We start from the raw sequence: 56623 nt of genomic DNA on the forward strand, positions 1-56623 counted from the left end.
CGTGCCCGACAGGTTGGCGCGGACGTGGGCGGACAGCGTCGCCTGCCACCGCCGCAGCAGGCTGCCGTCGCGGGCCGGGCGGACCACCTGCGGCGCCGACAGCACGGTGCCGGTTGCGCCCAGCCCCTCGAACCACGCGGTCCGGGCAAAATCGTATCCGCCCGGCAGCATCGGCGACGCCGGCGGCATGAGGCGCGCCCGCAGTCGCACGATCGCGCCTTCGCCCAGTAGCGCGCTGTCGAGCTTGTCCGGCATGTTCAGGCGGAGGCGCATCGGCGCGGGCTGGCCGGCAATCCGCGCTTCGATCAGCAGGCGCACACGCTCCTGCGCGCCCTGATCGTCACGGGTGATGATCGTGCCGGCCAGCCAACTGATGCCGGGGCGCGGCAGCGGGGGCGTGCCGACCAGCGCGGATTTGATCCAGATTGTTGCGCAGCCCGCCGCGACCATCAGTGCGGTGGCCATCACCGTCATGCGCAGATGCGGCAGATCGCCATCCGCGCGCAGCATCGCCGCGCCGGCCGCGACCGCGCCGCAGATCGCCAGCAGGGCGCACCAGTGCCAGGGATCGGGCAGTGTGATCCACGCCGCCACGCCGCCCGCAAACCCCACCGCAAGCCATGGCGCCCGCTCGAATGCGCGGTCTTCGAGGAAGCGGTCGCACCGCTCCAGCCCGCTGGACAAGCGGGGCGGTTTGCCCCAATGCCCGGTGCGTTCGATCAGGCCGAAAAGGGCTGTTGTAAAGCCGCCTGAGGTGGCGGCGCGACCAGTCGCTGCGGCCGGATCGGCATCCGGGCGGGACCCGGCAGGTTGGGCTGCGGCCTCGGACGCCATGACGGCAACAGGAAAGGAACGCGCGGTCCATGGCAAGCGCCAGTGAAACCGTTTCTGCAGCATCGCCTGCACGACTGACAGACGGCGAAGTTCCCGTGGTGACGCGGTTTGCGCCATCACCCACCGGGTTCCTCCACATCGGCGGCGCGCGCACCGCGTTGTTCAACTGGCTGTTCGCCCGCCATCACGGCGGCAAGGCGCTGCTGCGGATCGAAGACACCGACAAGGCCCGCTCCACCCAGCCCGCGATCGACGCGATCATCGACGGTCTGGCCTGGCTGGGGCTCGACTGGGATGCCGAGCCGGTGTTCCAGAGCGCGCAGGCCGATCGCCATGTCGAGGTCGCTCACGCCCTGCTGGACGCGGGCCACGCCTACAAGTGTTTCGCCACGCCCGAGGAGCTCGAGGCGATGCGCGCCGAGCAGCGCGCAAACAAGCAGCCGATGCGCTATGACGGGCGTTGGCGCGATCGCGATCCGTCAGAGGCGCCTGCCGGAGCGCCGTATGTGGTGCGCCTGCGCACGCCGCTGACCGGCGAGACCACGATCGAGGACCGCGTGCAGGGCCCGGTCACCGTCGCCAACGCCGAGCTTGACGACTATGTCCTGCTGCGCGGCGATGGCTCGCCGACCTACATGCTGGCGGTCGTGGTCGACGATCACGACATGGGCGTGACCCATGTGATCCGCGGCGACGATCACCTCAACAACGCGTTTCGCCAGTTGCCGATCTACCGCGCGATGGACGAGATCGCCAAGGCGACCGGTGCGCCCGGCTGGCCCGATCCGGTCTATGCCCACATCCCGCTGATCCACGGCGCCGACGGGGCCAAGCTGTCCAAGCGGCACGGCGCGCTGGGCGTGGAAGCCTATCGCGACGAGATGGGGATCCTGCCCGAAACGCTGTCCAACTACCTGCTGCGGCTGGGCTGGGGCTTTGGCGATCGCGAACTGATCACCCGCGAGGAGGCCGTCTCGCTGTTCGATCTGGCCGGCGTGGGCAAGTCGCCGTCGCGATTCGACATCAAGAAGCTGCAGAACCTCAACGGCCACTATATCCGCGAAGCCGACGACGCGCGACTGGCCGCGCTGGTGGCGCCACGGCTGGCGGCGCTGAGCCCGCAATTCGAGGCGGAAAGCGGGCTGGCGCTGCTCGAGCGCGCGATGCCGGTGCTCAAGGTTCGCGCCGCCGATCTTGACGAACTGGCCGGCGGGGCGGGCTTCCTGTTCGCCAAACGGCCGCTGTCGCTGGACGAAAAAGCCACCACGCTGATGACCGCCGATGCACGATCCATGCTCGCGCGCATTCTCGCCCGGTTCGAAGCGGAAAATCGCTGGACAACCGACAGTCTCGAAGCCAGTCTTAAAGCAATGGCAGAGGAGCTGGGGGTCGGCCTGGGCAAGCTTGCCCAGCCGCTGCGCGCAGCGCTTACGGGACAGGCTACCTCGCCCGGAATTTTCGACGTGCTGTGCCTGCTCGGCAAGGACGAATCGCTTGGTCGTATCCGCGATCAGGCGATGTGAACCGGGCAGATCGGCGACGCTAACTGGCATTTTACAGGAGGGTTTACGGTGGGCGACAATCAGGCGATTCTGAAGGCGGACGGCAAGGACATCACCATGCCCGTGCGCAGCGGCACGATCGGTCCCGACGTTATCGACATTCGCAAGATGTACGGCGAATCGGGGATGTTCACATACGATCCCGGCTTCACTTCTACGGCGAGCTGCGATTCGGCGATCACCTACATCGATGGCGACGAAGGCGTGCTGCTGCATCGCGGCTATCCCATCGGCCAGCTGGCCGAACATTCGAGCTTCATGGAAGTCAGCTACCTGTTGCTGAACGGCGAACTGCCGTCGACGCCGGAACTGAGCGATTTCAGCCGCACGATCAGCCGTCACACCATGCTGCACGAACAGCTGATGCAGTTCTATCGCGGCTTCCGTCGCGACGCGCACCCGATGGCGATCATGTGCGGCGTGGTCGGCGCACTGTCCGCATTCTACCACGATTCGACCGATATTGCGGATCCCACGCACCGCAAGATCAGCTCGCACCGGCTGATCGCCAAGATGCCCACGATCGCGGCAGCCGCCTACAAGTACTCGATCGGCCAGCCGTTCCTCTATCCCGACAACAGCCTGTCCTACACCGGCAACTTCCTGCGCATGACCTTCGGCGTGCCGGCGGAACCCTATGAAGTGCATCCGGCGGTGGAAAAGGCGATGGACCGCATCTTCATCCTCCACGCCGATCACGAACAGAACGCATCGACGTCCACGGTGCGTCTGGCCGGGTCTTCGGGTGCCAACCCGTTCGCCTGCATCGCGGCCGGCATTGCCTGCCTGTGGGGTCCGGCGCACGGCGGCGCGAACGAAGCCGCGCTCAACATGCTTCAGGAAATCGGCACGCCCGACCGGATCCCGCACTATATCGAGCGGGCGAAGGACAAGAACGATCCGTTCCGCCTGATGGGTTTCGGCCACCGCGTTTACAAGAACTACGATCCCCGCGCGACGGTGATGCAGAAGACCGTGCGCGAGGTGTTCGACGCGCTCAAGGTCACCGATCCGGTGTTCGAGGTGGCGATGCGGCTTGAGGAAATGGCGCTCAACGATCCGTATTTCATCGAGAAGAAGCTGTTCCCCAACGTCGATTTCTACTCGGGCGTGATCCTTTCGGCGATCGGCTTCCCGACCACGATGTTCACCGCGCTGTTCGCGCTGGCGCGCACGGTGGGCTGGGTCGCGCAATGGAACGAAATGATCTCCGATCCAGGCCAGAAGATCGGTCGCCCGCGCCAGCTTTACACCGGTTCGGCAGAGCGCGATTACCTCGCGATCGACAAGCGCTGAATTTCAAGACGTCAAGTCAGGGCGCACACTGCGCCTTGGCGGAAAACAAAACCAGGAGAGCGGCGATGCGGACTTTGCTTATGATAGTCGGCGTCGCCGCGGTCCTGATGGGCGCACTGTGGATCGGCCAGGGCACCGGCGTGGTGATGTGGCCGGCGTCCAGCTTCATGCTGGCGCAAAAGCAATGGGCCATCAACGGGGTCGTGCTGTTGCTGGTTGGACTGGCGCTGCTGTATTTTGCGCGGCGCAGGCCGGGTTAACGCCCGAAGGCTTTAATCCCGCCCGGGCAGGCGCAATACGAAGCGGGCGCCGCCGGTGCTTGCACGCTCCACGATGAGATCGCCGCCCATGGCCCGCGCCAGTCGGCGTGAGATGTACAGGCCCAGCCCGCTGCCGCCGTCGCCGCTGCGGCCCAGCCGCTCGAACTTGCCGAACACCCGCTCGGCCTGATCGGCATCGATGCCCTTGCCCTCGTCCTCGATCGCGGCCCAGGCAAAGGCCCCGCCGCGACCCGCGCTCAACCTCACCGTCGAATCTTCCGGCCCATAGTTGATGGCGTTGGCGATCAGGTTGATCAACACCTGCAGCACGCGCCGGAACTCCCCGGTCGCCGGCACCGGGTCTGCAGGCGTGGTCAGCGTGATCCGGCGGGCACTGGCGCGAACCGCCAGCAGCCCCGCTGCGCGGCGGCAGCAGTCGGCCAGATCGATCGCGTCGGGCGCGGTCGCGAAAGTCCCGGCCTCGATCACGTCGAGATCGGCGATGTCTTCCACCAGATCGAGCAGGTGGCGCCCGGCATTGGCGATGTCGGCTGCGTAACTGGCGTATTGTTCGGCCAGCGGCCCGGCCAGCCGCGTGCGGATGGTCTCGGCGTTGGCGATGATCCGGTTGATCGGCAGCCGCAGCGCCGGCGCGAGTTGCGCGCCCAGCAGGCCTGCCGGTGCTGCGTCGGCTCCCGTGGCCGGGCTGATCGCCGGCTTGGGCGGTTCGGGCAGCCGTTCGATCGAGTCGGGCACGAAATAGAGGTCGAACGCCGCGGTTCGGTCCTGCGCGGTGCCGTGCGGAAACAACCTGACGCGCCAGGTCCGGCCCGAACCCTCGATCGAAACCGGCGTATCATCCAGCAGGCGCCAGTGCGCGGGCTGGCGCAAGCTGGTGCCGAAACTGACATAGTCGGTCCAGCGCGCGCCGGCGATGGCGCCCAGCGCGGTGGCCAGCGGCTGCAGGTCGGGCGCGACCGCTGCGATCGCCAGCACACGCTGTTCCGCATCGACCAGCGCGTGGCCTTCGGCAATGTGGCGGACAAGGTCCTCTTCCGCGTTGGCGGGTTCGTCGGCGTCGGCCGGGCTGGCGGCGCGCCAGTGGCTCAGTTCGATCACGCTGCCGGTATCGCTGGCCTGCACCGAGGCCCACACCGTGATCGGCTGGCCATCGTCGATCGCCACGATCATGCGCGACAGCGGCGCCGTCCGGCCCCGGGCGCTGCGCACCAGTGCCAGCAGCGCCGGAATGGCGATGGTGCCCGGAAAATCGCCGCCGCTGCGCCGTTGCAGCCCGGCCAGCGGCTCGTCGGCTTCGAGCAGGCGATCGTCGCTGTCGCAGCGCGCGCGGATCGGACCGGCGGCAAGCGTCATGTCAGTGCGCCAGCGCCTCGCCGAACCGGGCAAGCAGCGCAGCCGCGCGATCGGCCCGCAAGTGTTCGAGCCCCTTCGGCAAGGTGATCTCGGGGTGGAGCGTTACGAACTGCGCGGTGATGGCCTCGGACTTCAGCCCGCTGGCCGACAGCGCGAGCACGAGCCGGGCAAGCTGGCTTTCGGTCATCGCGAACACGGCGGTGTCACGGTCGAGGCCCGAGCCGATCGCCAGGCCGGTGGCGAACAGGCTGACGCCCGCATTGTCGATCGCCAGCGCGCCTTCAGCCTGGCCGCCCATGCCGCGAATCAGCCCGTCCATCAGCGCGATCCGGCTGTTGCGGCCGTCCTGCCGCGCACGCAGCGCCAGTTCGGCCTGGTGTGCCTGCGCATCGGCATCGGGGGTATCGCCAAGGTAGGACCGCATCGTCAGCATGACGATGTGAAACAGATCGCCGGGCAGTTCGTTCAGCGGCAACTGCATCCGCCGGACCGACTGGCCGAACCGGGCCTGCGCTGCCAGCAGCTTCATCGCCGAGGCGGCCGTGGCGGGATCCTGCGACGCGATCATCGTCTGCAGCAGCGGTGACAGCACCGGATCGAGCGCCAGCCTGACGTGCAGGCGTTCCGCGACGTGCCATTCCAGCGCCAGCGCATGGGCGTGGGCCAGCAGCGCGGGGACGCCGAGGAAGGCCGTGCCCAGATCCTCGCTCGCTTCGTGCGCCCAGGCCTGCGGTTCCTCATGTCCGGCGACTTCGGCGAGCGCAACGATCAGTTGCCGCGCCAGATCCATCATCATCCCGCGCACGCGCGCGATGATCTCGTCGCTGAACACCGACTGGTCGTCATTGGCCAGCAGGTGCCGCAGGATCGGGCCGGTGTTGGCCTGCGCGCGGTCCGCGACGGCCAGCTCCTCGCCCAGCAAGTCCTCGATCGCGCCCGGGCCTGCATTCGAATATGCCATTTGTGCCATGATCGCCGGTCTAGCCGTCGTTGGTTAAGGGCGGGTTAGGAACGCGCAGGATGCCCATCGCCAGCATCAGCGCCAGCGCCAGAATGAGAATGATCGAGGCCCGCAACACCATGTCGAACGGCAACAGGAAGCTCGCCAGCGCCAGTGTCCAGCCCAGCAGCAGGCGATCGCCGAGCCACGCGATCCGGGCTTTGTCGGCCATCACCAGCGGCAGCAGGCGCAGCAGCAGCAGCAGCACGACCGGCGGAAAAAACGTGATCGTCCAGGGCAGGTCGGGTGTCGTCGGCGAAGCGCTGCGCCACGCGGCCAGCCACACCAGCAATCCGTCGACCAGCAGCAGGAACGCGCCATCGGCCAGCCCGCCACCGCGTCCGCCGACCAGTGAATCGCGCTCGATCCGCGTGAGGATCGCGGCGCCGCGATACAGCGTCCAGCCCACGCCGATCACCGCGAAGCCCGCTGTCGGTGACCACAGCCAGCCCGCGCCGAAGCCGAGCAGCGACACCGTGACCGCCGCCGCCGCCACCAGCCACGGCCGGGTTCCGGCATGGAGCAGCGATGGCCCCAGATGCAGCACCAGCCACGCCGCCAGCAGCTCGCCCGGCGTGCGGCTTTGCCCCGTGGCGGCATGCAGCCGCAGCCACGCCGGTTCGGCGGCATGGGCATCCGCTTCGCTGCGCAGCACCTGCCAGCGGCCCTGGCCCAGCAGCGCGACCGGCACGCCGCGCTGGGCGACCCCGCCCTGCACCGCGAGCCGCAGCAGCGCCGAAAACGGGTTCCAGTCGCCGGGAAGTTCGGCAAACTGCGCCGCGATCCGCCCCGGCAGGCGCATCGCGCCCGCGTCCGAACTGTTGAGGTCGATCCGTTCGAAACCCGCGGCCAGCCCGGCCTCGACCGGGAAGGTCAGCACGCCCTGCTTGTCCGCCAGCAGCGCCAGCGCATCGTCGGGCAGCGCGAGCAGCCCGTCGGCGAACACGAACAGATCGTCATCGGCCCCCACCAGCGCCGAGATCTTCTGCGGCGAGGACAGCACATGGAACTGCGCGCCGCGCGCCTCGGCAGCGTGCTGGAGCGACACCAGTTCCCCGGTCAGCGCTTCGGCCGCGCACAGGATCCGGGTGCATCCCAGCGCCAGTGCCAGCCCCAGTTGATGGCGCGCGATGGAGCGGCCGCAGATCGGCAGGTAGCCGTGCGGTTCGGTCGATTCTCCCGAAGCCGGATCCACCAGCGATAACAGCGCGACCCGCAAACCCGTTCTCCTGCACGCGGGCCGTCGATAGGCCGCCGATGGGGCGGGCGCAATCGCGGGTTACCGGTAAAGCGCGTGGAGCCGATCCGCTGGTGGCGGTTCGGGCCGGTCGCAGTCAGGCGTCGGGCGGGATCAGGTCCAGCAGGAAGTGCTCGATGCGGCGGGTCACGCCCGGTTCGCCGGGGACACCGGACAGCGCTTCGTCGGCCAGCCCGATCAACTTTTCGGCATGGAAGCTGGCCGCCAGCCCTTTCAGCCGCATCGCCGCGACCTGCCAGTTTCCGTCGCATCGCGCGCGGCGCATCAGATCGAGCTGACGTTCCGCGCTTTCGATAAATGCTCCGCGCAATTCCCGGAACAGCGCGGCATCGTTGCCGGCGGCTGCCGCGAGATTTGCGTCCAGGGCTTCGCCTTCATACGCCATATCGCACGGGCTAGACCAGGAAGGTTAAGGTGGGGTTTAAACAATCGCCGTTGCCGTGGTAGTGTGCCTGCATGAATGGGGGACCACGGATCATTCCGATCGAGCCCGGCCAGCCGGACAACGCGGCGGTCGAGGATTTGCGCGCCTTTGCGGCGGACGCTCCGCTGCTGTTGCGACCCGAAGACGAATCGTGGGACGACGAATCGCCCACCCCGCAGCGCGACATGCTGGCCTGGCTGGCGCCGGTTGGCGTGGCCATCATCATCGCTGCGTGGACCGGCTTCTTCATCTGGGCGAACCTTGGCGCGATGCAGGCGGGCGCGACGCCAGCCGTGTGGGCCCAGTGGATCGGCCAGTGGTCGGTCCCGGTCCTGCTGTGCCTGACCGCGCTGCTGGTCGCGATGCGCAACAGCCGCCGCGAAGCAGGCCGGTTTGCCGATGCGGGACAATCGCTGCGCGCGGAATCCGAAGCGCTCGAACGGCGGCTGGTCTCGGTCAACACCGAACTGTCGCTCGCGCGTGACTTCCTCGCCGCGCAAGGCCGTGATCTGGAAGCGCTGGGCCGCATCGCGGTCGATCGCCTGTCGGGCAGCGCGGATCGGCTGCAGGCGCTGATCGTCGACAACGGAGCGCAAGTTTCCAGCATCGGCGACGTGTCGGTCAACGCGCTCGACAACATGGAAAAGCTGCGCGGGCACCTGCCGGTCATCGCCAATTCGGTTCGCGACGTGACCAACACCATCGCCAGCGCCGGACGCACCGCGCACGTGCAGCTGGAAGACCTCGTCACCGGATTCCACCGGCTCAACGAATTCGGCGTCGCCAGCGAGCGGCAGGTCGAATCGCTGCGCGGCGTGGTGAACGAGGCGCTGGCCGAATTTACGCTTCAGGCCGACCAGCTCGACACGATCACCACCGCGCGGTTCGCCGCTTTGGCGAGTGAAGGCGAAGCCCACCGCCAGAACCTTGACCAGATCGAGATTGCCGCGCTGGCCGGAATCCGCACCCGCTCCGCCTCGCTCGAGCGCGAGCTGGCAGCCCACCGCGAAAGCACCGAAGCGGGCGAAAACAGCGCCTACGAAGCGCTGCGCGCGCGGCTTGTCGCGCTGCGCGAGGAAAGCAATTCCATCGCCCGCGCCATTGCCGGCGGTGAGAGCGAGGCGCTTAACGCGTGGACCGAACGCGCGGCATCGCATCGCGAAACGCTGCGCCACGCGCTGGAGGGCTTTGCGACCGACCACGAGATGGCGATCGCTGCCGCCTCAACCCGGCTCGGCGCCTTCGAGCAGGCGGCGCGCGGGATCGGTTCGACGCTGGACGACCATCTGCGCCGGATCGACGAGGAATTTGCCACCCGCCGCCAGACCGCCGAAGATGCCGCCGGGGAGCAGGACCGGTTGCTGACGGAGCGACTGGACGCGGTGGACCGCGCGATCACGCAACGCCACCAGGCGATGACCGCCACGGGCGTGTCCGCGTCCGATACGATGACTCAGCGGCTGGGCGAACTCGATCGCCTGATCGCACAGCAGCGCACGCACCAGACCGAACAGGCCGATGCGCTGGCCACGCGGTTCGAGGCGCTGAGCGAGCGGGTGAACGCGTTCTCCGCCGTGTTGCGCGCCTCGGGCGAACAGGGCGCGGCCACCGCCGCAGCCGTGGACCGGGCGATGGCCATGCTCAATTCCCGCCTGGTCGAGAGCGGCGAGGCGCTGGCCGGAACCGACGGCCAAGTCGCCGACCTGACCGATTCGGCCGTGCGGCTGCTCGAACTGATCCAGGCCAGCAGCGACCATACCCGGATCAAGCTGCCCGAAGCCGTGAAGGAAGCCGAAGGCGGCCTGCGGGGCATCGAAGACCGCGTGTTCATGTTGCGCGACACGCTGAAGGATGCCGGCGAGCGCGGACATGCGCTGTCGGAACACGTTCTCGCCTCGCGCAACGACATGGCCGGGGCGCTGGCCGACGTGGGCTCGCTCCACGGCGAATTCACCGCGCGCACGCAGGACCAGCAAAACCAGCTCGCGGCGTTGCGCGAAACGCTCGCCGCCGCCCGCAGCCAGAGCGAGCAGCTGGCAGGAGACATCCAGGCGAGCCTTGCCGGTGCGATTGCCCAGCTTTCGGGCGCGGTGGAAAACGTCGGCGCCAGCCTGCGCCATGGCACCGCCAGCGAGATCGAGGCCATCGCCAGCCAGCTGGGCGATCACAGCAGCGCGGCCATCGCCAAAGTGCTGCAGGGTCGTGGCGCGGAGCTGGTGCTGCGGCTGGAGGAAGCGATCGATCGCGCGGCCGAAGCCGGGCGCGACACCACGGTGCAACTGCGCGACCAACTGGCCAAAGTCGACGAACTGGCCGGCAATCTGGAAAACCGCGTCGATCGCGCGCGCGAACGCGCCGAAGACCGCGTCGACAACGATTTCGCCCGGCGCGCCGCGCTGATCACCGAATCGCTGAAATCGACCGCGATCGACATTGCCCGCGCGCTCTCCAGCGACGTTTCCGAAACCGCCTGGGCTTCGTACTTGCGCGGCGATCGCGGCATCTTCACGCGCCGCGCGGTGAGCCTGCTGGAAAGCGGCGAAGCGCGGATCGTGGCGCAACACTACGACAGCGACGAGGATTTCCGCTTGAACGTGAACCGCTACATCCACGATTTCGAGGCGATGCTGCGCCAGCTGCTGTCGACGCGCGACGGCAATGCGCTGGGGGTCACGCTGCTGTCGTCGGACATGGGCAAGCTCTATGTCGTGCTGGCCCAAGGGATCGAGCGCCTGCGCGCCTGACCGCGCGCCGGTCGGGCCGGCGCTCCGCTGGCCGCGTTGCCGTATCCCCTTGTCCCGGCATGCCGAATTGCCGGAACCGTCCATCGCTTGCGCCATTGCACTTACGAAGCTGCAACGGAGTATCAGCCATGCCGATGATCGAAGCCCGCGACGGGATGCGGCTTTATGCCAAGACCTGGGGTGACGGCCCGCCCGTCGTGCTCATCCACGGCTGGCCGCTGTCGGGCGACAGCTGGGACCCCATCACCCACGCGCTGGCCGAGGATGGCTTCAAGGCGATCGCTTATGACCGCCGGGGCTTCGGCCGGTCCGACCAGCCGTCGGGCGGATATGACTACGATACCTTCGCCGATGATCTGGCCGACGTCATGGCGGCCATGGGTGCTACGCGCGACGTCAGCCTCGTCGGCTTCTCGATGGGTGGCGGCGAGATCGCGCGGTACATGTCGCGCCACGGCGGGAAGGGCGTGGCGCGCGTGGCGCTGGTATCCTCGGTGGTGCCTTACATGCTCCAGACCGACGACAATCCCCATGGCGTGCCGCAAGCGACGTTCGACCAGATGACCGAGGGCATGCTGACCGATCGCGCCAGATTCATGACCGGCTTCTTCAAGGACTTCTACGGCGTGGGCATGCTGTCCAGCCCGGTCAGCGACGAAGTGCTGCAGCTGTCGTGGGCCACGGCGATGCAAGCTGGTCTGCGCCCGACGCTGGCCGCCGCCAAGGCGTTTGCCACCACCGATTTCCGGCCCGATCTGGCAAGTTTTACCGTGCCCACGCTGATCATTCACGGCACGTCGGACAAGACCGTCCCGATCGACGCCACCGCGCGTGAAGTGGTCAAGACGGTGCAACAGGCCACGCTGATCGAATATCCGGGCGAACCGCACGGCGTGTTCGCCACGCAGACAGAACGCCTGACCCGCGACCTGCTGGCGTTCATCGGTGGAGATGATCGCAGCGTGTTCAGCGGGCTGGACGATGCAACGCAGGCCGATCGGCAGGACATCGTCGATGAAGTGACGCGCGAAACGATGGCCACGTCTGCGTCGATGATCTGACACGTCGCCATGGGTCTGAGCGATGACCTTCCCATCATCCGCTCATCCCGAGCGAAGTTGAGGGACGTTGTGCATGTCGATAGCGCGCGGACCTGTCTCGACTCGCGCGACATGAGCGGGGCCGAGTGTGAGCAGCGCTTTGGAGTAAACCACCAGACAACGCCGCACCCGGCAGGGAACAACCCCTGCCCCGCCCCGTTGGTCGAACATCTCTCCCGTTCATACAAAGGGCAATTCGCCATGAAATATTCCGACGGCCAACCCGCAGAAATGAAAGAAAAGTTCTGGAAGGCGATGACGCATTCGCCGTTCGTCATGCTGCAACTCGACCATGATCCCGATTCCGCCGCGCCGATGACCGCGCAGCTCGACAAGGATGCCGACAGCGCGATCTGGTTCTTCACCAGCAAGGACGGGCGTTATGCCAGCGGCGGCGCGGCGACCGCCAACTTCGAGAGCAAGGGCCACGACGTGTTTGCGCGCTTTGCCGGCACGCTGGTCGAGGAAACCGACCGCGCCCGGCTCGACAAGCAGTGGAACAACTTCGTCGAGGCCTGGTATCCCGGCGGCAAGACCGACCCCAACCTGCTGTTCCTGCGCATGGATCTGGGCGACGCCTCGATCTGGTCGGGCGACATGGGCCTGCTCGCCACCGCCAAGATGGCACTGGGCATGAGCGTGCGCGAGGATGCCTCGGGCCAGTACGTCGAGACTGCGCTGTAAGCATTTCACGACACGACAACGAAGAGGGCCGCTCCCCATTTCGGGAAGCGGCCCTTTTCTACGTCATGGGCAAGCGGCTCAAGGGATCGGAGGGACCGACGACGGCGGAATGTCCGCATCGGTTTCATGGACCTCCACCAACCCGCGACCGACGTGGCTGTGGCTCTTGCTGTAGAGGAAGTAGACGGCCAGCCCCAGGATCGCCCAGCCGGCGAACAGTTCCAGCGTGTACCACGACAGGCTGAAGAACAGGTAGAGGCAGCCCAGCACCGCCACCGGCGCGACGATCATCACTGCCGGGGTGCGGAACGGGCGCGTGCGGTTGGGATCGGTCTTGCGCAGGACCACCACCGCGATGGCGACCATCGCAAAGGCGAACAGTGTGCCCGAGTTCGAAATGTCCGCCAGCGCGCCCACCGGGAACAGCGCGGCGAAAATCGCCACGAAGATGCCGGTGATGATCGTGACCACGTACGGCGTATTGTAGCGCGGGTGGACCCGGCTCAGCACTTCGGGAAGCAGACCGTCGCGGCTCATCACGAAGAAGATGCGCGTCTGGCCGAACATCATCATCAGCACCACCGAAGGCAGCGCCAGACCGGCGGCGAGGCCGATCAGGTTGCCGATCTGGCGCCAGCCGATCTCGCGCATGGTCCAGGCCAGCGCTTCCTTCGAACAGACGACGGCCTGGTTCTGGATGGTCGAGCAGGCGGCAACCAGCTCGGTACTGCCCGGCGCGAGGCCGTGGCCGGTGCCGTCAATCAGCGGCTGTGCCCCGACCGAGCCGATGACTCCGGCGGCGACCAGGATATAGAACACGGTGCAGATCGCAAGGCTGCCGATCAGGCCGATCGGCATGTTGCGTTGCGGGTTCTTGGTTTCCTCGGCTGCGGTCGAAACCGCGTCGAACCCGACATAGGCGAAGAAGATCGAGGCGGCCGCCGCCGAAATACCCTTGAAGCCCAACGGCGCGAATGGATGGAAGTTGTGCGATTGCATCACCGGCAACGCCAGAATCACGAACACGGTCAGCGCGGTGATCTTGATCATCACCAGGATCGCGTTGATGTACGCGCTTTCCTTGGTGCCGATCACCAGCAGCCAGGTGACCAGCAGCGCGATGATCGCGGCGGGCAGGTTGATATAGCCGCCGGCCGCCATGGCCGTGACGATGGCGTCGCTCTGCTCGGCACCGAACGCCACCTTGATGTGCGCGATCAGCGCATCGGCGTTGACGATCGTGGAGGGCAGCGAAACGCCCAGATACTCTCGCAACAGGCCCACGAAATAGCCCGACCAGCCAACCGAAACCGCGCCCGCCGCCACGGCATATTCCAGCACCAGCGCCCAGCCGACCATCCACGCCAGCATCTCGCCCATCACGGCGTAGCTGTAAGTGTAGGCGGAACCCGAAACCGGGACCATCGAGCTCATTTCAGCGTAGCACAAGGCGGCCACCGCGCAGACGAAGCCGGCGATGATAAAGCTGATCATCATGCCCGGCCCGGCCTTTTGCGCCGCTTCGGCGGTCAGCACGAAGATGCCCGTGCCGATGATCGCGCCCACCCCCAGCATGGTAAGCTGGAATGCGCCGAGCGATCGATGCAGCGATTTCTTCTCGGCTGTCGCCAGAATGGCATCGAGCGGTTTGACGCGACCGAACATGTATTTCTCCTGCCAGGACCGGAGCGCCTGGGCGACCCCCACCAAAAAGGTTGCTCCGGTAACCAGCTTGTAACCGCCGAAGCTAGCGCCAAGCAGACTTGGCGCAAGGCCTTTTTCCCCAGCCTTGCGCGAGTCCCAGCGCATGGCAGCCCTTGCCTCGGTATCGGTCGGGTGCGGTCAGGTGTCGTTCGGGCCACGGTCGCAATGCTTGCGCGGCCCGGATGAACCTCTAAAACCCCCGGCCATGTCCACGACCTTCCAGCTCGATACCGCGACCAGTCGCGCCAACCCCACCCCGGCGCCGATGAAGCGGCTGACCGTGCCGGCGATCCGCCAGCGCAAGAAGGATGGCGTGACCAAAGAGCCGATCGTGATGCTGACCGCCTACACCGCCCGGCAGGCGCAACTGCTCGATGCGCACTGCGACCTGCTGCTGGTGGGAGATTCGCTGGGGCAGGTGATCTACGGCCTGCCATCGAGCGTTCCGGTCACGCTCGACATGATGGCAGCGCACGGGGCGGCGGTGGTGCGCGGCAGCTACCACGCGGTGGTGATCGTCGACATGCCGTTCGGCAGCTACGAAGCCTCGCCCGAACAGGCTTTCACCAACGCGGCGCGGCTGCTCAAGGAAACCGGATGCGCCGCTGTGAAGCTGGAAGGCGGAGAGGCGATGGCCGAAACCGTGGCCTTCCTGACCCGGCGCGGCATCCCGGTGATGGGCCATGTCGGGCTGACCCCGCAGGCGGTCAACCAGCTCGGCGGTTATAATGCGCGCGGGCGGACCAGGGCCGAAGCGGCCAAGATCGTCGGCGACGCGCGCGCGCTGGCAGAGGCCGGCGCGTTCGCCATCGTCATCGAGGGCGTGGTCGAACCGATCGCGGTCGAGATCACCGCAGCGGTGCCCTGCCCCACCATCGGCATCGGCGCATCGGCGCAGTGCGACGGGCAGGTGCTGGTGACCGAAGACATGCTCGGCATGTTCGAACGCGTACCGCGCTTCGTCAAAGTCTATGAAAACATCGCCGAAACGATCGCCGAGGCCGCCGCGACATATGCCCGTGAAGTGCGTGACCGCAGCTTTCCGGGTGTGGAGCAGACTTACCAGCCCAAGTGATTCTGGATCATCGTAGACAGACCCGAACCGCTCCGGTCCGGGTCTGCGTTGTCGTTACCAATTCACGCGTCTGCGACAATGCGGCTCTCCCCAATCCCGCCCATCCTGAGCTTGTCGAAGGACTGTCCTTTTCTGCCGACGCGGAAGTGAGGTGCAATCCTTCGACAAGCTCAGGACGGACGGATAAAAACGAAGTTATCGATCTGCAGATCGGTGGCAAAACCAGTCAGGACTCCAGGTGCTTCAGCAGTTTCGCGGATCGATCATTTTCACGCTGGTCTGCCTGGTGCTGGCCGCCTTGGTCGGGTGGCTGCGCACGCATACCCTCGCCGGGCTGTTCGAAGTGCTGTGGGTGGTGATCGTGCTGGCGGTGCTGGAGATATCGCTGTCGTTCGACAACGCGGTGGTCAATGCCGCCGTGCTCGAGAAGATGACGCCGGTGTGGCAGAAGCGTTTTCTCACCTGGGGCATGGTGATCGCGGTGTTCGGCATGCGCATCGTGTTTCCGCTGGGAATCGTGGCGATCGCCGCCGGGATCGGTCCGGTCGAGGCGCTGCGCCTGTCGCTGGAACAACCGCAGGAATATGAAAAGATCGTCAGCGGCGCGCATATCGGCATTGCCGGGTTCGGCGGCGCGTTCCTAGCGATGGTCGGGCTCAAGTTCTTCTTCGACAGCGACAAGGACGTGCACTGGATCGGACTGGTCGAGCGGTTCCTCTCGCGCTTTTCATCGATCAGCGCGCTCGAGATGGCGCTGGTGCTGCTGGCAGTGCTGGGCGTGGCGTCGCTGCTGCCGCAGGACGTGGCGATGCGGTTCGTGATCGCGGCGATCTTCGGGCTCGTCTCGTTCGTAGTGGTTGATGGCATCGGCACCATGCTGGAATCGAAGGAGGCGGCCACCCGTGCCGTTGCAGGCGAAGTCGCGCGCGCCGGGCTTGGCGGGTTCATCTACCTCAATGTGCTCGACGCTTCGTTCAGTTTCGACGGCGTGATCGGCGCGTTCGCCTTGTCGAACAACATGCTGGTGATCGCGCTGGGCCTGTCGATCGGTGCGATGTTCGTGCGATCGATGACGATCATGATGGTCGAAAAGGGCACGCTGGGCGAATACCGCTACCTTGAACACGGCGCGTTCTGGGCGATCATCGTGCTGGGCGGGATCATGCTGGCGTCGGCGCGCTTCGAGATTTCGGAAACCGTCACCGGGCTGATCGGCGGCGTGCTGATCGCGCTCTCGCTGGCGTGGTCGGTGCGGTACAAACGGCGCGAGGGCTGAGGGGTTACACGTCGTCCCGGACTTGATCCGGGACCGCCGGCAAGATCATCCGAACGTAGCGGCGATGCGGCCAGCGGTCCCGGATCAAGTCCGGGACGACGAAAACTTCAGTCCAGCCGCACACCCGTCAGCCGCGGAGCCGCCGCCGGCGTGCCGCTGAACCGTGGCGCGGGGGCGGGCATGACCAGCCCTTCGGTTTCCACGAACGTTCCCCGAGCGACCATGTGCGGGTGCTTCGGCGCTTCGGCCAGGCTGAGCACCGGGGCGAAACAGATGTCGAACCCGTCCATGATCGCGCACCATTCGCCGCGCGTCTTGGTCAGGAACAGTTCTGCGATGCGCACTTTGAGATCGGGCCAGCGCGCCCGGTCCATCTGCACTTCGGGCGCGAACGCCGGATCGTCCTTCAACCCGGTCTTCTCCAGCAGCAGCGCATAGAACTGCGGCTCGATCGATCCGATCGAGATCCACTTTCCGTCCGATGTTTCGTACGTGTCATAGAAGTGCGCGCCGCCGTCGAGCAGGTTGACCCCGCGCTCGTCCTGCCACATGCCGCTGCCGAAATAGGTGTAGGTCATCGCCGACAGGATCGCCGCGCCATCAACCATCGCGCAGTCGACCACCTGGCCCTTGCCCGTGCGCTGCGCCGACAGCATGGCCGCGACCACGCCGAACGCCATCAGCATGCCGCCGCCACCGAAATCGCCGACCGCGTTGACCGGAAACGCCGGCTTTTGCCCCGCCTGGCCATAGCTGTGCAGCGCGCCGGTGAGCGAGATGTAGTTGATATCGTGGCCGGCACGCGGCGCCATCGGGCCGTCCTGGCCCCACCCGGTCATGCGGCCGTAGACCAGCCGGGGGTTGTCGGCGAGCAGCACCTCGGGCCCCAGCCCCAGCCGCTCCATAACCCCGGGGCGATAGCCTTCGACCAGCGCATCGGCGTCCTTCACCAGTTCGCGCACGCGTGCGACCGATGCGGGGTCCTTCATGTCGAGCGTGATCAGCGTGCGGTTGCGGTTGAGGATATCGCGGTTGCCGGCGTCGCCTGCAGGCGGGCGCTTGCCCGGACGCTCGATCCGGATGACCCGCGCGCCATGATCGGCCAGCATCATGCACGCGAACGGCCCCGGCCCGATCCCGGCAAGTTCGATCACCGTCAGCCCTTCGAGCACACCCGCCATAATCCCCGCCCCTTGCAATTTAACCGATCGATTGAACCGGGCTTTGCCGCGACCGGGGCGTGGTGTCGAGCAAAATGCGGGCGGGTCAGTCGGCGTCCGCGCCGCTCGGGTCCGCGATGCTGCGCGCCGTCGCAAGGTGCTGGACCGGCGCGGCCAGCATGGCGGACTTGGCGAACAGTTCGCCGGCCAGATTGCTGGAACCGTCCTGCGCGCGCAGGATCATGGCATAGGCCCGGCTCGTGCGCGGACTGGCCGGTTGGGCGGTATAGGCCGCCGCCGCGTCGCGCTGCGCGCCCGCCGCATCGCCCGACCGCAGCTGGACGATGGCCAGATCGGCCAGCAGCGTCGCGCCACCCTGCCGACGAATGCGCAGCGCGGACAGCATCTCGTTCGCCCGCGCCCAGTCGCCGGTGCGGGCATACGCATCGCCGAGCATGCGCGCGGCCTGCACCGAATTGGGGTTCTGGTTGATGTACGCCGCCAACGCCCGGTCGGCCGACTCATCCTGCCCGGTCGCGCGCATCGTCGCCACCAGCCGCCGCAGCACCGGCTCGGTCAGGCGGATCGACGCGGCGCGTGCGTAATCGCCCAGCGCCCCGTTGGCATCGCCGCCCATCAGACGCACGTCACCCTCGATCAGCCAGGTTTCGGCGGAACCGGGATTGCTGGTGCGGAACCTGGCGGCGACGGTCAGCGCCCCCGCGCCCTGCCCGGCGGCCAGCAGCCCGCGCACATACGGCACCACCGTATCGGCGGATCTGGGGTTGTCGTTGTATTGCGCCGCCAGCACGTCCACCGGCGAAGCCACGGACAGCGGCACGAACGGCGCATCGGCGCCCAGCACCGCGCGCTGCAGGAACGGCGCGGCGCGATCGCGCTCACCGCTTTCCTCCAGCGACCGCGCGACCAGCGCCGTGATGTAGGGCGATGCGCCGGGCCGCCGGGCAATGTCCTCGAACCGCTCGACCACCTGTTCGTCATTGCCCTGACGCGCCAGCGCGCGTGCGAGCATGGCCTGCGCCTGCGAATTGTCGGGCTGGAAGCGCAGCAGCCGGTCGAACTGTTCGACCGCAAGGTTGATGTTGCCGGCGCGGTATTCCAGCACGCCGTTGAGCAGGATCGCCGCCGGCACATCGCGCAGCTTGGTCCCGGTCTTGAGCATGATCGCGCGCGCCAGCGCGGTCTTGCCGGCGCGCGCCGCCAGTACCGCCTGCAGCAGATAGCCGCGCGGGTTGCCGGGATCGACCTCTTCCAGTTTGCGACAGACGGTCAGCATCGCCCGATAGCGCCCCAGATCGCCCAGCGTCGCGGCATATTCGCCCAGCAGCGACCGATCGCTTGATGCGCGCTTCAGCCCGGCTTCGAACCACGGTAGCGAGGCGGCAAGGCCATAGCGCTCGCGCACCATCAGGCCTTTCATCTCGAGCGCGCGCACGTTGGCCGGATCGACCGCGAGCGCCTGGTCCGCCGCCCAATCCGCGCCCGCCTGCTGCCCGCTGACGAAACGCATCCGCGCGACCAGCACCCACAGCATGCCATCGCGCGGGTTCAGCCGCACCGACTGGTCGAAGGCCGCCGCCGCGCCGTTCAGGTTGCCTTCGACCAGTTCGAGCTGGCCGCGTGTGCGCCATCCCAGCGCGGCAGAGTCGGGCGTGAACGCGCCGCTATCCAGTACCTTGCGCGCTTCCCGGCGATCGCCTTGCAGCAACATCGCCTCGGCCAGCTGCGCCCGCACGGCATCGGCGGGAGCGCCCTGCCGGATGGCTTCGCGCAGGCGCACTTCGGCGGTCACGCCATCGCCGCGCGCCACCGCACTGCGCGCGGCGGCGCGGGCCGGCTCGACCAGTGCTCGACCGTCACCGCTGGCCACGGCGGGCACGGCCAGCGCCAGCAGGCCGATGACCGCGAGCAGCCCCGCTGCAAGCCGCCGCGCGGGCGCGGGCCTAGCTATTGAGGTCGTATTGCTTGAGCAGGTCATACAACGTCGGCCGACTGATCCCGAGCAACCGCGCGGTGCCAGAAATGTTGCCCTCGCTGCGCGCCAGCGCGTGCCGGATGACCCGGCGATCGGCACTTTCGCGCGCGCTCTTGAGGTTGAGCGGGTTGTCCTGCGCCGTGTCGGGCGCGGCGAGGTCGAGATCGGTGGCGGCAATCAGCTTGCCGTCGGCCATGATGACCGCGCGCTTCACCCGGTTTTCCAGCTCGCGGACGTTGCCCGGCCAGTTCCACGCGTCGATCGCCGCCAGCGCATCGGGCGCAAAGCCCTGAACCTGGGGGTTCATTTCCTTGGAGAACTTGGTCAGGAACGCCTTGGCCAGCAAGGTCGGGTCGCCCGGGCGTTCGGCCAGGCTGGGGATCTTCACGACGATTTCGGCCAGGCGATAGAACAGGTCCTCGCGGAACCGCCCGTCGGCGATCATCGCTTCCAGGTTCTGGTGCGTCGCGCAGACGATGCGCGTATCGACCGCGATCGAGCGGCGACCGCCGATGCGCTCGATCGTGCGTTCCTGCAGGAAGCGCAGCAGTTTGACCTGCAACTGCAGCGGGATGTCGCCCACTTCGTCGAGGAACAGCGTGCCGCCGTCGGCCATTTCGATCTTGCCTTCGGTCATCTTGACCGCGCCGGTGAACGCGCCCTTTTCGTGCCCGAACAACTCGCTTTCGAGCAGGTTTTCCGGGATCGCGGCGCAGTTGATCGCCACGAACGATCCTTGCGCGCGGCGCGACGCCTCGTGCACGCCGCGCGCCAGCAGTTCCTTGCCGGTGCCACTCGCGCCCAGCAGCATGACCGAGACGTTGGTGTTGGCCACGCGTTCGATCGTGCGCGCCACGCGCACCATTTCGGGCGCGGAGGTCAGCAACGACCCCAGCACGCGGTTGTCGCGGCCGCTCTTTTCGGCGAGCGCACGGTTTTCCGCCTCCAGCCGGTGGAGATGCAGCGCGCGCCGCACGATCAGCCCCAGCGCATCGATATCGACCGGCTTCTGATAGAAATCGTAGGCGCCCTGCGCGATCGCCCGCTGCGCACTTTCGCGCGCGCCGTGGCCGCTGGCGACGATCACCTTGGTGTCGGGCTTCAGCGCCATGATCTCGTCGAGCACGGCAAAGCCTTCGCTGGTGCCGTCGGGGTCCGGCGGCAGGCCAAGGTCGAGCGTGACCACTTCGGGTGCCTCGGAACGCAGCAGCGCCAGCGCGCTGGCCCGGTCGCCGGCGATGTGGACCTCGAAATCCTCATAGACCCATTTCAGCTGGGCCTGCAGCCCCGGATCGTCCTCGACGATCAGCAGCCGGGGCATGCGGTCGGGTTTGGCGTCGGTCATCAGGCTACTTTCTGCGAGGCGGAGTGGCCATGGGGGCCGCCGATGGTTTCGAGCAGGTCAGCGGCGACGACCAGCGGCAGCCGCACGACGAAGCGGCTGCCCAGCCCTTCGCGGCTTTCCACGTCGAGCCGGCCGCGCATCGCCTTGACCAGCTCGCGCGCTTCGAACGCGCCGATGCCGAACCCGCCGGGCTTGGTCGATACGAACGGCTTGAACAGTTTGTTGCGCACGAACTCGGCGCTCATCCCGCAGCCGGTGTCGATGACCTCGATGCAGCCGTGCAGGCCGTCGGCGCCGATCGTGACGATCACCGGCATGCCGTTTTGGCTGGCGTCGATCGCGTTCTGGATCAGGTGCATCAGCACTTGTTCCAGTGTCTCGCGATGCGCGACGATCGCGCAATCCGGGCGGTCGGTGACATAAACCTGCGGACCTTCCGGCCCGACGTAGCGCGTCGCCACCGACCGCGCGACTTCGGATGGATCGATCTGTTCGAACCGCGCGACCGCGCTCGATCCATAGCGGGACAGCCGTGCCAGCAGCGTGTTCAGCTTGTCCGCCGCGCTGTGCAGCGTGACCAGCATATCGCTGCGGAAGGCCGGATTGTCGGCGTGGCGTTCGGCGTTGCGCGACAGCAGGCTGAGCTGGCTGGCAAGGTTCTTGATATCGTGCATCACGAACGCGATGCGGCGGTTGAACTCGTCGAACCGGCTCGCCTCGAGCAGCGCGACCTGCCCGGCATGTTCCGCCAGATAACTCGCCAACTGCTGCCCGACCACGCGCAGCAGGTCGAAATCCTCCCAGTCGAGCTTGCGCGCCACCGCCGGGCGGCCGAGCACCACCAGTCCGACCAGCCGATCGAAATGCAACAGCGGCACCAGCGCCCACGCGCTGTCATCGTCCACCAGCCAGCGCGGGACGATGGCGGTCTCGCCCCGGTGGTCGGTGCCTGCGCGCAGCTCGTCCAGATCGACGATGAAGCCGTCGCGCTCGAAATACGTGGCGGCCTGCGGCGGCATGGCTTCGGCCGGCACGTCGATCGTGCGCCATTGCCAGCGCGAGGCCAGCACCAGCTCGCCGCGATCGGCCGTGACCAGCAACAGGCCGCTGCTACTGTCGGTGATGTCGGCCACGGCCTGGACCACGCGTTCGTGCAACGGCAACGCGCTGGTCCCGCCGCGTCCGATGGTGCGGGTGAACCGCTGCCATTCGGACCGGTAGTCATAGCGGTGCTGGAAGAAATGCTTGGACACCGTCACCTTGAGCCAGCTGCGCAGCCGCCCCGAAGGCAGCGCCAGCAGGCACAGCACCGTCATGGCAAAAGCAAAGCCGAGCTGGGTCAGCTGCCCGACATCGCCGCCCATCCATGACAGCGATTCCGCGGCGCCGACCATCACGATCAGGTACAGCCCGATCACCAGCAGCGAGAGCGACTGGAATGCCACCGTGCGCGACGGCGAAAACCGCATGTCGGCGCGGCCGCGCAACGATCCCGCCGCCAGCAGCCCCGAAAACGCGATCGCCGCCAACCCGCGCAACGCCGAAAGCTCACGCGGGACGACGTTGTCGAGATAGCCGACGGTGTAATAGTTGAGGTCATAGCCCCACAGCAGCGCCAGCGCGACGCACGTCCAGCGCAAGCCGCCGCGCAACGCGGGCATCGTCCCTGCATACAGATTGTGGACCAGCACCAGCGCGCCGGTCACCACCAGCAGCCGGAACATCACCGACAAGTGGAAAATCATGTAGGCGGCGCCGGGCAGGCTGCCGAACCGCATCGTCAGGAACAACAGCACCGGCTGCATCAGCTCCACGAACACCAGCGCCGCCAGCACCGGGCGCACCGGGCGCATGCTCTCGTGGCGGCCATCGCGCGCGAACAGCTGATAGATCGTGGCCAGCCAGGCCAGGTTGCGCAACGTCTCGAACAGCTGCGCCGGCCCGCTCATCGCGCCCATGACGCTGACCACCAGCAGCCACGCCGCGCTGATCGCCAGCGCCAGCACCTTGGCATGGCCGCCGATCCCGTCGCGACGCTCGCGCTGCCACATCCACACCGCCAGCAGCACGCACGAAAACGCACCGCCCAGATGGGTCCACTGGCCAAAGCCGTCCCAGGTGAAGGGATTGCCTGTCATAAGCTGGCTGTCGTGGGGATGGCGGTCATGCGGTTGACGGCCCTACCGCGCGCCTTCGTGCCACAGCACGACACGCAAGGTCTGAAGCAGGATCAGCAGGTCCAGGAACGGCGTATAATTCTTGGCATAGTACAGATCGTATTCCAGCTTGTGCCGCGAATCCTCGATCGACGCGCCATAAGGGTAGTTGATCTGCGCCCAGCCGGTGATGCCAGGCTTCACCATGTGGCGTTCAGCGTAGAACGGCAGGTGTTCTTCGAGTTCCGCCACGAATTCGGGGCGTTCCGGGCGCGGGCCGACGAAGCTCATCTGGCCTTTCAGCACGCTCCATGCCTGCGGCAGTTCGTCGATCCGCACCTTGCGGATGAACCGGCCGACACGCGTGACGCGTGGGTCATTCTTTGAGGCCCACTGCGCGCCTGCCGCTTCGGCATCGGTGCGCATCGAACGCAGCTTGATGACGTCAAAGTTCTGGCCGAACAGCCCGACGCGGGTCTGGCGGAAGAACGCGGGGCCCCGGCTGTCGAGCTTCACCAGGATGGCGAACAGCACGATCACCGGCAGCGTCGCCGCCAGCAGCAGCGAGCTGACCGCTATATCGAACACGCGCTTGGCGGCGCTCGACAGCATCCGGCCCGACGAAAACCCGTCGGAGAAGATCAGCCAGCTGGGGTTGACGGTATCGAGATCGACCCGACCCGTCTCGCGCTCCATGAACGTGGAAAAATCGTTGACGTGGACCCCGGTGGTCTTGATCCGCAGCAGGTCTTTCAGCGGCAGCGCATTGCGCCGCTCCTCCAGCGCCAGCACCACTTCGCTCACCCCCAGGTTTTCCACAAACCGGGTGAGGTTGTGCAGCGCCGAGCGGTTGATCGCTTCCTCGACCACATGGACGCTGTCGCTCATCCCGATGTAGCCGACGATGGCAAAGCCCGCTTCGGGCCGCTCACCCAGCTTGCGCAGGCGGTCGGCGCGCAGACCGGCGCCCAGCACCAGCACGCGGCGGCGGAAGGCGGCGGTGCCGATGATCCCGCTCAGCAGCAGGCGGATGGCAAACAGCATCCCCAGCGACAGGAACATCGCGTAGAACAGGTTGGATCGCCACAGCGTGCGGCCCGGCAACAGGAAGTACACCACCGACAGCGCGATGATGCCCAGGCTGATCGCCACCAGCAGCCGCGCCATCGCATAACGCATCGATCGCAGTGCATCCGATCCGTAGACGCCGACCGCGATCATCGCGACCTGGTTCAGCCCGGCGAAGATGACCAGCGGAGTCCAGCGCTCCGTGACGGGGCCCACGTCCATCCCGATCTGGTGCGCGCGGAGAACCCAGCCCACTTCTCCTGCCAGCATCAGCAGGACGAAATCGAACAGGCCCAGCAGCAGCACGGCATGCGGGATGTAGTGTTTGAAAAGCCTGACCATGGCCTCCACGGCAGATGTGACGCCCCGTGTCGGAGCTTTGCCTGACCGGCCTAGGGCCAAGGGGTAAAATGTCGGTTACCTTGACAGCGCCCCGCAAACTATTTTTGCTACCAAAACACGCAAAAGCGCGGAACAGAGCCATCGCCGCCGGGCGCTTTGTCGGTCTTTTTTACAGGGCGGCGCGCTTCGACGGGTTGGGTGGCACACCCGGCGCACGGCAGATCGGGGTGAGCCAATCCGCTGCGATGTGGTCCCAACAATGACCGGAACGGGGCACACAACGCTGGCCAGCCGCGCCCGACCCTGTCATTCTGCCACCATGCGGCAGAAAGAACTGCGCATCGCGCTCATCTGTTACGGCGGCATCAGCCTGGCCGTGTACATGCACGGTGTGACCAAGGAACTGTGGTATGCCACGCGGGCCAGCCGCGGTTTGCACCGCCGTGATCCGCCTCCGCCGGGCGTCGAAGGCGTCTATCGCAGTCTGCTCGATACCATTGCGGCCACGCGCGACGTCAAGCTGCGGCTGCTGCCCGACATCATCGCCGGGGCCAGCGCGGGCGGGATCAACGGGGTGTTCCTCGCCCAAGCCATCGCCAGCGGACAAAGCCTGGAGCCGCTGACGCAGCTGTGGCTCGAAAAGGCCGACGTCGATGTGCTGCTCGATCCCGATGCGCAGCCGTGGAGCCGTTTCGCCAAATTCTGGGCGCAACCGCTGGTGTGGTTCGTGCTGAAAAAGCCGGGCAACGTGGTGTCCAGCACCGTCGCGCACGGAACGCGGGCCGAAGTGCGGCGCAAGGTTTCGCGGCTGATCCGCGCACGCTGGTTCGCGCCGCCGTTCAGCGGCATCGGCTTTTCGCGGCTGATCGCGCAGGCGCTTGAGGCGATGGCCGCGCAGACCGACGGCGCGCCGCTGCTCCCCAACGGCCACCCGCTCGACCTGCTGGTTACGGCCACCGATTTCAACGGCCACCCCGAACAGCTGCGGCTCCACAGCCCGCCGGTGGTCGAGGAAAGCGAGCACCGGCTGTCGATCGGCTTCCGCAGGGTCGCCACCACCGGCCCCGATCGCGATCTGGCCGCCGTGCCCGAACTGGTGCTGGCCGCCCGCTCCACCGCGAGTTTCCCCGGGGCGTTTCCGCCGCTGCTGGTCGCCGAGATCGACACGCTGGTGGCCGAGCGCCGCATCGCCTGGCCGGGGCGCGACGGGTTCCTCGCCCGCATCATGCCGCAACGCTGGAAAAGCGGCGACATCGAAGGCGCCGCGCTGATCGACGGATCGGTGCTGGTCAACGCGCCGTTCGCAGGCGCGATCGACGTGCTGCGCGATCGTCCGTCGCAGCGCGAGGTCGACCGGCGCTTTGTCTATATCGACCCCCGCCCCGACCAGGCGCGCATCGGCGAGAAGTCGGGCAGCTCGGTCGGCTTCTTCTCCGCCATCTTCGGCTCGCTGTCTTCGATCCCGCGCGAACAGCCGATCCGCGACAACCTTGAGGCACTCGAGGCGCAATCGCTGGAACGCAAGCGCCTGCGCACCATCGTCGAGGCGCTGCAGCCCGAAATCGAGGACGCGGTCGAAAAGCTGTTCGGCTACACGTTCTTCTTCGATCGGCCGAACCAGCGGCGGCTGACCGGGTGGCGCAACAAGGCGCAGCAGGCGGCGGCGGAACAGTCCGGTTTCGCGTTCCACGGCTATGCCCAGGTCAAGCTGGCGGGGATCGTCGCCGAGCTGGCCCACACCATCCACGATGCCGCGCCCGAGGCGGCCAGCCAGCAGGACGTCGAGGCGGCGATCTGGGGATTCCTGCCCAGCACCGGGCTCGATCACCTGGTCTCGCTGCGCGGCGGAGCCACCGCCGAAGCCATCGCGTTCTTCCGCCAGCACGACATCGGCTTCCGCATCCGCCGGCTTAAATTGCTCGCCCGCCGCCTGACGTACGACTGGGAGGGGATGACCGAAACCACTGCCGAAATGCGCGAGGAAGCGCGCGACGCGGTCTATCGCGCGCTGTCGCTGTATCAGGGACGCGAGGCGATCGAAGGCTTGGGGCCAGGGTTTTCAGAGACCGCGACGCTGGCGGTGCGCGATCCCGGCGCGGTGCTGACCTCGCTGGCCGCACGGCGCGACCTGACGGGTATCGACCTCAACGTCGATGCGATGCTGGTCGCCGCGCTCGATGGCATGGACCGGCCGCTGCGGCGGCGCGTGCTTTACGCCTACCTCGGTTTTCCGTTTTACGACGTGGCGACGCTGCCATTGCTGCAGGGTGAGGGTCTGAACGAATTCGATCCGGTGAAGGTCGATCGGATCAGCCCTGACGACGCGCTCTCGATCCGTACGGGCGGAACGCTGGCCTGCCTGCGCGGGGTCGAATTCTTCAACTTCGGCGCGTTCTTCAGCCGCGCCTATCGCGAGAACGACTACCTTTGGGGCCGCCTGCATGGTGCCGAACGGGTGATCGACCTGATCGCCTCCACGGTGGAAACGCCGCTCGCGCGCCAGGTGATCCGCACCTTCAAGCGCGACGCATTCCTCGCCGTACTGGAGGAAGAACGCGGCCGGCTGATGGCCGAGCCGGGGCTGATCGACAGCGTCGTGGCCGAAGTGCACGCGGCGATGGGGGTGGGTGCCGCCGATGTCTGACGTCTGTTGGGGCCGAGCACAATCGCTCATCCTGAGGAGCCGTTGAGCCTGTCGAAACGGCGTCTCGAAGGACGGGTGGTTCGAGACGAGCCTTCGACAAACTCAGTCTCCCATCACCATGAGCGGAATTGCGGACCGCCGCAAAAACGCGAACCCATCAGGTCAGGTCGTTCCAGGCTTCCTTGATCCGCTCGAAAAAGCCTTTGGAATTGGGGCATTCCTCGCCGGTTTCGGTCGACTGGAATTCGCGCAGAATGTCCTTCTGGCGCGCGCTGAGCTTGATCGGGGTTTCGACCTGGATTTCCACCACCATGTCGCCCTGCCCGCGTCCCTGCAGCACCGGCATCCCCGCGCCGCGCTTGCGCAACTGCTTGCCGGTCTGGATGCCCGCCGGGATCGGGATCGCGTGGACTTCGCCGTCGAGGCCGGGGATCTCGATCTCGCCGCCCAGCGCCGCCTTGGTGAAGCTGATCGGCGCGCGGGTGAGCAGCGTCGTGCCGTCGCGTTCGAACACGTGGTGGCGCGATACGTGCAGGAAGATGTACAGATCGCCCGGAGGCGCGCCCATCGGCCCCGCCTCGCCCTTGCCGGTCAAGCGGATGCGCGTGCCCGAATCGACGCCTGCCGGAATGTCGACCGACAGCTTCTGCTCGGCATCGACGCGGCCTTCGCCGCCGCAGGCCCGGCACGGGCTTTCGATCACTTCGCCGCGACCGTGGCAGCTGGGGCATGGCCGCTCGACCATGAAGAAGCCCTGCTGCGCGCGCACTTTGCCGCGCCCGCCGCACAAGTTGCAGCGCCGCGCCGCCGTGCCGGGCGTTGCGCCCGATCCGCTGCACGGTTCGCAGCCTTGCGAAACCTCGACCACGATCTCGGCCGACTTGCCGTGGAACGCATCCTCGAGGGTGATTTCCATGTCGTAGCGCAAGTCCGCACCGCGCCGGGGCTGGCCCCGACCGCCGCCACCGCCAAACGCGCCGCCGAAGATCGTCTCGAAGATATCGCCCAGATCGCCGAAATCGGCCTGGCCGCCACCGCCGCCACCGCTGCCGTCGAACGCGGCGTGGCCATAGCGGTCATACGCGGCGCGCTTCTGCGGGTCGCTCAGGCAGGCGTAAGCCGTGCTGATCGACTTGAACTTCGCTTCGGAATCGGCGCAGCCCGGATTCTTGTCCGGGTGGAAACGCATCGCCAGCCGCCGGTACGACGACTTGATCGTCTTGTCGTCGGCGGTCCGCTCCACTTCGAGCAGTTCGTAGAAATCGGTTTCGGTCGCCATCGCCCCGTCCCAAACGTCACCCGCCACCCACGCCTTGGCGCGAGTGGCGGAAACGGTTCAATCCATCATCGACCCTGCGATCAGGGCTTGGCGTCGTCGACTTCCGAGAATTCGGCATCGACCACGTCTTCGCCCGCCGCATTCTCCGGTGCCTCGCCAGCAGGCGAAGCGGCCGCAGCCTGCTCCTTCTCGTAGATCGCCTGGCCCATCTTCATCGCGACCTGGGTCAGCGCTTCGGTCTTGGCCGTCATCTGCGCGGCATCGCCGCTTTCGATGGCGGTCTTGGCCTCGGCGATCGCCGCCTCGATTTCGGACTTGAGCGCGGCATCGACCTTGTCGCCGTTTTCTTCAAGCTGGCGCTCGGTGGCGTGGACCAGGCTGTCGGCGTTGTTCTTCGCCTCGGCCGCGGCACGCCGTTCCTTGTCCTCTTCGGCGAACTTCTCCGCGTCGCGCACCATCTGGTCGATGTCGGCGTCGGAGAGCCCGCCCGAGGCCTGGATGCGGATCTGCTGTTCCTTGCCCGTGCCCTTGTCCTTGGCCGAGACGTTGACGATGCCATTGGCGTCGATGTCGAACGTCACTTCGATCTGCGGCACCCCGCGCCGCGCCGACGGGATGCCAACGAGGTCGAACTGGCCGAGCAGCTTGTTGTCGCCCGCCATCTCGCGCTCGCCCTGGAACACGCGGATGGTGACGGCTTGCTGGTTGTCTTCGGCGGTCGAATAGACCTGGCTCTTCTTGGTCGGGATCGTGGTGTTGCGGTCGATCATCTTGGTCATGATGCCGCCCAGCGTCTCGATGCCCAGCGACAGCGGGGTCACGTCGAGCAGCAGCACGTCCTTGACATCGCCCTGCAGCACGCCGGCCTGGATCGCGGCGCCCATGGCCACGACTTCGTCCGGGTTCACGCCGGTGTGCGGGTCCTTGCCGAAGAACTCCTTCACCGCGTCGCGCACCTTGGGCATGCGGGTCATGCCGCCCACGAGCACGACTTCGTCGATCTGCGCGGCGGTAAGGCCGGCATCGGCGAGCGCCTTCTTGCACGGTTCCATCGTACGCTTGATCAGGTCGGCGACCATGCGTTCCAGATCCGAACGGGTGATCGTCTCGACCAGGTGCAGCGGCGTGGTCGCGCCGCCTTCCATGCGCGCGGTGATGAACGGCAGGTTGATCTCGGTGGTCTGCGCGCTCGACAGCTCGATCTTGGCCTTTTCAGCGGCTTCCTTCAGCCGCTGGAGGGCCAGCTTGTCGGTGCGGAGATCCATGTTCTCCTTCTTCTTGAACTGGTCCGCGAGGTATTCGACCAGCTTGGAGTCGAAGTCTTCACCGCCCAGGAAGGTGTCGCCGTTGGTCGACTTCACCTCGAACACGCCGTCGCCGATCTCGAGGATCGAGACGTCGAACGTGCCGCCGCCCAGATCGTAGACCGCGATGGTCTTGCCGTCCTGCTTGTCGAGGCCATAGGCCAGCGCTGCTGCGGTCGGCTCGTTAATGATGCGCAGCACTTCGAGGCCGGCGATCAGGCCGGCGTCCTTGGTCGCCTGGCGCTGCGCGTCGTTGAAGTAGGCGGGCACGGTGATGACGGCCTGCGTCACGGTTTCGCCGAGATAGGATTCCGCGGTTTCCTTCATCTTCTGCAGGATGAAGGCGCTGATCTGGCTGGGCGAATAATCCTCGCCGCCCGCCTTGACCCACGCGTCGCCGTTCTTGCCCTTGGCGATGGTGTAAGGAACCAGCTCGGTGTCCTTCTTGGTCACCGGATCGTCGAAGCGGCGGCCGATCAGGCGCTTGACCGCGAAAATGGTGTTGTCGCCGTTGGTTACGGCCTGGCGCTTGGCCGGCTGTCCGATCAGGCGTTCGCCGTCCTTGGTGAAGGCGACGATCGAAGGCGTGGTGCGCGCGCCTTCCGAATTTTCGATGACCTTGGGCTTGCCCCCGTCCATGACGGCCACGCAGCTGTTGGTGGTGCCAAGGTCGATACCGATAACTTTAGCCATGGTTTCCCCATATCCTTCCGATTGAGACACCGCCTTGCCGCTGCCCCCCTGATGCGGGCGAGCGCCGGTCCGCGGCTCTGATGGGGGGCGATATAGGTGCGCTTTGGCTTGGCACAAGCCCTTGCGCGTCCTACCGCATGCCCGAAACCGGACAGGAGAATGATCGATGGTGGGATTGGGTCGCGGCGGCATGGCAAGGCTGGGTCTTGTCGCGGTGCTGCCGCTGGCGATGGCGCTGGCCTCGTGCGGCAAGAAAGCGCCCGATGCACCGTCCGCTCCTGCCAGCCAGGGCATCGATGAAACGCCCAGCAACGCCCCCGGCATCGCGCTGACCGGGGCGGTGGTGAAGCTGCCGCTGGTGGGCGGACGGCCCGGTGTCGCCTATTTCACCATAAGCCAGGGCAACGGCGCACCGCGCAAGCTGGTGGGCGTCCACATCGATGGCGTGGGCCGCACCGAAATGCACCAGAGCAAGACCGTCAATCGCGTGTCGAGCATGGACCCGGTCAGCGACGTGCCGCTGGGCGCGGGCAAGTCGATAGCCTTTGCTCCGGGCGGTTATCACGTGATGCTGTTCGATATCGCGCCCACGCTGAAGCCCGGCACCGAGGCCGAGCTGACCATCACGCTCGATGACGGCGACAAAGCCACGATCAAGGCCAAGGTCGAAACTGCGGATTTCGGCACGGGCGCGGGCGGCATGTCGGCAAGTGGCATGTCGGCAAGTGGCATGGCGATGGACCACATGTGATCGGCGACGCGGCATCGGCTGCCTGCCCGGTGGGCGGCGATCGGCCGTTGACGGCAGGCGAGCGCGGGCTGGTGCGCGGCATGTTCCACGACGCGATCCGGTGCGATGCCGTGCGGATCAAGCGCAGGCGGTTCTTTCCGCTGCAGCCTGCGCGCGTCACCATGGCGCCGATGGGGCACCTGCATTTCCACCCCGCGTCGGCCGTCTATTGCGACGACTTTGCGCTGGCCCCGGTGGCGCTGCAGGCGTTCTTCCTGCACGAGATGACGCACGTATGGCAGGCCCAGCAGCGCGGTAAGTGGTATCTGGTGCTGATGCGCCATCCGCTGTGCCGCTACGACTACAGCATCCGGCCGGGCTGGCCGCTGGCCCGCTACGGCATTGAACAGCAGGCCGAAATCGTGCGGCATGTGCACCTGGCCCGGCACGGCGTTCCCGTACCGGGCAGTCCGGGGCGCGCCGCGCTGGAGTCGATCCTGCCGTTCGGAACCTGAAAGGTCAGTCGGGTTTCTTGGCCACCGCGACCATCGCCGGGCGCAGCAGCCGGTCCTTGATCATGTAGCCCGCCTGCAGTTCCTGCACGATCGTGCCCGGCGCGACATCGGCCGACGGCACTTCGAGCATTGCCTGGTGCTGGTGCGGATCGAGCGACAGGCCCATCGCGGCGATGCGGGTGATGCCGTGTCCGGCGAACACCTTGTCGATCTCGCGCCCGGTCGCGTCGATCCCGGCGATCAGGTTCTTGAGCTTCTCGTCCTCGCGCAGTTCGGCGGGGATCGACTGGAGCGCGCGCGTCAGGTTGTCGGACACCGACAGGATGTCGCGGGCAAAGCCGGTGGCGGCGTAGGCGCGCGTGTCGGCGATGTCCTTTTCCATGCGGCGGCGCAGGTTCTGCGTCTCCGCCTTGGCATACAGCACGTCCTGCCTGGCGGTTTCCAGCTGTTCGCGCAGCTGGGCAAGCTCGCCCGCTTCCGCGTCGTCTGCGGGCGTATCGATCATGTCTTCGGGAACGCCCTTGAGTTCTGCTGCCACGTCCTGATCGTGCTGGCGCGTATCGTCATTGGTCATTTGCGGGAAAATCCATCCTGTCCGATGAGTTTGCTCAGGCTCTGAGCGGTAAAGTCCACCATGGGGACGACTCGCGCATAATTCAACCGCGTCGGCCCGATCACGCCGACCACGCCGACCACTTTTCCCTCCCCGTCGCGCCATGGCGAGGCGATCACGGATGAGCCCGAAAGCGAGAACAGCCGGTTCTCGCTGCCGATGAAGATGCGCGTCGCCTCGGCCTCGCGCGCGGCGTCGAGCACCCCGGCGATGGCTTCGGCGTTTTCCAGTTCATCGAGCAGCTGGCGCACGCGCTCGATGTCGCCCAGCGCCGATTCGTCGAGCAGGTTGGCCTGCCCGCGCACCACCAGCACCGGCCGCTGCGCCGCGTCCTTGCTCCACACCGCCAGCCCGCGTTCGACCAGATCGCGGCTCGCGTTGTCGAGCGCGGTGCGCCCGCCAGAAATCTCGCGCCGCACCAGCGCCACCGCATCGACCAGCGTGCGGCCCGCCAGCCGGCTGCTGAGATAGTTGCCCGCCTCCTCCAGCGCCGAGGACGTGACGCCGGGCGGCAAGTCGATCACCCGGTTCTCGATTCCGCCGTCCTCGCCCACCAGCACCGCCAGCGCGCGCGACTGGCCCAGCGGCACGAACGTCAGCTGCGCGAGGCGTGGTTCGGCACGCGGCACCATCACCACCCCGGCGCCGGCGGACAGTTCGGACAAAGCCGCGCTGGCCGCCGCGAACGCTGCCTCGATCGATCCGCCCTTGACCAGCCCGCGCTCGATCTGGAGACGCTCGGCCGCCGTGGGTTCGGCCACTTGCATGATCCCGTCGACGAACAATCGCAGCCCGACGTCGGTTGGCAGCCGCCCGGCGCTGGTATGCGGCGCGGCCAGCAACCCGGCGTCCTGCAATTCCTGCAGCACCGAACGGATCGACGCCGACGACAGGTTGACCCCGCCGGTGCCCGCCAGCGTCTTCGATCCCACCGGCAACCCGTTGGCGATGAAGCCTTCCACCACCAGCCGGAAGATGTCCCGCGCGCGATTGGAAAGTTCTGAGACGGGCGGTGCAGACATGCCCCCTTGTAGAGCCTGCTCTTGCGGCCTCAAGGACATTGCGCCTAACGCGGGCTCAAACCACCAAAGGGAATACACATGCGACCTTCCGGCCGTGCGCCAGACGAAATGCGCAGCATTTCGATCGAGACCAACTTCACCAAACACGCCGAGGGCTCGTGCCTGATCGGGTTCGGCGATACCAAGGTGCTGGTCACCGCCAGCGTCGAAGACCGCATCCCGCCGTGGATGCGCGGCAAGGGCGAAGGCTGGGTGACAGCCGAATACTCGATGCTGCCCCGCGCCACGCATACGCGCGGGTCGCGCGAAGCGGCCAAGGGCAAGCAATCGGGCCGCACGCAGGAAATCCAGCGGCTGATCGGGCGTTCGTTGCGCGCGGTGACCGACATGAAGAAGCTGGGCGAACGCCAGATCACGCTCGATTGCGATGTGATCCAGGCCGACGGCGGCACGCGCACCGCGGCGATTTCGGGCGCGTGGGTCGCGCTACGGCTGGCCGTGCAGAAGCTGCTCGATTCGGGCGCGATCACGCAGGATCCGCTGACCGAGAAAGTCGCGGCGATCTCGTGCGGGATCGTCGGCGGCGTGCCGGTGCTCGATCTCGACTATATCGAGGATTCGGGCGCCGATGCCGATGCCAATTTCGTGCTGATCGAAGGCGGCAAGATCGCCGAAGTCCAGGCCACGGCCGAAGGCGCGACGTATGACGAGGAAGGCCTGCTGCGCCTGCTGCGCCTGGCGCGGATGGGCACCGGCATGATCTTCGAGGCGCAGGAACGCGCGGTTCGCGGATGAGGCATTTGGGCGCAGATACGCTGGTCATCGCCACGCACAACGCGGGCAAGCTGCGCGAAATCCAGGCGCTGCTTGCCCCATATGGCGTGAACTGCATCTCCGCCGGATCGCTCGGCCTGCCCGAACCTGCCGAGACCGGGACCACATTCGTCGCCAACGCGCTGATCAAGGCGCGCGCGGCGGCGGAAGCGGCGCAACTGCCCGCGCTGGCTGATGACAGCGGGCTGTGCGTGACCGCGTTGGGCGGAGCGCCCGGCGTCTACACCGCCGACTGGGCCGAGGCCGATGTGTTCGAAGGCGGGCCGAAGCGCGACTGGTACATGGCGATGGGCAAAGTCGAGGGCAAGCTGGTCGAACTTGCCCCCGCCACCCCGCGCGACTGCTGGTTCGCCTGCGTGCTGGCGATCGCCTGGCCCGATGGCGAACAGGCGGTCTATGAAGGCCGCGCCGACGGCAGCCTGACCTGGCCACCGCGCGGGACGCTGGGCTTCGGCTACGATCCGGTGTTCGTGCCGGCGGGCGATACGCGCACGTTCGCCGAACTCGACCCGGCCGAAAAGCACGCGATCAGCCACCGCGCCGATGCGTTCGCCAAGCTGGTCGCCGAGCAGTTCGGCGGGTAAATCCGCGCAATGGGCCTTGCACTCTACATCCACTGGCCGTTCTGCCTGGCGAAATGCCCGTACTGCGACTTCAACAGCCATGTCCGCGCCAGCGTCGATGTGCCCGATTGGCGGGCGGCGCTGTTCGCCGACATGGCGCATGAGGCCAAGGCCACCGGAAACCGCGAGCTGACCTCGATCTTCTTCGGCGGCGGCACGCCCTCGCTGATGCCGCCGGCGCTGGTTGCCGCGCTGATCGATCAGGCCGCGCGCCACTGGCAGTTCGCGCCCGACATCGAGATCACGCTGGAGGCCAATCCCTCGTCGGTCGAGGCTGCGAATTTCGCCGCGCTGGCGGGCGCGGGCATCAATCGCGTGTCGCTGGGCCTGCAGGCACTCGACGATGCGACGCTCAAGTTCCTCGGTCGGCTGCACGATGCGCGCGAAGGGCTGGCCGCGCTCGACGTGGCGCAGCGCCACTTCGCGCGGGTGAGCTTCGACCTGATCTATGCCCGGCCCGGGCAGACGCCGGAGCAATGGGAAACCGAATTATACCAGGCCCTTGCGCTCGGCACCGGGCACGTTTCGCTATACCAGTTGACGATCGAGGCGGGCACGAAGTTCGCCACCATGGTGCGCGAACACGCGTTCGAGCCGCTGCCCGACGATCCGGCGGGCGACCTGTTCGCGCTGACCCGCGAGATCACGGCGGCGGCGGGCATTCCGGCCTATGAAATCAGCAACCACGCCCGACCGGGCGAGGAAAGCCGCCATAACCTGACCTATTGGCGTTACGGCGATTATGTCGGCATCGGCCCCGGCGCGCATGGGCGGCGTGGCGGTGTGGCGACCGAGCGGCACAAGAAGCCCGAGAACTTTCTGCGCGCGGTTGCAGAGGCAGGCCACGGCATCGCCACGCAGCGCGCGCTGGGCGACAAGGAGCAGGCGGCAGAGGCGGTCCTGATGGGCCTGCGACTTGCCGAGGGGCTCGATCCCGAGGCGCTGGCCCACCGCTTCGGCCTCACCGCCGCCGATCTGATCCGGCCCGACAAGCGCAAATTTTACGCCGATCTGGGCTTCCTGACCGACACGGACCGACACCTGACCGTCACCGAGGCCGGCATGCCGCTGCTCGACGCGCTGCTGGCCGAACTCGTGCCGGCTGCGCTCGTCACGTCTTCATGAGCCGCGCCGATCTGCTCGAAGCCTGGCACGATCACCTTGCGCTCGCCCGCCGCCGTTCCCCGCACACCGTGCGCGCCTACGGGGCGACGGCGGCGCGGTTGCTGTCCACCCTGCCCGGCGATCCTGACTGGACCGCGATCGCGACGCTCGACGCGGCGACGTTGCGCAACCTGCTGGCCCAGCGCCGCGCCGACGGGATCGGCAATGTCTCGGCGGCGCGCGAGCTTTCGGCGCTGAAAGCGTTCATCGCGTTTGCCGGGACGCAGGCCGGGCTCGCGCAGGCACCGCAGCCCCGGCTGCGTGGACCGCGCATCAAGAAGGGCCTGCCCCGCCCGATCACGCCCGACGAAGTGGTCAATCTTGCCGAAGCGGTGGCCGACGATGCCGCCGAGGAATGGATCGCGGCGCGCGACCGGGCGGTGCTGCTGCTGCTGTATGGCGCGGGGCTGCGTATTGCCGAGGCGCTGTCGCTGACCGGCGCGATGCTGCCGCTGGGCGAGGTGATGACGATCACCGGCAAGGGCGGCCGCCAGCGGGTGGTGCCGATCCTGCCGATCGTGCGCGAGGCGGTGGCGGATTATCTCGCCAAGTCGCCGTGGCCGGTCGTGCGCGACCAGCCGGTGTTTCGGGGGGCCAAGGGCGGCCCGCTGGCGCAGGGCATGGTGCAGAAGGCGGTCGCGCGCGCGCGGATCGTGCTGGGCCTGCCCGCCACCGCCACGCCGCACGCGCTGCGCCACAGCTTCGCCACGCATTTGCTGGGCGCGGGTGCGGATTTGCGGAGCCTGCAGGAACTGCTCGGCCACGCCAGCCTGAGTTCCACGCAGATCTATACCAAGGTCGATGCGGCGACGCTGCTCGATGTTTACCGCAACGCCCATCCGCGCGAGCGGTAGAGCCCGTTCCGACTGACGTCGTCCCCGACTTGATCCGGGACCGTTGGCGAACAAGCGCGTGTCCGCCTGCGATCCCGGGTCAAGCCCGGGACGACGTGAACATCGTCACTTCACCGCTGGTGCCGCGCGCGGCAGGCGCAGTCTGGACAGCAGCCCGCCCAGATCCTCGCTTTCGCCCAGTTCGATCGATCCGCCATAGATTTCGGCCACGTCGCGCACGATCGCCAGCCCCAGCCCGGTGCCCGGCTTGCCGGTATCGAGCCTTGCGCCCCGCGCGAAAATCTTCTCGCGCGCGTCCTCGGGAATGCCGCAGCCGTCGTCCTCGACCCAGATCTCGCAGGCGGTGGGATCCTTGGGCAGCGCGTCGATCGTGACGAACACGCTGCCACCGCCGTACTTGGCCGCATTCTCGATCAGGTTGCCGAGGATTTCGTCGAGGTCCTGCCGCTCGATCGCCACCAGCGCGTGGCGATTGCCGTCCATGTCCAGCCGCACGTGCGGGTAGAGCCGCGTCACAGCGCGCTCGACCGCCTCGGCGCTGTCCCAGATCGCGGCGCGCGACAGGCCGACCGCGCGGCGGCCCACGGCGCGCGCGCGCGCGAGGTGGTGATCGACCTGCCGCCGCATCACCGCCGCCTCGCGGATCACGGTGTCGGCCAGATCGGGCGCCTGCGCGGTGGCCGCGTTCATCACCACGGTCAGCGGAGTCTTGAGCGCGTGGGCAAGATTGCCGGCATGGGTGCGCGCTTCTTCCGCCTGCCGTTCGGAGTGTTCGAGCAGCGCGTTCAGTTCCTGCACCAGCGGCTGCACTTCCAGCGGCAGCGGCTCGGTCACCCGGCTCGCCCCGCCGCCGCGCATCGCCGCAATCGCGCGGCGCACGCGGCGCAGGGGGCCGAGGCCGTAATAGGTCTGCAGCGCCGCCATCAGGAACAGCCCGAGCCCCAGCACGAGGAAGCTCCAGATCAGGATCGAGCGGATCCGCCGGATCTGGCCGTTGAGCTCACCCCGGCTGGCGGCGACGGTGAAGCGCCATTGCGTGGCGCTGCTGGGCAGGATGACCGACCGTTCCATCATCCGCAGCGGCTCGTCCTCGAACTGCTTGCTGTCGTAGACGTGCGGCTGGCTGTCGAAGTGGCTGGGTTCGATCTTGAGGCTGCGGTCCCACAGCGAGCGCGAGGGGAAATCGTCATGCCCCTTGCCGCTGATCTGCCAGTACAACCCGCTGTTGGGTTCCAGGAAGCGCTGGTCGCCCAGAGGGCGGTTGAAGAACACTTCGCCATCGGGGCCGATCTCGGCCGATGCGACCATCGCGGTGAGCATGTAGCCCAGCTGATCGTCGAAATTGCGCGTGACGAGGCCGGTCAGCGTGCGATCGAGCGCCAGCCCCCCGCCCAGCAGCAACACCGAAACCCACGCAAACGCGATGAGCAGCATGCGTCGCGACAGCGATCCCGTGTGCCGCGCGGGCACTACGGTTGCAAAGGATTCATCCTCGCCGGGCATGGCAACCCTCGTTGCCCCTCACCCCTTGGGCGACAGGCTCATGAATGGCGGTGCCCGGGATCAGCCCCGCCCCGGCTCGGCCGGATCGTCGAGGCTGTAGCCCAGACCGCGGATGGTGGTGATCACGTCGGCGCCCAGCTTCTTGCGGATGCGGGTGACGAACACTTCAATGGTGTTGGAATCGCGATCGAAATCCTGATCGTAGATATGTTCGATCAGCTCGGTGCGGCTCACCACCTTGCCCTTGTGGTGGAGCAGGTAGGACAGCAGCTTGTATTCCTGCGCGGTCAGCTTGACCGGTTCGCCGTCGAGCGTGACGCGGCCCGAACGCGTATCCAGCCGCACGTCGCCGGCGGTCAGTTCGGACGAGGAATTGCCCGAAGCGCGGCGGATCAACGCGCGCAGGCGGGCGATCAGCTCCTCGGTCTGGAACGGCTTGGCGAGGTAATCGTCGGCACCGGCATCGAGGCCGGCGACCTTGTCGGACCAGCTGTCACGCGCGGTCAGCACCAGCACCGGAAACTGGCGGCCTTCCTTGCGCCACATGCCGAGCACGGTGAGCCCGTCGATCTCGGGCAGGCCGAGGTCGAGGATGACGGCGTCGTATTCCTCGGTGCTGCCCAGGAAATGGCCGTCTTCGCCATCGGTGGACAAGTCCACCGCATAGCCGGTCTGTTCCAGCGTGGTCTTGAGCTGCTTGCCGAGGGTTGGTTCGTCCTCGACGATCAGGATGCGCATCCGGCTGTCCCCTGCTGGCCACGCGAACGGCGTGGCCCTGTTGTAAATGTTGGTTGGGTTGTGGTTGCAAGATGGTGGCTTGCGGCCAGCCGGTCAAGCAACCGCCGGTGCCGACGGCGCACCCTAATGCGATTCACCCATGATCTGGCCGCTGCGCGCATCGACATCGACGAACACCACGCGCCCGTCGCGGATGAATTTCAGCCGGTAGGCCATCGCCGTCGCATCGTATTCCGGCCCCAGGTACTGCATCCCTGGCTTGGTCGGCAGCACGCGCCGTTCGATGTCGCGCAGCGAATGGACGTTGCCGGCGGCGATCTCGCGGCGAATCTGGCCTTGCTCGTCACGGCGCGGCTCTGCCTGCGAAACGGCCGAAACCGAAACCAGGCAGAGCGCGAGGAGCGGGGCGAAGGGGATGGCGGGCCGTTTCATGATGCCCGAATGCCTAGTTCCTGCGGATTGAACAAGGTGTGAATGTTGTCGCAGGCGAGCGTTCAGGCGTATTACAGCTTCAACGCCGGTTCTATTTCACCAGTTCGTATTTGACGGTCACCGACACCGCCGTACCGACGCGGCCCGGTTCGACCGGCGTGCTCGGCGCCTTGGCCTGCGCCATCACTGCGTTGCGCATGAACGGCACCGGCCCGCGTTCGCTGGTGGCTTCCTCGATCGACAGCAGCCGCAGCCCATTGAACCCGGCCAGCTTGGCATATTCGTTGGCGCGCGCCTGCGCCTGCTCGAACGCGGCCTTGCGTGCCACGGCGCGGACCGGCTTGTCGTCGTCGATGCTGAAGCTGGGGCCGCTGATGTCGTTGGCGCCTGCCGCCACCAGCGCGTCGAGCGTCTGGCCAACCTTGGCGGTGTTGCGCAGGATCACGCTGACCTGGTTGGCCGCGTCATAGCCGAGGAAGGCGGGCGGCGCGCCGTTGTTGTACTGGTATTGCGCGTTGAGCGAGATGCCGTTGGTCTGGATGTCGGCGCGCGGGATGCCCAGCGCGCGCAAACGGGCGATGACCTTGTCCATAGCGGCGGCGTTCTGCTGCATCGCCGCGACAGCCGTGGGCGCGCGTGTGGTCACGCCGGCGCCGATGGTGGCGATATCGGGATCGGACTGGACAGTCTCGGTAGCCGAAATCTCGACTACCGGGCCTTGCGAGGCCACCTGCACCTCTGCGGCGAACGCGGGTGTGCTGAGGCCGGCGAGCGCGGCGATGGCAAGGCTGGAACGAAGCATGTGAAGATCCCCTTCGGTTGATGCGGCGACGGATCGCCGCAACGGCATGACGCGCGGCTGAACGGACCGTTCCCGCGCACGCACTGCACTAGACCTTGCGGCGATGCCCCGCTAAGCGCGCCCCATATGGCAGCAGCACCGATACTAAGCTGGGAAGGCCTTGGCCTTGTCCAGGGGAACGGCTGGCTGTTCCGCGACCTCGACATCCACGTCGGCCCGCGGGACCGGCTGGCGCTGATCGGGCGCAATGGCGCGGGCAAGACCACATTGCTCAAACTGCTGGCGGGCCAGGTCGATGCCGACAAGGGCACGCGCTCGGTCCAGCCCGGCACGCGCATCGTCACGCTGGAGCAGGACCCGTTCTTCACCGGGTATGACAAGCTGATCGATTTCGCGCTGGCCGGCCCCGATGCCCCGCCACGCCACGCGGTGGAAGCCATCGCCGGGCAGCTGGGCATCGATCTGGAACGCAATGCGACCAGCGCCAGCGGTGGTGAACGGCGCCGCGCCGCGCTCGCCCGCGCGCTGGCATCCGAACCCGACCTGTTGCTGCTCGATGAGCCGACCAACCACCTTGATCTCGCCGCGATCGACTGGCTGGAAAGCTGGCTGCAACGCTACAACGGCGCGTTCGTGGTGATCAGCCATGACCGCACCTTCCTCACCCGGCTGACCAAGGCGACGCTGTGGCTCGATCGCGGATCGATGCGGCGCAAGGAAGTCGGCTTTGGCGGCTACGAGGCGTGGATGGAGCAGGTCTTCGCCGAAGAGGCGCGCAACGCCGACCGGATGGACGCCAAGCTCAAGATCGAGGCGCACTGGCTGGAACGCGGCGTCACCGCGCGGCGCAAGCGCAACCAGGGCCGCCTCGAAAAGCTGTGGGAAATGCGCGCCGCCCGCGCCGCGATGCTCACCCCCACCGGTGTCGCCAAGCTGTCGCTGGGCACCGACGATGTGAAGACCCGCGCGGTGATCGTGGCAGACAAAGTGGTCAAGCGGTTCGGGGCCGGAGACACCCAGCGCACGATCATCAAGGACTTTTCGCTGCGCATCACGCGCGGCGATCGCATCGGCGTGGTCGGCGCGAACGGTGCGGGCAAGACCACCCTGCTCAAGTTGCTGACCGGCGAGATTGCGCCCGACGAGGGCAAGATCACGCTGGCCAAGACGCTCGACGGGGTGATCATCGACCAGCAGCGCAGCCTGATGTCGCCCGAAAAGCGCGTGCGCGATGTGCTCGCCGAAGGCGGCGACTGGATCGACGTGCAAGGCGTGCGCAAGCACATCCAAGGCTACCTGAAGGACTTCCTGTTCGATCCCAACATGGTCGAGGCGCGCGTCGGCACGCTGTCGGGCGGCGAACGCTCACGCCTGCTGCTGGCGCGCGAGTTCGCGCGCAAATCCAACCTGCTGGTGCTCGACGAGCCGACCAACGATCTCGATCTCGAAACGCTCGACCTGCTGCAGGAAGTGATCTCGGACTACGACGGCACCGTGCTGATCGTCAGCCACGACCGTGATTTCCTTGACCGCACGGTGACGATCACGCTCGGGCTCGATGGGTCGGGCAAAGTCGATGTGGTCGCGGGCGGCTATGCCGACTGGGAAAAGCAGCGCAAGGGTCGCGTGCTGCCCGTGGGCAAAAGCAGGACCGAAGCCGCGCCGCCACCGCCTCCCCCGCCGCCCGCGAAAAAGGCCAAGCTGACCTACAAGGACCAGCGCGACTACGAGATCCTGCCGACGCGGATCGAGGAACTGGAAGCGGCGATTGCGCGCGACGAGGCCGCGCTGGCCGACCCGGCGCTGTATGTCGCGAACCCGGCGAAGTTTGCCGCGCTGACGGCCGCGATCGCCAAGGCGCAGGCGGACAAGCACGCCGCCGAGGAGCGCTGGCTGGAGCTGGCGGAGCTGGTCGAAGGGTAAGCAGCCCCTCCGTCAGTGCTGCGCACTGCCCGCAGGGCCGGTTGGAGGGGCCTTCGCTACGCCGCCGCCAACCGCTCCCGCGTCCGCTCCTCCACCCGCTGTTCCAGCATCGACAACGGCATCACGCCCTCCTTGAGGATGTCGTGGAACCACGGCAGACTGAACTTGTCGCCCAGCGCCGTGCGGGCCTTTTCGCGCGTGGCCACCCACGCGGTATGGCCCATCTTGTAGCTGCACGCCTGCCCGATCATGGTGCAATAGCGCTCGACCTCGCGCTGGCTGCGCGCAGGCGCAAAGCCGACGGTGTCGACCATGTACGCGGTCGCCTTCTCGCGGCTCCATTTGTAGTGGTGGATGCCGGTATCGACCACCAGCCGCGCCGCGCGGAACAGGAACGACTGCAGGTATCCGGCGCGCTCGATGCCGTTGTACGCGCCCAGCTCATCGGACAGCTGCTCGGCATAAAGCGCCCAGCCCTCGCCGTAGGACGAGATGAAATAGTTCTTCAGCAGCAGCGGCAGCTCCCCGCCGGCCTGCGCGTAGCCGCCCTGCAGGTGATGCCCGGGAATGCCCTCGTGATAGGTGAGCGAGGGCAGCGAATATTTCGGCCACTCGGCGGTGTCCTTGAGGTTGATCCAGTAGATCGCCGGGCGCGATCCATCGAGCGCAGCGGAGTAGTAATAGCCGTTCGACGCGCCGTCCTGGATCTCCGGCGGCACGCGGCGGATTTCGAGCGGATTGTGCGGGAACCCGGCGAACGCCTGCGGCAGCCGCTGTTCCATTGCCGCGATCCCGGCGTTGAGGCTGGCGATCAGCCCCGCCCGGCCCGCGTCGGTGTTGGGCCACAGCTGTTCGGGCGCATGGTTCAATGCGGTCAGTCGCGCGCCGACCGACCCAGTGGTGAAGCCGGCAGCTTTCAGGATCGCGTCGAGCTTGCCGGTGATGTCTGCCACCTGGTCGAGCCCGATCTGGTGGACCTGCTCGGGCGTGTCGTCGGTCGTGGTCGCCTCGCGCAGCGCGGCGGCGTAGATCGCGTCACCCTGCGGCAGGCGCCACGCCCCGTCGCCGTCCTTCGTGGTGCGACGAAGCTGCTCCATCAGCGCGATCTGGCGATCGAGCGCGGGATAGACCGTGCCGCCGACGATCCGCGCCGCGCGGGCCTGCCACGCCCCGGCCAGGCCCTTGGCCGTGGTGCGCCGCACCAGCGACTGGACCATGGCGTTGCTCTCGGGCGTGGCCGCGCGCAGCTTGCGCATCTGGCCCAGCGCCAGGTCGATCGACCAGCCCGGCGCCACGATCCCGCGCGCGCCCAGCTTGCGCTGATAGGCGGTTTCATCGTCCAGCACCTTCCCGAAACCCGAAAGCCGCGACAGGTAGGCTTCCGCATCGGCCGACGTTTCAACGGTGTGCTGGCTGTCGAGGAAATCGGGCACCCCGAAGTACGCGCCGCCCTGCTGGGTAATCGTATAAGGGCGCTGAACGGATGACAGCTCGAACCGCGATGCGACCAGCCGCTGTTCGAACATGTACAGCAGCACATCGCGGTTGCGCTTGCCCGCCTGGCTCAGCCCTGCCGGATCAAAGGCGCGGATCCTCGCCAGCGAGCGCCGGTTGGCCGCGAGCGTGACCGCGCGATGGGCCTCGCTGCGATCGTCGAGCCGATATTTCAGCTGTGCGCGCGGACCCTTGTCGAGCCCATACCCGGTCGCATCCTCGGGCGCGAGCAGCAGCTCATCGTAGAAGATCCGGTCGAGCGCAGCGTTGAACGCGGCGTCGGTCGATCCCTTGCCAAACGCCACGCCCGGCCGCAGCAACCCCCACGTCAGCGCCGCGCCGCCAGCGCCCAGGAATTCGCGTCGTTCCAGCATCGAAATGGCCATTGTGCGTCCCGCTGATTGTTTCAATCGTTACCGATTTCCACGCGGTGCGAGCCATGGCAAGTGCGATCGTGCACCGTTGGTCGATTGCCGTCAGCCGTTCATCGGATGCGATAGAAATCCGCCACCCGATCGAGCGCGATCCCGAGCACCAGCTTGCCGCTGCGGACCGGCCAGGCCAGCGCCTTTTCCGCCACCGGCACGCTGTCGCCTGCGCAGACCACGCGCCACAGGATGTCCGACAGCCCGCTGCCGGCGGCCCCGACTGCGCTGTCGAACCGGTGCCGCGCGGCGATCTGCCGTTCGCTGGCGCTCAGTCCGCCGTCGCCGCCGCTCCCTTTGATGCGGACCACATCCCAGCGCATGGTGACGCTGGGCGCGAGTTGCGCGCGTTCCCAATCGGCGCGCAGACGCTCGCCCGCATTGAACTGACGATCGGTCAGATGCCCCCGCGCGTGGAGCCAGCCAAGCGGCGATTCGGCCAGGTTGACCGTCACGCTGCGGCATCCGGTGGCGCGATTTTCGCGCTTGCGCGGACCTGCCGCAGTGAGTTCGCGTTCCACGAGAATGGGTTTCATGACGTCACCTTTGCATTAAGGGGCACATAACAGGAACAATGTCCGAAACGCCCCTTGCTCCCGCATCTGCTTTGTAGGAAAGCGAAAAACCAAACCGGTTCGCCGAGGATCCCGCTGTCATGATCAACCGAATCCGAGACATCAGGAAACAGAAGGGCATGACTCTGTCCGATGTGGCGGTAAACTGCGATCCGCCGACCACTGCGCAAACGATTGGCAGGCTCGAAACCGGGATGCGCAATCTTTCGCTGGTGTGGATGAACCGGATCGGTGCAGCGCTGGGGGTCGATCCGCAACTGCTGGTCAAGGCCGACAACGATGGTGCCCCGCGCGCGGTGGCACGTCTTGGCGCGCAGGGCGCAGAGGCGCTGGCCCGGCCGACCGATGCCGTGCTGCCGATCGAACTGCTGGGCGATGAAAAGCTGATGGCGCTGCTCGTCGACGTCGGCGCCGGCGAATATCGCGCGGACGACCAGGTGTGGCTGCGCGAAGTCGGCCCGGACGACTATGCGCGCGCGCTCAATCGCGATGTGCTGGCCCCCCGCCCTGCCGGACGGTTCGCGTTCGGCCGGATGATCGACCAGCGCGATGGCCGCATCGCGCTGCTGCCGCCGGGACCGGGGCAGCGGCAGGTGGTGATCGACCAGCCGGCCTGGCTCGGCGTTGCGGAAATGCTCGTGCGGCGGCTCTGACCGTGGACGACACGCCGGTTGAGGGCGCGCGCCCGCGCCGCCTGCTGTCGATCGCGACGCTTTATCCCACGCCTCGCCGCCCGGCGTTCGGCCGGTTCGTGGCGCGCCAATTGCATGCGCTCGCCGCGCGCGACGACTGGGACGTCACCGTCATCAACCCCATCGGCTTGCCACCGGTCAAGCTGGCCCGTTATGCCGACGTGGCCGCGACCGTGCCGTTCGAACAGGACGGCGATCTGGCCGTCCATCACGTGCCGTTCACGCTAGTGCCGGGGTTGAGCGGGCGGTTCAACCCGGCGCTGATCGCGCGCGCGGTGCTGCCGCTGGCGCGCAAGCTGCACGCCGAGCATTCGTTCGACCTGGTCGACGCCCAATTCTTCTATCCCGACGGCCCCGCCGCGATGCGCATTGCCGATGCGCTGGGCCTGCCGCTGGCGATCAAGGCGCGCGGTTCCGACATCCATGTGTGGGGCGGCAACGCGTCGGCGCGCAAGCAGATGCTGGCCGCTGCGGACCGCGCCGCGGTGCTGCTGTCGGTGTCGCATGCGCTGGCCCGCGACATGGCGGCGCTCGGCATGGATCGCGGCAAGATCGCGGTGCATTACACCGGGCTCGACCACGACCGGTTCAAGCCCCTGCCCCGCGCCGCCGCGCGCCAGCTGGCCTCGGCGATGCCCGATCAGAACATCCCGGTCGAAGGCCGCCTGCTGCTCAGCGTCGGCGCGCTGATCCGCATCAAGGGCCAGTCGCTGGCGATCGAGGCGCTGGCGCAACTGCCCGCCGACGTCCGGCTCGCGCTGGCCGGCACCGGCGAAAACGAGCCGGTGTTGCGCGCGCTGGCCGCACGGCTCGATCTGGCGGAGCGGGTCCATTTCCTCGGCGCGGTGGGGCACGAAACGCTGCCCGCGCTGCTCAGCGCCGGCGATGTCATGGTGCTGCCGTCAGAGCGCGAAGGGCTCGCCAACGCGTGGATCGAGGCGCTTGCGTGCGGCACGCCGCTGGTCATCCCCGATGTCGGCGGCGCGCGCGAGGTGGTGAACGATCCGGTCGCCGGCCGCATCGTGGAGCGCACCCCCACCGCCATCGCCGACGCGGTGCGCGATCTGCTCGCCGATCCGCCCGCGCAGGATGCGGTCGCGGCCAGCGCCGCGCGGTTCAGCTGGGACGCTAACGCCGCCGCGCTGGCCGGGTTCTATACCGCAGCGGTTGTGGGCAGAGCGCCCGCCATCGACTGATCCAAACGGGTAGCGTCAGGCGCCTTCGCGGGCGAGCCGTTCCTGCCGGTCCTGTGCGGATTCGTTGGGGACGAAGCTGCCCGAGGTCACGCGCAGCCAGATCAGGATCGGCGCGGCCATGTAGATCGAGCTGTATGTGCCGACGAAAATGCCCAGCGTGATCGCCGCAGTGAAGCCGAAGATTACCTGCGGCCCCAGCAGCAGCAGCGCGGTGAGCGTGATCAGCATCATCAGCGAGGTCATGACGGTGCGCGCCAGCGTCTCGTTGACCGAAAGATCGAGCAGCTCGGGCATCGGCATGCGCCGGTATTTCTTCAGGTTCTCGCGGATGCGGTCATAGACCACGATCGTGTCGTTGAGCGAATAGCCGATCAGCGTGAGCAAGGCCGCGACGATGTTCAGATCGAACTCGATCTGCGTCACCGCGAACATGCCCAGCGTCAGTGAAACGTCGTGCACCAGGCTGACGAGCGCGCCCACGCCGAACTGCCATTCGAACCGCACCCAGATGTAGATCGAGATGGCGATCGCGGCGAAACCCAGCGCCTTGAACGCGGTCCAGCCCAGTTCCTTGGAAACTTTGCCCGATACCGAATCGACACCATCGATGCGCACGTCGGCGTGCTTGGCCTTGAGGTCGGCGGTGATCGTGCGCGTCATTGTGTCGGCCAGCGCCGGATCGTGGTCGGCACCCTTGGGCAGCTTCATCCGGATCGAGACCTGGTTGGGCTTGCCATACGTCTGGATGATCGGTTCGCCATAGCCCAGCGCGGTCACTTCGCTGCGCAAGCCGCCGACGGGCGCGGTGGCGCTGCGTTCGAACGTGGCGCGGATCATCTGGCCACCGACGAAATCGACGCCGAAATTCAGCCCCTCGGTCAGCACCAGCGCCCATGACGCCAGGACCAGAAGTCCGCTGACGATGAAGAACGGGATGCGCCACTTGAGGAAGTGGATGTTGGTGTCGTCGGGGACAAGCTTGACGAGTTTCATGTGCCTGACCTCAAATTTCTATGGTCGACGGGCGCGCCTTGCGCAGCCACTGGGATACCCACAGGCGGGTCATGGTCATCGCGGTGAACACCGATGTCATGATGCCGATCACCAGCACCACCGCGAAACCCTTGACCGGGCCCGAGCCGAACAGGAACATCAGCACCGCGGCGATGATGTTGGTGATGTTGGCGTCATAGATCGCGCGGCTGGCTTCCTTGTAGCCCATCTCCACCGCCTGGACCACGCGGCGTCCGCGCTTGCGTTCCTCACGGATACGCTCGTTGATCAGCACGTTGGCGTCCACCGCCGCGCCGATCGTCAGCACGAACCCGGCGATGCCCGGCAGCGTCAGCGTGGTGTTGACGATCGCCATCACGCCCAGGATCATCAGCACGTTGATGACCAGCGCAATGTCGGCATAGACCCCGAACCGGCCGTACGTGAAGAAGATGAAGGCCATCACCGCCACGGTGCCGACCAGCATTGCGATCATGCCCTTGCGGATCGAATCCGCGCCGAGATCGGGCCCGACGGTGCGTTCTTCCACCACCTTGAGATCGACCGGCAACGCGCCCGATCGCAGCGAGATCGCCAGCTGGTTGGCGCTTTGCGCGGTGAAGCTGCCCGAAATCTGCGCGGTCCCGCCGATGATCGGCTCGTTGATGTTGGGCGCCGACAGGACTTTGCCGTCAAGGATGATCGCGAACGGCTTGTTGACATTGGCCGTGGTCAGCTTGGCGAACTTGGCGCCGCCTTCGTTGTTGAAGGTGATGCTGACCACCGGCTCGTTGGTCTGCTGGTTGTTGCTCTGCTGCGCGTTGGTCAGCGTGTCGCCGCGAATGCCGCCCAGCCGCTTGACCGCCAGCCGGGTGCCGGCCTGCGGCGAGCCCGGTGCGAACGGCACCAGCTCGCTGCCCGGGGGCACGATGCCCTTGGCGATGTCGGACGGCAGCGCGGTGGTGTCGACCAGCTTGAATTCGAGCTTGGCGGTCTGCCCCAGCAGGCTTTTCAGCGCGGCGGGATCCTGCAGGCCGGGAACCTGCACGACGATGCGATTGTCGCCCTGCCGGATGATGGTGGGTTCGCGCGTGCCCAGCGCGTCGATGCGCTTGCGCACCACTTCCACGGCAGTGTCCATCGCCTGCGTCACCGCCTGCGCGATGCCTTCGGGCGTGGGGGTGAGGATGAACCGCGTGCCGTCGACGACCTCGATCTTCCAGTCGCGCTGGCCGGTCAAGCCCGCACCGCTGGTCAGCGGCAGGACCATTTCGCGCATCGCGTCGACCTGCGTCGGGTCCTGCACCACGAACGTCAGCGTGCCGTTGGTCTGCGCAATGTCGCTGACGCGCACTTTGCCATCGGACGACGCGACTTTGCCGCGCACCGATTCTTCCATGCCTTCAAGCCGCTGCGACGTGACCTGGCTGGGATCGGCTTCGAGCAGGATGTGGCTCCCGCCGGCAAGGTCGAGCCCCAGGTTGACGCGCGGTTCTGGCAATTGCGAGGGCCAGGCGAACCCGGCGGCGGTGGTCAGCGACGGGATCGCGGCCAGGATGCCGATGATCGTCAGCGACCACAGCCAGATCACCTTCCAGCGGGGAAAATCGAGCATGTCCGGAAAATCTTCCCTGAAATCAGTCGTTGGCCGGCGCGGTGGCGTTGGGCGGGATCACATCGCCGATGGTCGAGCGCACGGCCTTGACCCGCACGTTCGGCCCCAGTTCCAGATCGACGTAAGTGTCATCGACCTTGATCACCTTGGCCACCAGCCCGCCGGCGGTGACGACCTGATCGCCCTTCTGCAACCCGGCGATCTTGGCCTGGGTGTCCTTCTGCCGACGCATCTGCGGGCGCAGGATCAGGAACCAGAAGATGAAGCCCATCGCCACCAGCGGCAGGAACTGCATCCACGCGGGCGGTTCGGCAGGGGCCGCGCTGGTGGCAGCGGCGGACAGGACGGAAAGCAGGGAGGAAGTGATCATGGGTCGGGCGACGTTCTCTTGCATCTGCCACACCGAACAAGTCGCGCGCTGCGCGGCGCTCTTGCCGGGCGGGCCGGGTTCTGGCTTGCCGGATGGACCGGTTTGTGACCCGTTACGGGATGGTCGGCGCGACTAGCAGCAATGCGCGATCAAGGCAACGATGGCCGATGGCGGGACGTCACGCCGCCAGCGCGGACGAATGGTCGGCAGGCGAGCGCTTGCCTTCCCGGATCGTCGTGCCTATAGGGCGCCCCTCGGTCGGGACGTAGCGCAGCCTGGTAGCGCATCACACTGGGGGTGTGGGGGTCGGAGGTTCGAATCCTCTCGTCCCGACCAGTTTCCTTAGAACAGGAAACAGCGACCGGGCGGCCGATGGTCCGTTTTGCGCGACGGCCTTACCGCCCCACCGTGCAGCTTCGCAAAACCATTGTCCTACACGAACCGATCTGGTTACATGCTCCGGCTCCCGATTCTTATGGCGGAGCATGGCGATGGCGCTTCTCGATAGCATTCTTACCCCGCTCGCGGCGATCATCGACAAAGTGATCCCCGATCCCCGGCAGCGCGATGCGGCCAAGCTGGAACTGCTCAAGCTGCAGGGCACGCAGGAACTGGCGGGGATGCAGAGCCAGCTGTCCGCGATCATCGCCGAAGCGCAGTCGCCCGATCCGTGGACCAGCCGCGCGCGGCCCGGATTCCTTTACGTGATGTACGTCATGATCCTGTGGTCGCTGCCGATGGGGCTGATCGCCGCGTTCCGGCCCGACGCCGCGCGCGACATCGCCAGCGGCATCACCGGCTATCTCGCGGCGTTGCCCGAACCGCTCTACGGCCTGTTCGGCACCGGCTACCTTGGCTACACGGCGGCGCGCCAGTGGGGCAAAGCCAGGGGCACCGACCGGTAGAGTTTATTCCACTGGCGTGGAAGCGGCACCAGCCCACTCCCCCGGCCCGGCCACCCGACAGGATATCTTATGGGTGGTTGGGCCGAGGGAGTGGGCCGGTGCCGCACCTGTTTCAGCCTCGCTGAAACAGACTCCATTTCCCCTTGGTTAGTTTCGCGTAACCATTTGCTGCTATGGCGTTTGTTCAACCGAAGTATTTTGCCCGGTCGGGCTGAGGAAGCGAACGCGTGAACAGGCTGAAAGCGGTAGGTTTGGCGGGCATTGCGCTGCTGGGCGGCATGCTCGGCGGTTGTGGCAACGAGCAGGCCGTGCGCGACGCGGCGCTGGAGCGACGGCTGGCCGCCGCCGAATCGAAAGCGGACCGCGCCCAGATCAAAGCCGATGCGGCCGCGGCCGATGCGGCGCATCAAACCCCGGCCGAAGTGCCCGAAGCCGCCGTGGAGGACGACGAAGACGCCGGCCCACCAGCCAACGATCCCGCCGCCGATCTCAACAGCAACAACGATCTGCCCGATACCGAAATGCCACCACCCCCGCCACCCGCGGTGCCCGACAGTGGTGGTGGTGGCGGCGATTCCCCGCCGCTCCACGGTCCTGCCGTCCATTAAGCGGCCAGCACCCGGGGCGGTTGGCCTGACCCCGTGTTGGCCTGACCCCGTGTTGACCTGATCCAGCCCTCGGTCTTGCGTCACGGCGCGCCGGGGCTATCAGGGGCGCCGTTCCACGCCAGCCCGACAGGTCCGCCGATGCCCGCAACTTCGCAAGACAACACGCCAGACGTTTCCGCCGGTACGACGGTGTTCGTGCTCAACGGGCCGAACCTCAACCTGCTGGGCATGCGCGAACCGGCGATCTACGGGTCGGACACGCTCGACGACATCGCCGGGATGCTGGAAGATCGTGCGCGCGAACTGGGGCTGCACATCGACATGCGCCAGTCCAACCATGAAGGCCATCTGGTCGACTGGCTGCACGAAGCGCAGGCCAGCGGCGCCAAGGCGGTGCTGATCAACGCCGGCGCCTATACCCACACGAGCGTGGCGCTGCACGATGCGATCAAGGCAATCCGCACCCCGGTGATCGAAATTCACTTGTCCAACCCGCACACGCGCGAACCCTTCCGGCACAAAAGCTTTGTCGGCATGGCGGCAAAAGGCTCGATCGCGGGATTCGGTGCCCGCAGCTATCTGCTCGGGCTGGAGGCGGCGGCCGGCCTCTGAATCGGCCTCTGAATCGGCCCGGCCGTCCAGTTTTCCACGATTGCGGGCCGGGTTGCGCGCCCGGCACCCCTTGCCAGCCTTGCCTGCCCCGCGCATAGCGACCGCCAGTTTCGGATACCGCGAGGAATAAAATGAGCGCCGACAAGGACAGCACCGGCCATGCCGGGCACGGCGAGAAAATGGCCATCGACAGCGCGCTGGTGCGCGAGCTGGCCGAACTGCTGGGTGAGACCGGCCTGAGCGAGATCGAGGTCGAGGACGGCCATCGCAAGATCCGCGTTGCCCGCACGATGACCGCCGTGGCCGCAGCGCCCGTGGCCTATGCCGCGCCCGCCGCCGCCGCCCCTGCCGCATCCGCCGCTGCGCCCGCCCCCGTCGCCGACCCGCATGCCAATGCGGTCAAGTCGCCGATGGTCGGCACCGTCTATCTTTCCGCCGAACCCGGCAGCACGCCGTTCGTCAGCGTCGGCCAGGCGGTCAAGGCCGGCGAGACGCTGGTGATCGTGGAGGCGATGAAAGTGATGAACACCATCACCGCACCCGCCGCCGGCACGGTCAAGGCGATCCTGGTCGAAAATGCCCAGCCGGTCGAATACGACCAGCCGCTGGTCGTGATCGCCTGATCCGCCGGGACTGAGCGACCAGCCATGGCGATATCCCGCATCCTTATCGCCAATCGCGGCGAGATCGCCCTGCGCATCCACCGCGCGGCGCACGAAATGGGCATCGAGACGGTCGCGGTGCATTCCACCGCCGATGCCGATGCGATGCACGTGCGGCTGGCCGATCGCGCGGTGTGCATCGGCCCCCCCGCGGCGCGCGACAGCTACCTCAATGTCGCCGCGATCATCTCGGCGGCCGAAATCAGCGGCGCCGACGCGATCCATCCCGGCTATGGCTTCCTGTCGGAAAACGCGCAGTTCGCCGAAATCGTCGAGGCGCACGGGCTGATCTGGATCGGCCCCAAGCCCGAACATATCCGCACCATGGGCGACAAGGTCGAGGCAAAGCGCACCGCCGGCGCCCTGGGCCTGCCGCTCGTCCCCGGCTCCGACGGCGCGATCAGCGATCCGGTGGAAGCGGCGAAGATCGCGGCCGAAATCGGCTATCCGGTGATCATCAAGGCGGCATCGGGCGGCGGCGGACGCGGCATGAAAGTCTGCACCGGGCCGGACGACCTGACCACGCTGATGCAGCAGGCCGGGTCCGAGGCCAAGGCCGCGTTCGGCGATGCGACGGTCTATCTCGAAAAATACCTCGGCAACCCGCGCCACATCGAATTCCAGATCTTCGGCGATGGCAAGGGCAACGCCATCCATCTGGGCGAGCGCGACTGTTCGCTGCAGCGCCGCCACCAGAAAGTGCTGGAAGAAGCGCCCTCGCCCGTGATCGGCGCGACCGAGCGCGATCGCATGGGCGGCATCGTCGCGCGCGCGATGGCCGACATGGCCTATCGCGGCGCAGGCACGATCGAGTTCCTGTGGGAAGACGGCGAGTTCTACTTCATCGAGATGAACACCCGGCTGCAGGTGGAACACCCGGTGACCGAGGCGATCACCGGGGTCGATCTGGTGCGCGAACAGATCCGCATCGCCGATGGCAAGCCGCTGTCGGTGGCGCAGGAAGACATCCGCTTCACCGGCCACGCCATCGAATGCCGGATCAACGCCGAAGACCCGATGACCTTCGCGCCCTCGCCCGGGCTGGTGACCAACTACCACGCGGCGGGCGGCATGCACGTGCGCGTCGATAGCGGGTTGTATGCGGGCTACCGCATCCCGCCGTACTACGATTCGATGATCGCCAAGCTGATCGTCTATGGCCGCACGCGCGAAGGTTGCATCATGCGGCTGCGGCGCGCGTTGCAGGAAATGGTGATCGACGGGGTCAAGACCTCGATCCCGCTGCACCAGAAGCTGCTGGAGGACCCGACGTTCCTCAACGGCGACTATTCGATCAAGTATCTGGAAGACTGGCTGGCCGCGCAGCAGGCGATACCGCCGCAGGCCTGACGGGCAAAACGCCGGTCAGGTTTCGTCGGTGCCGGGTCCGGCGAGGCGCGGTTTCCATGTCATCACGCGCCACATGTACGCGATCCCGATCGCCACGATCAGCGCCAGCGCGGCAGGCCCGGTGAACTTCTCCAGCTCGCCGAAATTGCGGCCGAGGTGGAACCCCGCCCAGACCAGCAACGCGTTCCAGATCGTCGCGCCGGCAAACGTGAACGCCAGGAACTTCACGTGCCCCATCCGCGCCAGCCCCGCAGGCAGCGAGATCAGCGTGCGCATGAACGGCGAAAACCGCATGCCGAACACCACCCACTGGCCATGGCGGCGGAAGAACCGCACCAGCGCCTCCACGCCCGTCCAGTCGAGCGTCAGCCAGCGACCCCAGCGCGTCACGAAAGGGCGCAACCGCTCGTACCCGAACGACCGGCCGAGCACGAACCACGCGTAATTGCCCAGCGTCGAGCCGACCGTGCCCGACAGCATCAGCGGGAGCACCTCCATCCGCCCATGTGCCACCGCGATGCCGCCCACGCCCATGATCAGTTCGGACGGGATCGGTGGAAACACGTTCTCCAGCACCATCAGGAACGCAATGCCCCAATAGCCGCCGCCTTCGATGAGATGGAAAATCCAGTCGTTCATGGGTGGGGTAACGTCCGAAACGGGGGGATGGTCCCGACCCTGCGCCGCGTCCCCGCGAAGGCGGGAACCTCAGGCAAACGGGTGCGCTCTGCACCGGCACGAGGTCTCCGCCTTCGCGGGGACGCGGCGGTTGGGGCCAGTCAGAGCCTGGCCTCGATCGCATCCCAGATCATGCCGGGCGTATCGGTGCCGTTGTAGCGATCGATCGCGACGATGCCGGTGGGCGAGGTCACGTTGATCTCGGTCAGCCATTTGCCGCCGATCACGTCGATACCGACAAAGATCAGCCCCATGCGCTTCAGCTCCGCGCCCATTGCCGCGCAGATTTCCTCTTCGCGCGCCGTCAGCGTGGTCGCTTCGGCATAGCCGCCAACCGCCAGGTTGGAGCGGAACTCGCCCTCGCCCGGACGGCGGTTGATCGCGCCGGCGACCACGCCGTCGACCAGCACGATGCGCTTGTCGCCATCGGCCACTTCGGGAAGGAACGGCTGGACCATGAACGGCTCGGGCCAGACCTGTCCGAACAGTTCGGACAGCGCAGACAGGTTGCCGCCATCGGCATCGACCTTGAACACCGCCTTGCCGCCGTTGCCGTGCAGCGGCTTGACCACCACCGCGCCGCTGAAGCCGCCCGCCGCCATCTCGAGCTGGAACGCGCGCACGTCACGCGCCGCACGGGTGATCAGCGTGGGCGGCATGAACCGCGCGTAGTCGAGCACATAGACCTTTTCGGGCGCATTGCGGACCGATCGGGGATCGTTGACCACCAGCGTCTCGCCCTCGAGCCGTTCGAGCAGGTGCGTGGCGGTGATGTAGCCCAGGTCGAACGGCGGGTCCTGCCGCATCAGCACCACGTCGATGTCATGGCCCAGATCGAGCCGCCGCATTTCGCCCAGCTTGTAGTGGCTGCCTGCGATACGCTGCACCGTCACCGGCGAACAATCGGCAAACACCCGGCCCGCCTGCCACGCCAGCGTTTTCACGTCGTAATAATACAGCTCGTGCCCGCGCTCCTGCGCGGACAGCATCAGCGCAAAACTGGAATCGCCGCCGATGTTGATCGAATGAAGCGGGTCCATCTGGACCGCGACGCGAAGGGTCATACTGGAAAACCTCGATGATTAACCCGTCCATTCTGAGCGTGTCGAAGGATTGTCCTTCTTTTGTGCCCAGTCTGGTACTGCACAGTCTGGCGATGCCTCGGAAGAAAAGCAGTGCTTCGACAGGCTCAGCACGGACGGGGTTGGATAACGGTCGGAATTCACACCTGCTGCGGCTCTACGGTTGCCAGGCGTTGGTGATGTGGCGTGGCCAGCGCCCCGGCGCAAGCAGCAGCACGTCGATCCGCATGTCATCGCCATCACGGACATAGCGCGGTGCCAGCACTTCGGCAGCGCGCGCCACGCGTTGCAGCCGCCGCGCATCGATCGCCAGATCGCGGTCGGCCGCCGTGGCGCGCCACTTGACCTCGACGAACGCCACCATGCGCCCGCGCCGCACGATCAGATCGACCTCGCCCGCGCCCACCCGCTGCCGTCGTGCCAACACGCGCCATCCGGCCAGCCGCAGCCACACCATGGCGAACGTTTCGCCCCGCCGGCCCTGCCGTTCCGCCTCGATGCGGCGCGACGTCATGCCTTCAGTTCCAGCGCGCGGGCATAGAGCGCCTTGCGATCGAGCCCATGCGCCTTGGCGACTTGCGCCGCCGCTTTGGACGTCGGCAAATCGGCCAGCGCGGCGAGCAGTTCATCGTCGAGGCTGGCCACATCGGGCGCCGGTGTGGCTGCAGGCGGCCCCGCCAGCACCACGATCTCGCCGCGCGGGGGATGCGCAGTATAATGTGCGACCAGATCCTGCACAGGTCCGGTGCGGCATTCTTCGAACGTCTTGGTCAGTTCGCGCGCCACCGCCAGTTCGCGCCCCGGCAGCCCTGTCGCCATCGCCTCCAGCGTGGCGACCAGCCGGGGGCCGCTTTCATAGAACACCAGCGTCGCCTTCAACGCCGCGAGTTCGGCCATCGCATCGTCGCGCGCCTTGGCCTTGCTCGGCAGGAACCCGGCGAACAGGAAGCGGTCGGTCGGCAATCCCGCCAGCGTCAGCGCGGTGATCGCCGCGCTGGGCCCCGGCAAGCTGGTGATCGCGATGCCGCGTTCGCG

At 67.0% G+C, this 56623-nt stretch carries 50 protein-coding genes, 1 tRNA gene and 1 pseudogene (2 of these 52 only partly in view); 24 read left to right on the forward strand and 28 right to left on the reverse strand.

The annotated features are described in order from the left end of the window. Window positions 1–951, reverse strand: a pseudogene (locus tag NL2_RS21640) (ComEC/Rec2 family competence protein); its annotated part reaches 858 nt to the left of the window's first position; the annotation flags it as partial. On the opposite strand from NL2_RS21640, the gene gltX reads away from it, so the two are divergent. The 3 genes from gltX (at window position 864) to NL2_RS12845 (ending at window position 3952) form a co-directional block, all read left to right on the forward strand. Then, on the forward strand, window positions 864–2357 hold the full coding sequence (gene gltX, locus NL2_RS12835; protein WP_068075862.1) for a glutamate--tRNA ligase: 1494 nt from the start codon (window positions 864–866) through the stop codon (window positions 2355–2357). The pseudogene NL2_RS21640 and the gene gltX overlap by 88 nt on opposite strands. 48 nt (window positions 2358–2405) lie before the next feature. Continuing rightward, window positions 2406–3692 (forward strand): citrate synthase, encoded by a 1287-nt coding sequence (locus NL2_RS12840; RefSeq protein WP_068075864.1) that lies wholly within the window; start codon window positions 2406–2408, stop codon window positions 3690–3692. 65 nt (window positions 3693–3757) lie between these two features. After that, window positions 3758–3952: a hypothetical protein gene (locus NL2_RS12845; RefSeq protein WP_068075866.1), complete on the forward strand. Its 195-nt coding sequence runs from the start codon at window positions 3758–3760 to the stop codon at window positions 3950–3952. Window positions 3953–3964: 12 nt separating this feature from the next. Here NL2_RS12845 and NL2_RS12850 read toward each other — a convergent pair whose 3' ends face one another. From NL2_RS12850 to NL2_RS12865, 4 genes are all read right to left on the reverse strand, one after another. Next, entirely contained in the window at window positions 3965–5326 is a 1362-nt protein-coding gene (locus NL2_RS12850; RefSeq protein WP_068075868.1) for an ATP-binding protein, read from the reverse strand. Between the two features lies 1 nt (window position 5327). Then, window positions 5328–6287 carry a hypothetical protein gene (locus NL2_RS12855; RefSeq protein WP_068075870.1) on the reverse strand — a complete coding sequence of 320 codons (960 nt, stop codon included), beginning with the start codon at window positions 6285–6287 and terminating at the stop codon, window positions 5328–5330. A 19-nt stretch (window positions 6288–6306) separates the two neighbouring features. Beyond that, on the reverse strand, window positions 6307–7545 hold the full coding sequence (locus NL2_RS12860; protein WP_245647679.1) for a hypothetical protein: 1239 nt from the start codon (window positions 7543–7545) through the stop codon (window positions 6307–6309). A gap of 115 nt (window positions 7546–7660) precedes the next feature. Then, the gene (locus tag NL2_RS12865; RefSeq protein WP_068075873.1) at window positions 7661–7969 is read right to left on the reverse strand and encodes a hypothetical protein; all 309 of its coding nucleotides are present in this window, start codon (window positions 7967–7969) and stop codon (window positions 7661–7663) included. A 71-nt stretch (window positions 7970–8040) separates the two neighbouring features. On the opposite strand from NL2_RS12865, the gene NL2_RS12870 reads away from it, so the two are divergent. The 3 genes from NL2_RS12870 to NL2_RS12880 all read left to right on the forward strand — a co-directional run bounded on the left by NL2_RS12870 (window position 8041) and on the right by NL2_RS12880 (window position 12536). Then, complete coding sequence (locus NL2_RS12870) at window positions 8041–10752, forward strand: coiled-coil domain-containing protein (protein WP_068075874.1); 2712 nt, start codon at window positions 8041–8043, stop codon at window positions 10750–10752. A gap of 128 nt (window positions 10753–10880) precedes the next feature. Further along, on the forward strand, window positions 10881–11813 hold the full coding sequence (locus NL2_RS12875) for an alpha/beta fold hydrolase (RefSeq protein ID WP_068075876.1): 933 nt from the start codon (window positions 10881–10883) through the stop codon (window positions 11811–11813). Window positions 11814–12053: 240 nt separating this feature from the next. Further along, the gene (locus NL2_RS12880) at window positions 12054–12536 is read left to right on the forward strand and encodes a pyridoxamine 5'-phosphate oxidase family protein (protein WP_068075879.1); all 483 of its coding nucleotides are present in this window, start codon (window positions 12054–12056) and stop codon (window positions 12534–12536) included. Window positions 12537–12614: 78 nt separating this feature from the next. Here the strand turns inward: NL2_RS12880 and NL2_RS12885 are convergent, their stop codons facing one another. Further along, window positions 12615–14201, reverse strand: a complete 1587-nt coding sequence (locus NL2_RS12885; RefSeq protein WP_068075883.1) for an amino acid permease — start codon at window positions 14199–14201, stop codon at window positions 12615–12617. Window positions 14202–14445: 244 nt separating this feature from the next. Between NL2_RS12885 and panB the strand changes: the two genes are divergently transcribed. Then, window positions 14446–15315 (forward strand): 3-methyl-2-oxobutanoate hydroxymethyltransferase, encoded by an 870-nt coding sequence (gene panB / locus NL2_RS12890; protein WP_068075886.1) that lies wholly within the window; start codon window positions 14446–14448, stop codon window positions 15313–15315. 238 nt (window positions 15316–15553) lie between these two features. Then, the gene (locus tag NL2_RS12895; protein ID WP_068075890.1) at window positions 15554–16591 is read left to right on the forward strand and encodes a DUF475 domain-containing protein; all 1038 of its coding nucleotides are present in this window, start codon (window positions 15554–15556) and stop codon (window positions 16589–16591) included. A gap of 107 nt (window positions 16592–16698) precedes the next feature. On the opposite strand, the gene NL2_RS12900 is transcribed toward NL2_RS12895, so the two are convergent. From NL2_RS12900 to NL2_RS12920, 5 genes are all read right to left on the reverse strand, one after another. Further along, a complete protein-coding gene (locus tag NL2_RS12900) occupies window positions 16699–17772 on the reverse strand; it encodes a CaiB/BaiF CoA transferase family protein (protein WP_068075892.1) in 1074 nt (357 codons plus the stop codon). Between the two features lie 85 nt (window positions 17773–17857). Beyond that, window positions 17858–19750 (reverse strand): tetratricopeptide repeat protein, encoded by a 1893-nt coding sequence (locus NL2_RS12905; RefSeq protein WP_157083162.1) that lies wholly within the window; start codon window positions 19748–19750, stop codon window positions 17858–17860. Further along, on the reverse strand, window positions 19716–21092 hold the full coding sequence (prsR, locus tag NL2_RS12910) for a PEP-CTERM-box response regulator transcription factor (RefSeq protein ID WP_068075894.1): 1377 nt from the start codon (window positions 21090–21092) through the stop codon (window positions 19716–19718). The genes NL2_RS12905 and prsR overlap by 35 nt, the downstream gene beginning before the upstream one ends. Then, on the reverse strand, window positions 21092–23230 hold the full coding sequence (gene prsK, locus NL2_RS12915) for an XrtA/PEP-CTERM system histidine kinase PrsK (RefSeq protein ID WP_068075895.1): 2139 nt from the start codon (window positions 23228–23230) through the stop codon (window positions 21092–21094). Before prsK ends, prsR begins: the two co-directional genes overlap by 1 nt. 42 nt (window positions 23231–23272) lie before the next feature. After that, window positions 23273–24658 (reverse strand): TIGR03013 family XrtA/PEP-CTERM system glycosyltransferase, encoded by a 1386-nt coding sequence (locus tag NL2_RS12920; protein WP_068075897.1) that lies wholly within the window; start codon window positions 24656–24658, stop codon window positions 23273–23275. A gap of 319 nt (window positions 24659–24977) precedes the next feature. Here NL2_RS12920 and NL2_RS12925 point away from each other — a divergent pair, with 319 nt between their 5' ends. Further along, a complete protein-coding gene (locus tag NL2_RS12925; RefSeq protein ID WP_068075899.1) occupies window positions 24978–27302 on the forward strand; it encodes a patatin-like protein in 2325 nt (774 codons plus the stop codon). 157 nt (window positions 27303–27459) lie between these two features. On the opposite strand, the gene dnaJ is transcribed toward NL2_RS12925, so the two are convergent. Then, window positions 27460–28581 carry a molecular chaperone DnaJ gene (gene dnaJ / locus NL2_RS12930; protein WP_068075901.1) on the reverse strand — a complete coding sequence of 374 codons (1122 nt, stop codon included), beginning with the start codon at window positions 28579–28581 and terminating at the stop codon, window positions 27460–27462. 80 nt (window positions 28582–28661) lie between these two features. Further along, window positions 28662–30578 carry a molecular chaperone DnaK gene (dnaK, locus tag NL2_RS12935; protein WP_068075903.1) on the reverse strand — a complete coding sequence of 639 codons (1917 nt, stop codon included), beginning with the start codon at window positions 30576–30578 and terminating at the stop codon, window positions 28662–28664. 166 nt (window positions 30579–30744) lie between these two features. Between dnaK and NL2_RS12940 the strand changes: the two genes are divergently transcribed. Together NL2_RS12940 and NL2_RS12945 are read left to right on the forward strand one after the other, a co-directional pair. After that, a complete protein-coding gene (locus NL2_RS12940) occupies window positions 30745–31329 on the forward strand; it encodes a copper chaperone PCu(A)C (protein WP_245647680.1) in 585 nt (194 codons plus the stop codon). Window positions 31330–31409: 80 nt separating this feature from the next. Beyond that, on the forward strand, window positions 31410–31823 hold the full coding sequence (locus tag NL2_RS12945; RefSeq protein ID WP_157083165.1) for a hypothetical protein: 414 nt from the start codon (window positions 31410–31412) through the stop codon (window positions 31821–31823). A gap of 4 nt (window positions 31824–31827) precedes the next feature. Here NL2_RS12945 and grpE read toward each other — a convergent pair whose 3' ends face one another. Both grpE and hrcA read right to left on the reverse strand, forming a co-directional pair. After that, window positions 31828–32397: a nucleotide exchange factor GrpE gene (gene grpE, locus NL2_RS12950; protein ID WP_068075906.1), complete on the reverse strand. Its 570-nt coding sequence runs from the start codon at window positions 32395–32397 to the stop codon at window positions 31828–31830. Then, window positions 32394–33458: a heat-inducible transcriptional repressor HrcA gene (gene hrcA / locus NL2_RS12955; RefSeq protein WP_068075909.1), complete on the reverse strand. Its 1065-nt coding sequence runs from the start codon at window positions 33456–33458 to the stop codon at window positions 32394–32396. The genes grpE and hrcA overlap by 4 nt, the downstream gene beginning before the upstream one ends. Window positions 33459–33536: 78 nt before the next feature. Here hrcA and rph point away from each other — a divergent pair, with 78 nt between their 5' ends. Genes rph through NL2_RS12975 form a run of 4 tightly spaced genes read left to right on the forward strand, consistent with a single transcriptional unit; the run spans window position 33537 to window position 36933 of the window. After that, window positions 33537–34253 (forward strand): ribonuclease PH, encoded by a 717-nt coding sequence (rph, locus tag NL2_RS12960; protein ID WP_068075912.1) that lies wholly within the window; start codon window positions 33537–33539, stop codon window positions 34251–34253. Beyond that, window positions 34250–34876 carry an RdgB/HAM1 family non-canonical purine NTP pyrophosphatase gene (gene rdgB, locus NL2_RS12965; protein ID WP_068075914.1) on the forward strand — a complete coding sequence of 209 codons (627 nt, stop codon included), beginning with the start codon at window positions 34250–34252 and terminating at the stop codon, window positions 34874–34876. The genes rph and rdgB overlap by 4 nt, the downstream gene beginning before the upstream one ends. A 9-nt stretch (window positions 34877–34885) precedes the next feature. Beyond that, window positions 34886–36040 carry a radical SAM family heme chaperone HemW gene (hemW, locus tag NL2_RS12970; protein WP_068075916.1) on the forward strand — a complete coding sequence of 385 codons (1155 nt, stop codon included), beginning with the start codon at window positions 34886–34888 and terminating at the stop codon, window positions 36038–36040. Next, window positions 36037–36933: a tyrosine recombinase XerC gene (locus NL2_RS12975; RefSeq protein WP_068075918.1), complete on the forward strand. Its 897-nt coding sequence runs from the start codon at window positions 36037–36039 to the stop codon at window positions 36931–36933. Before hemW ends, NL2_RS12975 begins: the two co-directional genes overlap by 4 nt. 105 nt (window positions 36934–37038) lie before the next feature. Here NL2_RS12975 and NL2_RS12980 read toward each other — a convergent pair whose 3' ends face one another. The 4 genes from NL2_RS12980 to NL2_RS12995 all read right to left on the reverse strand — a co-directional run bounded on the left by NL2_RS12980 (window position 37039) and on the right by NL2_RS12995 (window position 40408). Beyond that, window positions 37039–38436 carry a sensor histidine kinase gene (locus NL2_RS12980; RefSeq protein WP_068075921.1) on the reverse strand — a complete coding sequence of 466 codons (1398 nt, stop codon included), beginning with the start codon at window positions 38434–38436 and terminating at the stop codon, window positions 37039–37041. Between the two features lie 60 nt (window positions 38437–38496). After that, window positions 38497–39174: a response regulator gene (locus NL2_RS12985; RefSeq protein WP_068075923.1), complete on the reverse strand. Its 678-nt coding sequence runs from the start codon at window positions 39172–39174 to the stop codon at window positions 38497–38499. Window positions 39175–39297: 123 nt separating this feature from the next. Beyond that, window positions 39298–39606, reverse strand: coding sequence for a PepSY domain-containing protein (locus tag NL2_RS12990; RefSeq protein WP_068075925.1), 309 nt, complete (start codon window positions 39604–39606; stop codon window positions 39298–39300). Between the two features lie 91 nt (window positions 39607–39697). Further along, window positions 39698–40408: an SIMPL domain-containing protein gene (locus NL2_RS12995; RefSeq protein ID WP_068075927.1), complete on the reverse strand. Its 711-nt coding sequence runs from the start codon at window positions 40406–40408 to the stop codon at window positions 39698–39700. A 126-nt stretch (window positions 40409–40534) separates the two neighbouring features. Between NL2_RS12995 and NL2_RS13000 the strand changes: the two genes are divergently transcribed. Then, window positions 40535–42331, forward strand: coding sequence for an ABC-F family ATP-binding cassette domain-containing protein (locus tag NL2_RS13000; RefSeq protein WP_068075929.1), 1797 nt, complete (start codon window positions 40535–40537; stop codon window positions 42329–42331). A 56-nt stretch (window positions 42332–42387) separates the two neighbouring features. Here NL2_RS13000 and NL2_RS13005 read toward each other — a convergent pair whose 3' ends face one another. Together NL2_RS13005 and NL2_RS13010 are read right to left on the reverse strand one after the other, a co-directional pair. Continuing rightward, entirely contained in the window at window positions 42388–44211 is a 1824-nt protein-coding gene (locus NL2_RS13005) for a DUF885 domain-containing protein (protein WP_245647681.1), read from the reverse strand. A 98-nt stretch (window positions 44212–44309) separates the two neighbouring features. After that, window positions 44310–44786: a DUF6456 domain-containing protein gene (locus NL2_RS13010; RefSeq protein ID WP_068075931.1), complete on the reverse strand. Its 477-nt coding sequence runs from the start codon at window positions 44784–44786 to the stop codon at window positions 44310–44312. 119 nt (window positions 44787–44905) lie between these two features. Here NL2_RS13010 and NL2_RS13015 point away from each other — a divergent pair, with 119 nt between their 5' ends. Both NL2_RS13015 and NL2_RS13020 read left to right on the forward strand, forming a co-directional pair. Further along, a complete protein-coding gene (locus tag NL2_RS13015) occupies window positions 44906–45478 on the forward strand; it encodes a helix-turn-helix domain-containing protein (RefSeq protein ID WP_068075933.1) in 573 nt (190 codons plus the stop codon). Between the two features lie 2 nt (window positions 45479–45480). Further along, complete coding sequence (locus NL2_RS13020; RefSeq protein WP_068075935.1) at window positions 45481–46713, forward strand: glycosyltransferase; 1233 nt, start codon at window positions 45481–45483, stop codon at window positions 46711–46713. Between the two features lie 15 nt (window positions 46714–46728). Here the strand turns inward: NL2_RS13020 and secF are convergent, their stop codons facing one another. From secF to yajC, 3 genes are read right to left on the reverse strand one after another with little or no spacing between them, the layout of a single operon-like run. After that, window positions 46729–47706 carry a protein translocase subunit SecF gene (secF, locus tag NL2_RS13025; protein ID WP_068075937.1) on the reverse strand — a complete coding sequence of 326 codons (978 nt, stop codon included), beginning with the start codon at window positions 47704–47706 and terminating at the stop codon, window positions 46729–46731. 10 nt (window positions 47707–47716) lie between these two features. After that, window positions 47717–49321, reverse strand: coding sequence for a protein translocase subunit SecD (gene secD, locus NL2_RS13030; protein WP_068075939.1), 1605 nt, complete (start codon window positions 49319–49321; stop codon window positions 47717–47719). A gap of 22 nt (window positions 49322–49343) precedes the next feature. Continuing rightward, complete coding sequence (gene yajC, locus NL2_RS13035) at window positions 49344–49691, reverse strand: preprotein translocase subunit YajC (protein ID WP_068075941.1); 348 nt, start codon at window positions 49689–49691, stop codon at window positions 49344–49346. Window positions 49692–49950: 259 nt separating this feature from the next. Here yajC and NL2_RS13040 point away from each other — a divergent pair. From NL2_RS13040 to accC, 6 genes are all read left to right on the forward strand, one after another. After that, window positions 49951–50027: transfer RNA gene (locus tag NL2_RS13040), tRNA-Pro, on the forward strand. A 155-nt stretch (window positions 50028–50182) separates the two neighbouring features. Continuing rightward, complete coding sequence (locus tag NL2_RS13045) at window positions 50183–50596, forward strand: holin family protein (protein WP_068076013.1); 414 nt, start codon at window positions 50183–50185, stop codon at window positions 50594–50596. Between the two features lie 227 nt (window positions 50597–50823). Then, the gene (locus NL2_RS13050) at window positions 50824–51204 is read left to right on the forward strand and encodes a hypothetical protein (RefSeq protein ID WP_068075942.1); all 381 of its coding nucleotides are present in this window, start codon (window positions 50824–50826) and stop codon (window positions 51202–51204) included. Window positions 51205–51342: 138 nt separating this feature from the next. Next, window positions 51343–51816, forward strand: coding sequence for a type II 3-dehydroquinate dehydratase (gene aroQ / locus NL2_RS13055; protein WP_068075943.1), 474 nt, complete (start codon window positions 51343–51345; stop codon window positions 51814–51816). 131 nt (window positions 51817–51947) lie between these two features. Beyond that, window positions 51948–52439 (forward strand): acetyl-CoA carboxylase biotin carboxyl carrier protein, encoded by a 492-nt coding sequence (gene accB / locus NL2_RS13060; protein ID WP_068075944.1) that lies wholly within the window; start codon window positions 51948–51950, stop codon window positions 52437–52439. Window positions 52440–52463: 24 nt separating this feature from the next. Continuing rightward, window positions 52464–53828 carry an acetyl-CoA carboxylase biotin carboxylase subunit gene (gene accC / locus NL2_RS13065; RefSeq protein ID WP_068075945.1) on the forward strand — a complete coding sequence of 455 codons (1365 nt, stop codon included), beginning with the start codon at window positions 52464–52466 and terminating at the stop codon, window positions 53826–53828. A gap of 15 nt (window positions 53829–53843) precedes the next feature. Here accC and NL2_RS13070 read toward each other — a convergent pair whose 3' ends face one another. The 4 genes from NL2_RS13070 to rsmI form a co-directional block, all read right to left on the reverse strand. Next, window positions 53844–54467 carry a DedA family protein gene (locus NL2_RS13070; RefSeq protein ID WP_068075947.1) on the reverse strand — a complete coding sequence of 208 codons (624 nt, stop codon included), beginning with the start codon at window positions 54465–54467 and terminating at the stop codon, window positions 53844–53846. A gap of 140 nt (window positions 54468–54607) precedes the next feature. Then, window positions 54608–55570, reverse strand: coding sequence for a glutathione synthase (gene gshB / locus NL2_RS13075; RefSeq protein WP_068075950.1), 963 nt, complete (start codon window positions 55568–55570; stop codon window positions 54608–54610). Between the two features lie 175 nt (window positions 55571–55745). Beyond that, window positions 55746–56102: a YraN family protein gene (locus tag NL2_RS13080; RefSeq protein ID WP_068075952.1), complete on the reverse strand. Its 357-nt coding sequence runs from the start codon at window positions 56100–56102 to the stop codon at window positions 55746–55748. After that, a protein-coding gene (gene rsmI / locus NL2_RS13085) for a 16S rRNA (cytidine(1402)-2'-O)-methyltransferase (RefSeq protein ID WP_068075957.1) crosses the window boundary here: on the reverse strand, window positions 56099–56623 show its 3' portion. The gene runs 312 nt beyond the window's last position; the window shows 525 of its 837 coding nt (coding positions 313–837); the start codon falls outside the window, past its right edge; the stop codon is at window positions 56099–56101. The genes NL2_RS13080 and rsmI overlap by 4 nt, the downstream gene beginning before the upstream one ends.

The sequence above is a fragment of the Novosphingobium lentum NBRC 107847 genome, from assembly GCF_001590965.1.
Taxonomy (GTDB): Bacteria; Pseudomonadota; Alphaproteobacteria; order Sphingomonadales; family Sphingomonadaceae; genus Novosphingobium; species Novosphingobium lentum.

What these genes read in the sequence shown, in the direction of transcription:
- grpE (WP_068075906.1), bottom strand. Translation starts at nt 32,397, where the DNA reads ATGACCAATGACGATACGCGCCAGCACGATCAGGACGTGGCAGCAGAA.
- NL2_RS12925 (WP_068075899.1), top strand. Translation starts at nt 24,978, where the DNA reads ATGCGGCAGAAAGAACTGCGCATCGCGCTCATCTGTTACGGCGGCATC.
- prsK (WP_068075895.1), bottom strand. Translation starts at nt 23,230, where the DNA reads ATGACAGGCAATCCCTTCACCTGGGACGGCTTTGGCCAGTGGACCCAT.
- NL2_RS13000 (WP_068075929.1), top strand. Translation starts at nt 40,535, where the DNA reads ATGGCAGCAGCACCGATACTAAGCTGGGAAGGCCTTGGCCTTGTCCAG.
- NL2_RS12865 (WP_068075873.1), bottom strand. Translation starts at nt 7,969, where the DNA reads ATGGCGTATGAAGGCGAAGCCCTGGACGCAAATCTCGCGGCAGCCGCC.
- secD (WP_068075939.1), bottom strand. Translation starts at nt 49,321, where the DNA reads ATGCTCGATTTTCCCCGCTGGAAGGTGATCTGGCTGTGGTCGCTGACG.
- aroQ (WP_068075943.1), top strand. Translation starts at nt 51,343, where the DNA reads ATGCCCGCAACTTCGCAAGACAACACGCCAGACGTTTCCGCCGGTACG.
- NL2_RS12850 (WP_068075868.1), bottom strand. Translation starts at nt 5,326, where the DNA reads ATGACGCTTGCCGCCGGTCCGATCCGCGCGCGCTGCGACAGCGACGAT.
- NL2_RS13070 (WP_068075947.1), bottom strand. Translation starts at nt 54,467, where the DNA reads ATGAACGACTGGATTTTCCATCTCATCGAAGGCGGCGGCTATTGGGGC.
- NL2_RS12905 (WP_157083162.1), bottom strand. Translation starts at nt 19,750, where the DNA reads ATGACCTGCTCAAGCAATACGACCTCAATAGCTAGGCCCGCGCCCGCG.
- NL2_RS12870 (WP_068075874.1), top strand. Translation starts at nt 8,041, where the DNA reads ATGAATGGGGGACCACGGATCATTCCGATCGAGCCCGGCCAGCCGGAC.
- NL2_RS12995 (WP_068075927.1), bottom strand. Translation starts at nt 40,408, where the DNA reads ATGCTTCGTTCCAGCCTTGCCATCGCCGCGCTCGCCGGCCTCAGCACA.
- NL2_RS12900 (WP_068075892.1), bottom strand. Translation starts at nt 17,772, where the DNA reads ATGGCGGGTGTGCTCGAAGGGCTGACGGTGATCGAACTTGCCGGGATC.
- dnaJ (WP_068075901.1), bottom strand. Translation starts at nt 28,581, where the DNA reads ATGGCGACCGAAACCGATTTCTACGAACTGCTCGAAGTGGAGCGGACC.
- NL2_RS12855 (WP_068075870.1), bottom strand. Translation starts at nt 6,287, where the DNA reads ATGGCATATTCGAATGCAGGCCCGGGCGCGATCGAGGACTTGCTGGGC.
- hemW (WP_068075916.1), top strand. Translation starts at nt 34,886, where the DNA reads ATGGGCCTTGCACTCTACATCCACTGGCCGTTCTGCCTGGCGAAATGC.
- NL2_RS12880 (WP_068075879.1), top strand. Translation starts at nt 12,054, where the DNA reads ATGAAATATTCCGACGGCCAACCCGCAGAAATGAAAGAAAAGTTCTGG.
- NL2_RS12845 (WP_068075866.1), top strand. Translation starts at nt 3,758, where the DNA reads ATGCGGACTTTGCTTATGATAGTCGGCGTCGCCGCGGTCCTGATGGGC.
- rph (WP_068075912.1), top strand. Translation starts at nt 33,537, where the DNA reads ATGCGACCTTCCGGCCGTGCGCCAGACGAAATGCGCAGCATTTCGATC.
- NL2_RS12980 (WP_068075921.1), bottom strand. Translation starts at nt 38,436, where the DNA reads ATGCCCGGCGAGGATGAATCCTTTGCAACCGTAGTGCCCGCGCGGCAC.
- prsR (WP_068075894.1), bottom strand. Translation starts at nt 21,092, where the DNA reads ATGACCGACGCCAAACCCGACCGCATGCCCCGGCTGCTGATCGTCGAG.
- NL2_RS12875 (WP_068075876.1), top strand. Translation starts at nt 10,881, where the DNA reads ATGCCGATGATCGAAGCCCGCGACGGGATGCGGCTTTATGCCAAGACC.
- yajC (WP_068075941.1), bottom strand. Translation starts at nt 49,691, where the DNA reads ATGATCACTTCCTCCCTGCTTTCCGTCCTGTCCGCCGCTGCCACCAGC.
- NL2_RS13045 (WP_068076013.1), top strand. Translation starts at nt 50,183, where the DNA reads ATGGCGCTTCTCGATAGCATTCTTACCCCGCTCGCGGCGATCATCGAC.
- NL2_RS13015 (WP_068075933.1), top strand. Translation starts at nt 44,906, where the DNA reads ATGATCAACCGAATCCGAGACATCAGGAAACAGAAGGGCATGACTCTG.
- accC (WP_068075945.1), top strand. Translation starts at nt 52,464, where the DNA reads ATGGCGATATCCCGCATCCTTATCGCCAATCGCGGCGAGATCGCCCTG.
- NL2_RS13005 (WP_245647681.1), bottom strand. Translation starts at nt 44,211, where the DNA reads ATGGCCATTTCGATGCTGGAACGACGCGAATTCCTGGGCGCTGGCGGC.
- hrcA (WP_068075909.1), bottom strand. Translation starts at nt 33,458, where the DNA reads ATGTCTGCACCGCCCGTCTCAGAACTTTCCAATCGCGCGCGGGACATC.
- gshB (WP_068075950.1), bottom strand. Translation starts at nt 55,570, where the DNA reads ATGACCCTTCGCGTCGCGGTCCAGATGGACCCGCTTCATTCGATCAAC.
- NL2_RS12920 (WP_068075897.1), bottom strand. Translation starts at nt 24,658, where the DNA reads ATGGTCAGGCTTTTCAAACACTACATCCCGCATGCCGTGCTGCTGCTG.
- NL2_RS13010 (WP_068075931.1), bottom strand. Translation starts at nt 44,786, where the DNA reads ATGAAACCCATTCTCGTGGAACGCGAACTCACTGCGGCAGGTCCGCGC.
- NL2_RS12985 (WP_068075923.1), bottom strand. Translation starts at nt 39,174, where the DNA reads ATGCGCATCCTGATCGTCGAGGACGAACCAACCCTCGGCAAGCAGCTC.
- secF (WP_068075937.1), bottom strand. Translation starts at nt 47,706, where the DNA reads ATGAAACTCGTCAAGCTTGTCCCCGACGACACCAACATCCACTTCCTC.
- NL2_RS12940 (WP_245647680.1), top strand. Translation starts at nt 30,745, where the DNA reads ATGGTGGGATTGGGTCGCGGCGGCATGGCAAGGCTGGGTCTTGTCGCG.
- NL2_RS12975 (WP_068075918.1), top strand. Translation starts at nt 36,037, where the DNA reads ATGAGCCGCGCCGATCTGCTCGAAGCCTGGCACGATCACCTTGCGCTC.
- accB (WP_068075944.1), top strand. Translation starts at nt 51,948, where the DNA reads ATGAGCGCCGACAAGGACAGCACCGGCCATGCCGGGCACGGCGAGAAA.
- gltX (WP_068075862.1), top strand. Translation starts at nt 864, where the DNA reads ATGGCAAGCGCCAGTGAAACCGTTTCTGCAGCATCGCCTGCACGACTG.
- dnaK (WP_068075903.1), bottom strand. Translation starts at nt 30,578, where the DNA reads ATGGCTAAAGTTATCGGTATCGACCTTGGCACCACCAACAGCTGCGTG.
- NL2_RS12885 (WP_068075883.1), bottom strand. Translation starts at nt 14,201, where the DNA reads ATGTTCGGTCGCGTCAAACCGCTCGATGCCATTCTGGCGACAGCCGAG.
- NL2_RS13080 (WP_068075952.1), bottom strand. Translation starts at nt 56,102, where the DNA reads ATGACGTCGCGCCGCATCGAGGCGGAACGGCAGGGCCGGCGGGGCGAA.
- NL2_RS12990 (WP_068075925.1), bottom strand. Translation starts at nt 39,606, where the DNA reads ATGAAACGGCCCGCCATCCCCTTCGCCCCGCTCCTCGCGCTCTGCCTG.
- NL2_RS12945 (WP_157083165.1), top strand. Translation starts at nt 31,410, where the DNA reads ATGTTCCACGACGCGATCCGGTGCGATGCCGTGCGGATCAAGCGCAGG.
- rdgB (WP_068075914.1), top strand. Translation starts at nt 34,250, where the DNA reads ATGAGGCATTTGGGCGCAGATACGCTGGTCATCGCCACGCACAACGCG.
- panB (WP_068075886.1), top strand. Translation starts at nt 14,446, where the DNA reads ATGTCCACGACCTTCCAGCTCGATACCGCGACCAGTCGCGCCAACCCC.